Origin of the sequence: Nocardia sp. NPDC051052, assembly GCF_044456045.1 — a bacterium.
Taxonomy (GTDB): domain Bacteria; phylum Actinomycetota; class Actinomycetes; order Mycobacteriales; family Mycobacteriaceae; genus Nocardia.
This window is the reverse complement of the sequence record NZ_JBITFL010000001.1, coordinates 965,122-1,022,792: the sequence shown is the minus strand read 5'-3', so window position 1 is coordinate 1,022,792 and position 57,671 is coordinate 965,122. Positions and strand designations below refer to the sequence as shown.

The window sequence follows — 57,671 nt, the reverse complement described above, 5'->3', positions numbered from 1 at the left end:
GCAGCATGGCCGCCAGCGTATAATCGCCGTACTTCGTGAAGAACACCTCGACACATTCGTCGACGAGCAGACCGAAGTATTCCTTCTCCCTGGTGGTGACCGCGATTTCGTAGCAGATCAAGACCAGTTCGTTCAGATCCTTCTGCGACAGATAATCGCGCAGGCCACTGACCGGTTCGTCGGCGTGCAGATCCCAGAATTCCATGGCGGCGTCGTGCACCGGTGCGTCACGCAGCATTTCGCGGATCGCGTTGTTGGTTCGCTTGAGTGCGAAAACCGCGCCCTTGCCTGCCATGTCGCCGATGAAGGTGCTCTCGGTCGCCTTCTTCGCGGTCTTGGCCGCGGACTGGCCCATGGAGATCAACGAGGAGACGCCGGGGATCTTGCCGGCGATTTGCTTATTCGCCTCCATGAAGTCGGAGATCAACTTGTCGACGAACTTCGACGCGACGGTGGCGACCAGCGGGCTCTCGGTGAGCCGGTCCAGAATGCGTTCCTGGGCCTGATGCATGCCGAAGATCTTCTCCAGCAACGCTTCCACCGGTTCGCGGTCGACCACCTGGCCGAGGGTGTAGTCGTTGTTGGCGGCGATGTTGTCGTAGATGGAATCGGCGAAAACGCCGACCATATCCGCGATCACCGGGCTGCCGCCGATCAGATCGATGATGGTCGCGACGGTCTGCTTGGCCTGATCGACCTCGACGATGTCGCGGAAGATCAGGGTGTCCGCGACACCGAGCACCGACTCGACATCGCGAGCGACAACTTCGGCGAAGCGATCGCCGGTGACCTCGGCGAGCACGAACTCCACCTGTGCATCGAGTAGCCGTTCAGCAATCTCGCGCGGCTCCGTCATCGTGTTCCACCCATCACTGTCGTAGTACGGTGCGCCTGGCCAGGTTACGGCCCCGATGTCTCGGTATCGTTGCCGCGCAACGACTTCCGTATCTGGTCCAGGCGTTCACGCGCCGCCTGCTCGCGCGCGTCCCATTGCTCGTCGGCGCTGCGGCCCGCCGGGGTCTGCTGATCGAGTTCGCTCATCCCCTGCGCGGAGCCGAAGCGCTGCTCGACCTTATCGCGAACTGACCCCCAAGTAGGGACACCGGACGGCGAATACCCACCTGTCTCAGTCGGTGCCGGGATACCGGTCGGCGGTACCGGTACCGCGGGTACCGGCAAGGTGCCTCCGACCTGGCCGGATACGTCGTGCAGCGGCGGCGCGTCATGCACCGACGTAGGCATCGTGGTAGGAGTCACACCGCCGACTGTTGTCACATCACCGGCCTCGAGGAGGCCGAGCAGCGCGGCGTGCACGACCGCGAAGCCTGGGCGTTCGGCGGTGGCGACGAGCAGTACACCGACCAATTCGCCGTCGGACAGCGCCGCCAAACGGGCCGCGATCTCGCTGTTTTCAGTCATATCACCAGGCTACGCAGGCGCCGGCTCACGCTCGGACGATCGCACCGGCCCAGTCACGCACCAGCTCGAACCAGGCCGAGGCGCCGACGATGATCAGATCGTTGTGGCCGGCGCCGGGAAAAACCTGCATGCGTTTCGGTTCGCGGGCGGCGGCGTAGAGGCGTTCGGCGTGCCGCAGCGGCAGGAGTTCGTCCCGGTCGCCGTGCATGATCAGCACGGGGGCGCGCAGGGAGCGGATCCGCTTTTCGCTCGGATACGCGTCGGGGACCAGGGGACCCGGCAGAAACGGGTACACGGATCGGGCGGCGTCGCGCAGGCCGGAGAAGGTCGACATCAGCATCAGTCCCGCGGGCGGATGCGCGAGGGCGAGTTCCACCATTACCCCGCCGCCCAGCGACTTCCCCAGGTAGAGAACATGATTCGGATCGACACCGGGTTGTTCGAGCAGCACCCGCCGCGCCGCCCGCGCGTCGAGGTAGGTGCCGTGTTCGGTGGGCCGGCCGGTGCTCTGCCCGTATCCGCGGTAGTCGAACGCGAGCACGTCGAACCCGGCCTCGACGAGCAGGGCGAACAGCGCGATCCGATCGCCGATATTGCCCGCGTTGCCGTGCGCGAACAGGATGTGCCCAATCGACTTCGGCGCTGGCACCCACCAGCCGTGCAGCGTTTCCCCGTCGGCGGTGCTGATCGACAGGTCGGTATACGACATGCCGAGCAGGGCGGGCGTCTGCAGGATCTGCCGATCCGGCAGATAGGTCAACGCGTTCAGTATCGGACTGGCCGGGTGTCGCATGATGTCGTTCTTACCCCTCCCCGACCGTTTTGGTCACTCGACCCGCATGACTTTCGCGCCCTGCCGACCGGCGGCATAGCTGGAGCCCGCGCCGCCGATGATGCGCAGCAGCGTGCCGCGCAGCCGGGCGACCTCGTCCGCGCCGACGATCTCGTCCAGGTGCCGATCGAAACGCTCGACCACCGCGACGCCCGCGTCGACGACGGCCCAGCCGCGGGTGGTCAGGTGGACCAGCCGGGCTCGGCGATCGGCCGGATCGATATCGACCTCGACATAGCCGTGCCCCTCGAGGTGGCGGACCAGTTCACCCATCGCCTGCTTGGTCATCCCGGCCCGCTCGGCGAGGGAAGTCAGCCGGGTGCCGTCGGGTTCGATGAGCTGGAAGACCGGGGCGTGCGCCGCGCGCACGTCGTCGAAACCGGCCGCGGCGATGCCCGCGTCCAGCTCGGCGGCCAAGGTTCGGGCCGCGGCGGACAGCAGGTTGCCCAGGGGTGCCGGGCGGTCTACCAACGGATTAGTAAGGCGCTTGACCATTTTCCCTCTCGCTTCTAGTGTTGGTAAGGCACCTTACTATCTCGAAGGGTTCTGATATGCGAACTGCCGCATGGGGTTTTGCCTGCGCCGCACTGGTCACCGAACTGGGCTGGCTGCTGTTCTTCGACGGATCGCTCGGCTGGATCACCGCGACGGCCGTCGCGATCGTCGCGGTTCATGTTGTGACACTCGGCCGCTTTCACCTGGTGAGCGTCATCGTGCGCGTCGCGCTCGGGCTGCTCCTGCTCGGTTCGGTGGCCGACCGTTTCGGCCTCCTCGGCGCATCCGGCGAGTCAGGTGTTTCGTGGGGATCGTTCGACGGTTTCGTCGATTACACGCGAACATTGTTGCCCGCCTTCGCCACTGGGCTCGCCTCCCCCGCCGCCATCGCGGCGACGACGCTCGAAGTGGGGCTCGGTGCCGCACTCGTGGTCGGTCTGCTCGCCCGGATCACCGCGGCGGCCGCTGCCGGACTGCTCGCGGTATTCATGCTGGCCATGTGGACTTCACTGGGGTTCGCCGCGATGTCCGCGTACGCGGTCCCGGTCCTCGTCGGCGGTGCCGCGATGGTTGCCGCGGGCGCCGCGAAACGTGCGGTCGGCGGTTCGTCGGTGGCCGGTCACCGAGTGCTGACCGAACCTGCCTGACCGATGTGCACGACCGTCCCGCTCCGCGACTCGCCGGAAATCGAGCCGCTTCGGGCGCCACCGGAACGGGTATACAAGGCGGGGATTGTCAACCAACGAAAGGGAACATCTTTTATGCGGACAACGATTCTCGCGACCGTGACGCTCGTAGCGGCGCTCGCCGGCTTCACCGCCGCGGCTGTGCCCGCAAGCGCCGTCAGCGATGCGGACACGTGCGCGTCCGTCAGCGCGACGGCCAACGAACTGACCGCCGGGATCAACGCGTCCAAGGCGAACGGCAGTGGGTCCGCGGCCGAAGTGAAGGCGGCGTTCGGCACCGCGGCGGGCAAGTTGGACGCCGTCGCGGCCAACGCGGACGAGGGCCAGGTGAAGACCGCGATCGCGAGCGCCGTGCCGTTCATGAACAAGGCGGCGACGGCCCCCGACGACCAGCTCGGCGCCGTGCTCAACGACCAGGAACTGCAGAACGCCATGTCCGCCCTCGACCAGGCCTGCCGCACCAGCTAGCCGTCGTTACCCGAGTCAGGCCCGGAAGGTTCGCCTTCCGGGCCTGATCGCGTACGGACCACATCCGCGCATCCGCTATGCCGCCGCGCACGAGATCGCTAGCTACTCGTGCGCGGCAGGGTGACTCGTGCGCGGCGGGTGGCTAGCCGCGCAGGACCGCACCCACGGCGTCAGCGGCGGCCGCTACCGCGGCGTCGCGGGCAGCGCTGGCTTCGTCCTCGGTGAGGGTGCGGTCGGAGGCGCGGAAGCGGAGGGCGTAGGTGAGAGACTTGCGGCCCTCGCCCGCTTGGGTGCCCTCGTAGACGTCGAACAGAGCGATATCCTCGAGAAGTTCGCCGCCGCCGGTGCGCAGGGCCGATTCCACCGAGGCCGCGGGGGTCGCCTTCTCGACGCTGACCGAGACGTCCTGCAGCACCGCCGGGAACGGGGAAATCGTTGGGGCGGGGCGGGATTCGAGCAGCGGCAGGGCGTCGAGGTCGAGTTCGACGGCGCAGGTGCGCGGCGGCAAGCCGGACCGTTCCAGCACAGCAGGATGCAGTTCGCCCGCGTAGCCGACGACGTTGCCGTCTACCACCAGCTCGGCGCAACGACCCGGATGCCACGGCAGGTAGGCGGCGGGGCGGCGCTCCAGGGTGACGCCCGCCGCGTCGGCGACCGCGTCGGCGATGGCGAACGCGTCGGCGGCCTCGGCCTGCCGGCCCTGACCCCACGGCCCACGCGGTTCGCGACGGCCGGTGAGGACGGCCGCGACGTGCACGGGCTGGGCGGGCAGCGAGTCGAGCAGGTCGGCGATCTGGTCGTCGGTGGGGCGGCGGTCGACCGGCAGCGCCTCGATCGGGTGCACGTTGTCACCGGGCAACACCACCTGGGCGATGCCGAAGATGGCGAGGTCGCGGGCGCCGCGAGAGATGTTGCGGGTAGCCACTTCCAGCAGGCCGGGCAGCAGCGTGGTGGCCAGCTCGGCGCGCTCGACATCGAGCGGGTTCAGCACCCGGGTGGTCGCCCGGCGCGGGTCGTCGGCGTCCAGACCCCAGGTGTCGAAGACACCGGCGGGCATGAACAGCGGCGCGGGCACCTCGACGGCACCGGCGAAGGCCAGCGCCCGGCCGACCGCGCGGCGACGGAGCTGGGTGGCGGTGAAACCACGCCCGGCGGGCGCGGCGGGCAGCACGGACGGGATCTGCTCGAGCCCCTCCAGCCGCAGCACCTCTTCGACCAGGTCGGCGGGTTGCACCAGGTCGGGCCGCCAGCTCGGCGGGGTGACCTCGAGCTGACCGTGCCCGGTGGTCTCGTCGACGGCGACCTCGACGGTGCAACCGATCTGGGCCAGGCGGCGCGCGGAGGTGCCGGTCGGGTAGACGACACCGGCGACGCGGTCGGCCCGATCGATGTCCATCCGGATCGGCGGCGCGGACGGCACCGGGACGCGCACGTCGGTGAGCGCGGATTCGACAGTGCCACCGGCGATTTCGGCGAGCAGGGTGGCGGCGCGGTCGAGCGCGGCCACGTTGATCTCCGGGTCGACCACCCGCTCGTAGCGCTTGCCCGCCTCGGAAACCAGCTTGTGCCTGCGCGAGGTGCGGTAGACCAGCAGCGGGTTCCAGGTGGCGGCTTCCAGCACGATGTCGGTCGTTTCGGCGCCGACCTCGGTGGTCGCGCCACCCATCACACCGGCCAGCGAGACGACGCCGGAATCGTCGGCGATCACCACGTCTTCGGCGTCCAGGGTGCGCTCGACCTCGTCGAGGGTGCGCAGCGTCTCGCCCTTGTTTGCGGTACGCACCACCAGGCCGCCGTTCAGCTTGGCCGCGTCGAAGGCGTGCAGCGGCTGGCCGAGTTCGAGCATGACGTAGTTGGTCACGTCGACGGCCGGCGAGATCGGGCGCACGCCGGACAGCAGCAGCCTGCGCTGTAACCACCAGGGGCTCACCGCGTTCGGGTCGATGCCGGTGACCCGGCGCGCGGCGAAGCGGGTGCACTTGGAGTCGGGTTCGAGCCGGATCGACCAGGCGTCCTGCTCGTCGTCCGGAAGGATGCGCACGGCGGGATCGGCGTAGTCGAGGTCGAAGCCGCAGGCGAGTTCGCGGGCCAGGCCGCGCACCGAGAAGCAGTAGCCGCGGTCGGGAGTGATGTTGAGCTCGATGACCGTATCGTCGAGGCCGAGCAGCTCGTTCGCGTCCGCGCCCGGCTCGGCGGTGCCCGGCTCCAGCACCAGGATGCCCGCGTGATCCTTGCCGATACCGAGTTCGGCGACCGAGCAGATCATGCCGTTGGAGACGTGCCCGTAGGTCTTGCGCGAGGAGATCGCGAACCCGCCGGGCAGCACGCCACCGGGCAGCACCACGACAACCAGGTCGCCGACGGCGAAGTTCGTTGCGCCACAGACGATTTCCTGAAGGTCAGGGTTGCCGACATCGACCTTGCAGAAGCGGATCGGCTTCTTGAACTCGGTCAGCTCGGCGATCTCGGCGACGCGGCCGACCACCAGCGGCTTGTCGATGTCACCGGCGATCCGCTCGAGCTTGTCGACTTCTTCGACCTCCAAGCCGACACGGACGAACCCCGCGTCGAGCTCTTCCGGCGTCACCGACCAGTCGGGGTTGGTGCGCTGGATGATGTCGGTCAGCCAGGACTGCGCTACTCGCACTTGACGTTTCGCTCTCTCGATCGAAGGGTGAGGTCAGGACCGGATGCCGAAGGGCAGCGTGAAACGCACATCGCCCTCGACGATGTCGCGCATGTCCGGGATGCCGTTGCGGAACTGCAGCGTCCGCTCCAGGCCCATGCCGAACGCGAACCCGCTGTACACCTCGGGATCGATCCCGCTGGCGATCAACACCTTCGGGTTCACCATGCCGCAGCCGCCCCACTCGACCCAGCCCGCGCCGCCCCGCTTGTCCGGGAACCAGACGTCGACCTCGGCGGAGGGTTCGGTGAACGGAAAGTAGTTGGGGCGCATCCTGGTTCGGGTGTCCGGGCCGAACAGCGCCCGCGCGAACGCGTCCAGGGTGCCGCGCAGGTGCGCCATGGTCAGGCCCTTGTCCACGGCCAGCCCCTCCACCTGGGAGAAGATCGGCGTGTGCGTGGCGTCGAGCTCGTCGGTGCGGAAGGTGCGGCCGGGGCAGACCACGTAGATCGGCAGCTCGCGGGCCAGCAGCGAGCGCACCTGCACCGGGGAGGTGTGCGTGCGCAGCACCTGGCGGGAGCCCTCCGGCGCGATGTGGAAGGTGTCCTGCATGGTGCGGGCCGGGTGGTCGGGCAGGAAGTTGAGCGCGTCGAAGTTGAAGTGTTCGGTCTCCACCTCGGGACCCTCGGCGACCTCCCAGCCCATCCCGACGAACACGTCGGCAACCTGCTCGGAGATGACGGTGACCGGATGCCTGGCGCCGAACGGCTGCCTGCGCGCGGGCAGCGTCACGTCGATCGCCTCGGCCACCAGCACCGCCGCGTCCCGCTCGGCGAGCAGCGCCGCGCGCCGCGTCTCGAACGCCTCGGACACCCGGGCGCGCGCGACGTTGACGCGCTTACCGGCGTCGGCCTTCTCCGTCTTCGGAATGCTGCCCAGCGCACGCTGCGCCAGCGCCAGCGGTGCCTTGCCACCGAGGTGCTCGGTTTTCGCGACCGCGAGCGCATCCAGGTCGGCCGCAGCGGCAAACGCCTTCTCGGCGGCCGCCGCGGCCGCGGCCAGTGCCTCCTCGGTCAGCGTCGCGTTTTGCTCGACTGCGTCGTTGTCGTCGGCCACGATGGTTCGACTCTCCCCTGGGGATCGGTTCGCGGGCACGGCTGGTTCCCTACCCACATTGCTGCTGGTGGAATCCTATTGGATGCGCCATATCCAGTTCATCCGGATTCCCCGGTGCGCGACGGCCAACCGATTGCGCTGCATGTCAGCGGTGACATTGCGACGACGATCACGTTCCCCGAGAACAACTGCGGCCGATCCGCTGAGCCGGCTCCCCTCAGCCCGACTACTGGATGGGCCGCAGTCGATCGTCTACCGCGCCCGCGACCACTCTGTCGCCGAGCGCCGCAGACCTGCCGATGCCTGCCCCTCTCCTACCGCGGCAGGCATCGGTGTTCTCGAAGGGCCGTCCGATTCAGGCCTGGGCGATCTTGGCGGGGAGCAGGAAGGAGCTGACAGCGCCGACCGCGACGATGGCGGTGCCGACCCAGATGGCGGGGACGAGGCCGTCGACGTAGGCCTGCGGGCTGAGATACGAACCGTGCGAGGCGAATACGGACGCGAGGACGGCGATGCCCATGGCGACGCCGATTTCCCGGAGGGTGTTGTTGGTGCCGGAGGCCATGGCCCGGTCGTCGGGTGCGGCGCTGGCCATGACGACGGTTGCGCTCGGTGCGAAGGTCAGGCCCATGCCGATGCCGCCGAGCAGGAACGGTCCGACGAAGGCGCCGAAGCCGACGTCGACGGTGGTGATCGCCGCCATCCAGCCGAGCGCGATGGTCAGGAGTATCTGACCGGCGGCCAGGAGGGTGCGGGCGCCGACGCGGTCGATGAGCATCCCGGCGATGGGGGCGACCACCATCGGAGCCATCGTCCACGGCATGGTGCGGACACCCGCTTCGAGCGGGCTGTAACCCTGCACCACCTGGAAGTACTGGGCCAGCAGGAAGATCGAGCCGAAGACGCCCATGGAGAAGGTGAAGCTCATTACGTTGCTCACCCGGTAGGCGCGGGAGCGGAACAGACGCAGCGGCAGCATTGGGTCGGGTGTCCTCATTTCCCACCCGATCAAACCGGTCAGCAGCACCGCGCCGGCGATGAAACTGCCGAGCACCGTGGCCGAGGTCCAGCCGTCGCCTGCGCCGTGGATGACGCCCCACACCACCGCAAGCACACCGCTTGCCGACAACGCCAGGCCGATCAGGTCGAGCCGCCTGGTCGCGCCGTAGGACTCGCGCAGCACCCTGGCCGCGAACGGTACGACGACGAGGCCGACGGGCACGTTCAGCCAGAAGATCCACTGCCAGCTCAGTCCCTCGACCACAGCACCGCCGACGAGCGGGCCGACCGCGACGCCGAGTCCGAAGATGCCGCCCCAGATTCCGATGGCCGCACTGCGCATCCGTTCCGGTACGGCCGCCGACAGCAAGGTCAATGACAGCGGCGCGACCGCCGCTCCGCCGAAGCCCTGCACGACTCTCGCGGCGATCAGTATCCACGGCTCGGTGGCCAGCGCACATGCCGCCGACGCCACGGTGAACAGCGCGATGCCCGCCAGGAAGATCCGGCGGCGTCCGAGCCGGTCACCGATCGCGGAGACGGTGAGCAGCAGCGAAGCGAACGACAGCGTATAGGCGTTGATGAACCACTGCAGGTCGGACAGGGACGCGCCGAGTTCGGTGCGGATCACCGGCAGCGCGTTGGTCACCACGAGGTTGTCCAGCGTGACCATGAACATCGGGATGCCGACGGCGGCGAGCACCGCCGCGACCGCGCGGCCACTCATCGGCTTGGTTGGCTCGACGGTCGTCGGCGAGGCGGCGGGTTTGAGAGTTTCGGTCATGACCGGCCTTAGTTGTAATCGACTGATAACTAGTGAATCGAAGAGTATGCATCGACTGATAACATGTCAATACCAACGGGGCGGACAAGCGGAATGGAGCACGATGTCGAGTTCGACCAGGGTCCGGATGACCGCCTCCGAGCGCGGCGAGCAGGTGTTGCAAGCGGCCGTCTCGGCGTTCGCCGAATCCGGCTTCGCGGCCACCCGCACCGATGAGATCGCCAGGCGCGCAGGCGTTTCCCAGCCCTACGTGATCCGGCTCTTCGGCACCAAGCAGCACTTGTTCATCAGCGCGCTGCACCGGGTGTGCGATCGGATCGAAGAGGTATTCCGCGCGGCACGCGACGAGGCGGCGCCCGACGCGACGCCCGAGGAGGCACTACATTCCCTCGGCCATGGCTTCAACATCTTCCTGGCCGACAAGGAAATGCTGCAACTGTTCCTGCACGGCTTCGCGGCAAGCGGGGAGGCGGCGATCGGCGACGAGGTCCGCTCCCGGTTCGGCAAGATCTACCAGCTGGTCCGCGAGCTCACCGGCGCCGAGGTGCACGAGACCCGCGAGTTCATGGCCACCGGCATGCTGCTCACCGTCCTGAGCGCGATCCAAGTAGCAGGCCCCGGCGCCGCATCGACCCCCTGGGCGCTCGAACTGCTGAACGACTGCACCCAGCTCGGCGATTGAGCCGGGCTATCGGCACAGGCCGGAGATCCTGCCCGGCAGAGCGCTAATTCGCGTATCGCACGCGGGAATTCGCGTACAGGCAGATGGCGGCCGCGGTGGCCAGGTTCAGGCTTTCGGCGCGGCCGCGGATGGGGATGCGGATGTGGTGGTCGGCGCGTTGCGTCACGGCGGGATCCAGTCCGTGCGCCTCGTTGCCGAACAACCAGGCCACCGGTCCGGTGAAGAGTCCGTCGGCGTCATCGAGGTCGACCTCGCCGTTCGCGGCGGTCGCCAGGATCGTGATGCCTGCCGCCGCAAGGGAATCCAGGGTTTCGCCGACGTCTCGGTGCCGCGCGATCGGGACGTGGAACAGACTGCCCGCGCTGGCGCGCACGCACTTGCCGTTGTGCGGGTCGACCGAGTCACCGGCCAGTACTACCCCATCGGCGCCAACGGAATCGGCGACTCGGATGAGGGTTCCGGCATTACCGGGTTCGGCCATCTCGACCGGTACGGCGAGCATCCGAGGCGCTTTCGCGAGCACATCGGACAGCGGCACATCGATCAGCTCGCACACCGCGACAAGTCCTGGCGCGGTGACCGTTTCGCCGAGCTGCTGGGCGGCACGATCGCTGACCAACGTAGTGCGCACGCCCATACCCGCGGCACTTGCGACCAGTTCATGCTCGCGGGCCGCGGCACCGGCGGAATAGAACAGCTCCCGCACCCGACCGGTATCCAACGCGGCGGCAACCGAATTGGCACCTTCCGCGAGGAAGAGCCCAGCTTTGCGCCGCTGGGCACTGCGCTGCAGCTTGACAGCGGAAACGACCCGTGGATTGCGCTCCGAGAGCGCGTCCACGGGTCGTTCCGAAAGATATTCGCTTGTCACCCGGTGACTTACGCGGCAGGCGCGTTGACGTCCTGCGGCAGGGCGGCCTTGGCGATCGCGACGAGACCGGCGAACGCATCGGCGTCGGAGACGGCGAGCTCGGCGAGGATCTTGCGATCCACCTCGACACCCGCGGCCTTCAGGCCCTGGATGAAGCGGTTGTAGGTGATGTCGTTCAGACGCGCCGCGGCGTTGATGCGGGCGATCCACAGCTTGCGGAAGTCACCCTTGCGCGCCCGGCGGTCCCGGTAGGCGTAGGTGAGCGAGTGCAGCTGCTGCTCCTTGGCCTTGCGGTACAGGCGCGAACGCTGGCCGCGGTAGCCCTTGGAGGCCTCGAGGATGGAACGACGCTTCTTCTGAGCGTTGACGGCCCTTTTGACGCGTGCCATGGGTCAGTCCTTTGTCGATCTAGGGGGCGCATGCGGGCACCCGGAGTTTGTCAGTTGGTCGGCGTCCGGAATCCGGAACGCGGTTGCGCTGCTTCGTTTCGAGCGGCCGGCGAGCAGTCGCTACGGGTGGTCTCTCAGAGACCGAGCAGCCTCTTCACGCGCGGGACGTCGACGGACGCGACGGCCTCCGTGCCATCCAGACGACGAGTCCGGCGGGACGACTTGTGCTCGAGCAGGTGGCGACGGTTCGCCTGCTGGCGAAGCAGCTTGCCTCGGCCCGACACCTTGAATCGCTTCGAGGCGCCGCTGTGGCTCTTCATCTTCGGCATGGATTCCTCTAATCTGTCTCGTCCCGGCGGCCCTTACGGACCGCCGGCTCTTATCGGTATTACTGCGGCGGGTCGGCCTGCTCGGCCGGAGCCGCGGCGGGCGTGCTGTCTGCGGCGACGGCCTCAGCGGGCGCGGGGCTCGGCTGCGCAGCGGGCTGCTGCGGCCGCGGAGCTGCGGACTCCTGCTGTGCCTTCACTCGCGTCTTCGCACCCTTGTGGGGCGCGAGGACCATGGTCATGTTGCGACCGTCCTGCTTGGCCGAGGTTTCGACGAACCCCAGGTCCGCCACGTCCGCGGCGAGACGCTGCAGCAGTCGGTAGCCCAGTTCGGGCCTGGACTGCTCACGTCCACGGAACATGATGGTGACCTTGACCTTCGACCCGGCCTCGAGGAAGCGCATAACATGGCCCCTCTTGGTCGCGTAGTCGTGGTCGTCGATCTTCGGGCGGAGCTTCTGCTCCTTGATCACGGTCTGCACTTGGTTCTTCCGGGACTCACGCGCCTTCTGCGCCGTCTCGTACTTGAACTTGCCGTAGTCCATGATCTTGCAGACCGGCGGACGTGCATCCGGAGCGACCTCGACGAGATCGAGATCTGCCTCCATGGCGACGCGTAGTGCATCTTCAACACGCACGATCCCAACCTGCTCGCCGCTGGGTCCGATGAGCCGGACCTCGGGAACACGGATGCGATCGTTGATGCGGGTCTCAGTGCTGATGGGGCCTCCTAGGTCAAGCGGTGTCGTCAGGACGACCGCGCGCAATAACTGCAACCCCTTTTCAACACAAAAGCCCCGGAGCGGTATTCCGCTGCGGGGCCCGAGTCGACCGGTCACCGCACGCCAAAGCCTCGCGTGCGATCTTGCGCGTGGCTCTCGTGAGAGAACCCCGGCACAAGAAACCCGCCTCCGAGAAGGCGGGTGACCGGACCGTTTGACCTGACGATCGCTCGTCGGCAACGGTGGGAGTCGGGCTCCACTTATCAGCCCCAGGCTCGAAATCTTGGAAGAAGACACAACCAGGGGCGGTCGTCAGCGGAAAGTCTAACATTCTGTTCGGCTATCGCCGAATCGGCCCGGCGTCCGCGCGTCGAGCTCGGCCGATGCCCGTGGCCGGAGGTCGCGTCGCTAGCCTGATGAGCATGACAGAAGAGCTCGACAACTCCGTGCGCGAACTGGCCGACATCCCCGCGGTCGAGGTGATCAGCCGGGCCGCGGTGATGCTGATGAGTTCGGCGGCGGAGAAGCTCGGGCTCGCGGACGAGGATCCGGAAACCAGCACGCGGCGGGATCTCGACGAGGCGCGACGGGTGATCACGGCGCTGGCCGGGCTGGTCACGGCGTCGGTGGAGTACCTCGGGCCGCACGCCGGGCCGATTCGCGAGGGGTTGCAGTCGCTGCAGCGTGCGTTCCGGGAGACCTCGGCGCATCCGGATGAGCCGGGCAAGGGGCCGGGCGAGAAGTACACCGGTCCGGTCTACTGATCCTTCGCAACCCTATGCGGCAGCGCTGACCTGGTGTTCGCCTGGTCCGCGCTGCCGTTAATTTTTCCCGGTGGGAAATTTTGCCCACTGGGCACGTTTTTTCGGTAAGCTTTGGTCATGCCGGATGAAGAAGTGCTCGGACTGCGCGAACGCAAGAAGCTCGACACTCGCATGGCGTTGAGTACCGCCGCGCTGGAGCTCGCTTTCGAGCGGGGTTTGGAGAACGTCACCCGCGAGGACATCGCGGCCAGCGCCGGAGTTTCGGTGCGCACGTTCAACAACTACTTCACCGGCAAGCACGACGCGATCATCTACCGGCAGTCGGTGCGCATCCGGCGCAGCCTCGCGATACTGCGGGAGCGCCCCGCCGACGAACCGCTCTGGACCGCGCTCACTGCCGCGATGCTCGAGCCGCTCGAGGACGACGGAACACAGTTTGCCTTGCCCAGTCCGGCGCAACTGGCCGAGATCCGGAAGCTGTTCAACGTGCCGGAGCTGCGGCACGCCTTGTCCAAAGAGATCTCCGACGATTGGCTCGAGCTGATCGCCGAACGCACCGGCACCGACCCGCTGCGCGATATCTATCCGCGCCTCGTCGCCGGCACCATCGCCACCATCGTCGAAGCGACGATGGTCGTGTACTCCCATGCGGACCCGCCGGTGCACATCACCACCGTGCTCCGGCGCGCCCTCGACGAGGTGGCCGCGGGGCTTCCCGAACCGCCGCGCTGACACCGCGCTAAAACCCATCATCGAACAAGGGGTGTATTTGTCATGCCTGAAAACTCTGTCGACGTAGTCATTTCCGGTGCCGGACCGAACGGGCTGATGCTTGCCGGCGAACTCGCGCTGGCCGGGGTGCACGCCATCGTGCTGGACGAATTGTCCGCGCCCAGCGCGCAGCCGAAAGCGAACGGCCTTATCGGCCAGGTGATTCGGCTGCTCGACATGCGCGGGCTCTACCACGAGTTCGGCGGGCCGCGCGGTGCGCCGCAGCCCCTGCCCTTCTACTTCTTCAGCGGGCTGCCGCTGTCGTTCGCCGAGCTGGCAGACAATCCGATGGCGGCGCTTGGCCTTCCGCAGCCCAAACTCGTTCGGCTGCTGGAGAAGTGGACGGCCGGGTTGGGCGTGGATATCAGGTGGGGGCATCGGCTCGTCGGCTTGACTCAGCAAGCCGATGGCGTCGACGTCACCGTGGCTGGGCCTGAAGGCGACTACCGCCTCGGCACTCGGTACCTGATCGGCGCCGACGGTGGTAAGAGTTTCGTCCGCAAACAGGTCGGCATCGAATTCCCCGGCTACACCGCGACCGACAGCATCGCGCGGATGGGGCATGTCTGGCTGCCGGACGAGTTGCGGACCGGCGACGGCGGCATCGAAGTGCCCGGGTTCGGGCGACTTCCGTTCGGGCACAACCGACTAGAACGCGGCGGGTTCATCTTCGCCGAGCTGGAGCCGGGTCGGCCGCTCATCGCGAGCGTGGAGTTCGGCGGCGAAACGGTGCCCGAGGGAACCCCGATGACCATCGAGGAACTGCGCGCGAGCGTGCGACGGGTGCTCGGCGTCGACTTGCCCATCGAGGCGCCGCACGGTCCTGGCCCACATGCCCTGCGCCGCATCGACAACCAGAACACGCGACAAGCCGAGCGGTATCGCGAAGGCAACGTGTTCCTCGTCGGCGATGCCGCGCACGTACATTCCGGGATGGGCGGCCCCGGCCTCAATCTGGGCCTGCAAGACGCGGCCAACCTCGGGTGGAAGCTCGCCGCGACGATAAATGGCTGGGCCCCAGCAGGATTGCTGGACACCTACCATGCCGAACGCCACCCGGTCGGCGTCCGCGTAATGATGAGTTCCCTCGCCCAAACCGCACTCTTCGCCCCCGGCCCCGAGGTCACCGCGATGCGCACACTGCTCGGCGAACTGCTGGAACAGCCGGAAAACACCGCTTACATCGCCCGCCTGATGTCCGGATCCGACACCCGCTACGAAACCGGCGACCCACACCCCCTCGCCGGGCGAATGGTCCCCGACCTCACCCTCGAAACCTCCGACGGCACACAGCGAGTCGCTGAACTGCTACGCAAGGCGCGCCCTGTTCTACTCACCCTCACCGACAACCCCGCCATCACCGAAGTCGCAGCAGGGTGGCGCGACCGAGTCGACACCATCCCCGCTACCACCACCAACGCGCCCGCCGCCGCTTTACTGATCAGACCGGACGGCTACGTCGCATGGGCATCCAACGTAGCCGAACAGTCCTACTTGGATCACCTGCGCACAGCGCTGACCCGCTGGTTCGGCGCACCACTAACCTGACGCCACCAGCAGGTGTAGCCAACACGCCGTGCACGAATCGGCTTGCCGCACACAGATCAGCCTGCCGCGCCCGGATTCGCTTGCCGCGCACGGATTAGCCAGCCAGTGCGCAGCTGGACAATCCATGCGCGGCAGGGCGCGATCGGCTGACGGGCAGCGGCAGACAGAGCTGGCGCTCCTCGGCGAGGAAGAACTCCGATACCGTGACGACCCGCTCAAGGATCGTCAGTCCGACAACGCAACGCCCGCACAGCCGACCTTCCGCGCACGGATTCACTTGCCGCGCACGGATTAGCCAGCCAGTTCGTGCGCAGCTGGATAATTAATGCGCGGCGGTTAGCGGGTCAGTGCGGAGGGGGCTCGTGCGCGGCGAGGAGGAAATTCGATACTTCGTCGGACTGGCCGAGGATCGCGTGGCCGACGTCGGGGAGGATGTGCACTGTTGCGTTGGGGACGTGGCGGCGGACTCGGTCGGCGGTGGCTGCGGAGTCGAACATGACGTCGCGGGCGCCGACGATTACCAGCATCGGCATGGTCAGCTGGCGGAGTGCGTCGTCGGAGAATACGGGGAGTCGCTCGGTGCGCGGCTTGTACTGGGTGAAGGTGAGTACTACGTCGTCGAGGACTTGTTCGGTCAGTGGCGTGTTCAAGCCGGTCACGATGCGGGCGGTCTGTCGCACGCCGCGACGTCCGAAGAGGCGGAGGAACAACGCTTTTGGGAGCCAGCCTATTGTTTGCGCGCCGATACCGCCGGGGCAAAGCAAGGCAAGCCGGGTGATGCGCCCCGGCCTCCGGACCGCGTAGTCCAGTGCCACCCAACCGCCGAGGGAGGCCGCGACGACCGAAACAGTTTCTAGCCCAAGGTCTTCCAGCACGTCGTCGAGCCATAGCGCGAGCCGCTCGGAGTCAAGGGGCGGGCGGGACGGCGCACTGGCGCCCGCCTCGCCGATGATGTCGATCGCGTAGGTGCGGAAATGCTGTGCCCAGGAGGCGATCTCGCCGCGCCACATGGTTGTGTTGGCACCGGATCCGTGCAGCAACAGCAGTGGCGGCGCGTCCTGCGGGCCGGAGACCACGACGAAAGTCTCCCCCTCCCTGGTCGGCACCCGCAGCTGCTCAGCCGGGACGGGCCATTCCCGCAGCAGCTCCTCGTAGCGCCGCCGAACCTTGTCCGCACCACTCTCGGACTTGTAGATCGCGGTCATGACGCGAGTACCCCTTCCATGTATTCGAACAGTCGAGCCGTATCGGCAAGTCCGCCAAGGACAATCACTTTCATGCGGGCCCGCTCCGCGTCGTACACCGTGTCGATCCGCAGCGGCGCGTCGGCGGGCGACCGAGTGTTGGCCGCACCCATCAGGAGGGTGGTCAAGCGGTCGGCCAGCTCGGCACCGACCGCCTCGACCTGAACGATGCTCGACACCTCGGTGTGCCGCCGCCCCGCCGTTTCACGCGCCGTCGCAGGCACCGGCAGCCCGGTGAACGCCTCGAGATCCGCCGCTGCGATCCGATACTGCTTCCCGATCCGAACCGCATTCAGCCGCCCGTCCCGCACATAGTTGCGGATCGTGCGGACGTGCAGGCCGAGTCGCTCGGCGACCTGTTCCACTGAGTAGAGGCGATCAGTCACAAAACTACTCTAAACTTCCCTATCCAACATCGCAATAGGGCGGTTTGAGGAATGTGAGCTACCGCTTGTGGGCGCAGTGAGCCCGACCGGCGCCGATCGACGACGCGACCGCCCTTCCTGACGACCATGTGACTACGACACCTTCGCCGACTGGGAGATCGGCCACCACTGCGCATGCCAACCGGACGACCCGGCATCGACAGCCGAGGCAGTCGGCAGACGAAACGGTGGGGCTGACCCCGAATCCGATCAGCACTCTCCGAGGGATGCACATCTGCCGGGAGCTGGCGCCAGTCGATCTAACGCCAACCGAGAGCTCGATGCTGATCCTGGTCGGTGCGGATACATTCGACTAACCCCGGGGCACAGCGGACCACCATGATCAACGGCCCACGGCGGTGAGCACTCCTCGCGAAATGCGCCACCACGCGCCGTCGATCACGAAACGTGGGCGCGTCAGGCCACCGCGACCCGGCTGAGGTGCCGGGCGAGGAATCCGGCCGCACCGTTGACCTCGAATCGGAGACTTAGGCGTGTATACCCGCGTTGGCGTGCGCGGCACAGCCCACCACGATCAACGGCGGTGAGCACTCCTCGCGAAATGCGCTACCGTGCGCCGTCGATCCCGAAACGTGGGCGTGTCAGGCCACGGCGACCCGGCTGAGGTGCCGGGTGAAGAATCGGGCCGCGCTGTCGACCTCGAATCTGGGGACGTGGGCGTGGCCTCCCGCGTTGGCGTGCAACGTTTTCTCCTTTGCGGCGAAGGCGTCGTACAGTGCGAGGCCGGACTGGCGGTCTACGTGTTCGTCGTCCCATTGGAGGAGGAATTCGATTGGGACGGTGATCTTTGCCGCCGCTTCGGTCAAGGATTCCTGCCCGAGGCAGCCGAAGATCGCGGCGGTGATCCTGGGTTCGACTGCGGTCAGCGGTATGCCGATCCCGGTGCCCTGCATGATCCCCCAGAAGCCGACCGGACCGTCGGTGCCGATCTCCGGCAGTTCCTGCAGCGCGTCCAGGGTCGCCTGCCATTCCGGCACGGCGCGCGCGGCCAGGTCGATGTGCACTCCGACGGCAACCGGGCCGAGCGGCTCGCCCGCTGCCTGGGCCTGCCGGAGGAGGGTGACGTGTCGCTCGTCGGCCGCCGTTCGGGGTCGGTCGCCGTGGCCGGGTGCGTCGATGGCGGCCGCATGGAAACCGCATTCGGTCACGAATCGGTGTGCGCGGCCGACGATTCCGGGTGCTCGCTTGTGTTGACCACCGCTGTGTGCCAGCAGGACCAGGGGTGCGCGAGCAGCGGCGGAAGCGGGTGAGTAGAGCACGCCGGGAATTTCACCCACCGTGAAGTCGCGTTCGATGACACCGTTCGACGATGTCTCCGCAGTGAAATGCATAGGTGTTGCCTTTCGGGATTGCCTTGATGTTCAGGCACTCCCGGCGACACCTACATCAATCGCCAACCGTGCAGCAGCGAGGGAGCACCCCCATGGATACAGCGTTCACGGGTCTCACCTCCTGGCGCGATGTCACGGTCCCCCGCACGCTACCAACCCGCGCCCCGTCCCGCCTAACCATTTCCCGCTACCGCGTCACGCCCGGAATCCGCTGCATGAAGATGTCCACGGGGGTCTCGCTGACAACTGTGAACCCGTACCGCTCGTAAAGCCGCTCGGCCGGACTGCCCCGCAGAACGTCCACTCGGACGACGATCCCCGCGCGATCGCAGGATTCGAGCATTCTGCTCAGCACTGCCGAGCCGATCCCTTGGCCCTGCAGCCGCGGATCCAGGTAGAAGTGCTCGAGCCAGTGCCCATCATCAGCCGGTCTCAGTGCGACGCAGCCCGCGAATTCGCCGGCCACCTCGATCACCGACGTGTGCTCGGCCAGGAACCCGTCGCGCAGCCGCTGCCGCACCCGGTGTTCGTCGTAACGACCGAGGCGCTCGAGATCTGACCGCAGCGCCACGGCGCGTAACTCCGCGATCGGCTCGACGTCGGCGAGCTCTGCCCGGCGGGTCTCCCAGTCTGCCATGACGGGACAGTAGCGAACTGAACTGCGGTCAGTCGCTCCGATTTCCGCGCCAGCCTTTTGGGAACGAAAGCTGCCACCCGTGCGATAGAGGCCAAATATGTTGTGCCGCAGACATAATTGGCGCTCTATCGCGAGTACAGCGGTGCGATCAGTCCACACTCCGCGGCGGGTTCACCGTGGCGGTGTCGATGTGGCAGCGGCGGCCGTCGGTGGTTGTCGGCGGGGTGATGGTTCCGCCGTTTCCGGTGTAGGTGAGTTCGGGGGTGAGACAGCTTTGCCTAGCTTCGTCGCGGAAGGTGATGGTGGTGTCGGAGAAGACGAGCCGGTTGGCAAGTCTCGCGTTATCCCATGGCTCGATCGCGAACAAGGCCATGTTCTGGGCTTGAGCCCGCATGTTGATCGAGTAGCGCACCGAACCCGACCGTCCCGTAATGGTTTGCGTCCACACGCCGGTCGCTTGATCCAGGGCGATATCCATGTCGAGCGCCTCGCCCACCCTCACCGACATCGCACGCCCCGAGTGACAGTCGGCGTATTGCGGATCTCTGGAGTAAACATTGACGTACTGACCAGAGATCCACCAGGTGGAGTAGGTCGGCGGCTGTTGCACCGGAGCGCAAGCATCACCCCAGGTGAGCACGGGTTGCAGAACGCCGAGGCCGATCGGATAGTAGTTTCGGCCACCGTCGCGAGGCTCGAGACCCGGCCACAAGAACATAGTTCCCACCCGTGACGGCTTCGCCGGAACCGTGAAATGGGTTTGCATCCGAACGATTTCGTTGGCAGCCGGAATCTTGAAATAGATCCGCGACTGCTGATCCGGCTGCAACGGTATCGGCTGCGTCCGAGGCGCCATCGATCCCGGCGGCGACGGAGCAGTCGGCGGCTCCGCAAGAGAACTAGGCACGGCAACGAAACCCGCTGCCACGATTGCGATTACAACGGTAATGAGGTGACGAGCCACAGCTCCACGTTTAAGGTTCACACTTGCAAATGGAATCACACCCCCTTGCCGATACGAGTCCCCACCGACTGGGGAAAAACAAAAGCGCAGGCCCAACCTTCCCCAATAGCCTTGCACTGGAAGTAATCACCGAAACGCCGCACCCCACCCACCCGAAACCCCCGCACACTTAGTTGATTCTTCGAATACCCAAAGGTCAAACGAAGCGCACACCGTTTACCAAAGCCGCACACTTCGTATAGAGAGTGTGCGACTTACACAGTCGGTGTGCACATGACACAAAGAGGGTGTGCATTTCGACGAACCACCAAACCGTCGGCCCGACATCCCCATTCCCGACAGCGCCCGAAACAGGACCACAGCCAGATGACCACGCTGGAACCCCACACCACGTACCCGACTGATAACTACAGCCGGGTACGGCACACGACGCGCCCAGCACTACTCACAGGAAAACGTGGACAGGTCTTCAGCTCTATGAACTGTCCACCTCCGAAGCCCTAAGAAGCACTTGCCCGGACGGCCCAGACAGGCCGCCCTCAGCAAAATCCGCACTCTTTCTCGGGAGCCGCACTCGCTTTAGGGCCCTATTCCGAGCGCGGATCCCAAGAGAGAGTGCGGATTTCGAGCTTGTGGTGCGCGCCCGGGCCGCGCAACAGGCCGCCAGGAACGCAATCGCGCCCTGGCCGTTAGGCCAGGGCGCGAAAGTGCTCAACGCAGGGCTGCGGCCTTGCGGGCCAACCGCTTTGTGGCGGTTTTCGCCGCGGCTTGCGCCTCGGTGGGCTTGTCCGCCGCCTTGGTGGCCTTCTTCGCCGGAGCCTTCTTTGCGGGAGCCTTCGCTGCCTTCTTCGCAGGCGTCTTCTTCGCAGCCTGCGGCGCACCCGCTTGTTCCAGGGCTTGGCGCAGGAACTGGCCGGTATAGCTTTCGGCTACGGCGACAACATCTTCCGGGGTTCCTTGGGCCACGACCATGCCGCCGCCGGAGCCACCTTCGGGGCCCATGTCGATGACCCAGTCGGCGGTTTTGATGACGTCGAGGTTGTGTTCGATGACGATCACCGTGTTGCCCTTGTCGACAAGGCCGTTGATGACCTTGAGGAGCTTGCGGATGTCTTCGAAGTGCAGGCCGGTGGTCGGCTCGTCGAGGATGTAGACGGTGCGGCCAGTGGAGCGTTTCTGGAGTTCGGCGGAGAGTTTGACGCGCTGGGCTTCGCCGCCGGACAAGGTGGGTGCGCTCTGGCCGAGGCGGACATAGCCGAGGCCGACGTCGACGAGGGTCTTCAGGTAGCGGTGGATCGAGCTGATCGGCTCGAAGAACTCGGCACCCTCCTCGATGGACATGTCGAGGACCTCGGCGATGGTCTTGCCCTTGTAGTGCACCTCGAGGGTTTCCCGGTTGTAGCGGGCGCCGTGGCAGACCTCGCACGGGACGTACACGTCGGGCAGGAAGTTCATCTCGATCTTCAAAGTGCCGTCACCCGAGCACGCCTCGCAACGACCGCCCTTGACGTTGAAGGAGAATCGGCCCGGCTGGTAGCCGCGCACCTTCGCCTCGGTGGTCGACGCGAACAGGGTGCGGATCTTGTCGAACACACCGGTGTAGGTCGCCGGATTAGAACGCGGGGTGCGGCCGATCGGCGACTGATCCACCTGAACCAGCTTGTCCAGGTCGTCGAGTCCCTTGATCCTGGTGTGCCTGCCCGGCACCTGCCGCGCGCCGTTGAGCTTGTTCGCCAGCACGGTCGCCAGGATGTCGTTGACCAGCGTCGACTTGCCGGAACCGGAGACGCCGGTGACCGCGGTGAGTACGCCGAGCGGGAAGTCGACGTCGATGCCGCGCAGGTTGTGCTCGGTCGCGCCGACCACGGTGAGCAGGCGCTTCTTGTCGATCGGCCGGCGGAGCAGCGGCAGCTCGATCCGCTCCCGGCCGGAAAGGTAAGCGCCGGTGAGTGATTCGGGCTCGGTGAGCAGCTCCTGGTACGGGCCGCTGTGCACCACCCGGCCACCGTGCTCGCCGGCCAGCGGGCCGATGTCGACCACCCAGTCCGAGGCGCGGATGGTGTCTTCGTCGTGTTCGACGACGATCAGCGTGTTGCCGAGATTACGCAGCCGGGTGAGGGTTTCGATGAGCCGCCGGTTGTCCCGCTGATGCAGGCCGATGGACGGTTCGTCGAGCACGTAGAGCACACCGACCAGCCCGGAACCGATCTGGGTGGCGAGCCGGATGCGCTGCGCCTCACCGCCGGACAACGTGGCCGCGGCCCGCCCGAGCGACAGGTATTCCAGGCCGACGTCGAGCAGGAAGCCGAGCCGCGCCTGCACCTCTTTGAGCACCTGCCCGGCGATCGCGGCCTCGCGCTCCCCCAGCGTGAGCGAGTTCAGGAACTTGGAGCATTCCCCGATGGACAGGTCGCTGACCTCGGCGATGGATTTGTTGTCGCCGCCCGCGTTGATGGTGACCGCGAGGATCTCCGGACGCAGCCGAGCACCGTCGCAGACCGGGCACGGCACGTCGCGCATGTACCCGTCGTAGTGCTCCTTCATCTGCTCGGACTCGGTGCTCTCCATGCGCCGCTGCAGGAACGGCATCACGCCCTCGAAATCGGCGTAGTACGAACGCTTCCGGCCGTACCGGTTGGTGTAGGAGACGTGCACCTGGTCGGAGCTGCCCTCGAGCACGGCCTTACGCGCCTTGAGCGGCAGGTCTTCCCACGGGGTCTTCATCGAGAAGCCGACGGCCTCGGCGAGCCCGGACAGCAGCCTGGTGAAGTATTCCGCGGTCTGCCCGCGCGACCACGGCGCGATGGCACCGTCCTGCAGGCTGAGCGCCGGGTCGGGCACCACCAGGTCCGGGTCGACCTCCTTGCGAATGCCGAGGCCGGAGCAATCCGGGCAGGCGCCGTAGGGCGAGTTGAACGAGAACGACCGGGGTTCCAGGTCTTCGATGTCGAGCGGGTGCCCGTTCGGGCAGGCCAGCCGCTCGGAGAAGCGGCGCTCCCGGTCGTGCGCGTGCTCGTCGCGGTCGACGAAGTCCAGCACCACGATGCCGTCGGCCAGCCGCAGCGCGGTCTCGATCGAATCGGTGAGGCGCTGTTTCGAATTCGTCTTGACGGACAGGCGGTCGACGACCACCTCGACGTCGTGCTTCTCCTGCTTCTTCAGCTTCGGCGGATCGGTGAGCGGGTACACCACGCCGTCGACCCGGACCCGGGAGTAGCCCTGCGAATTCAATTGATCGAAGAGATCGACGAATTCGCCCTTTCGGGTGCGCACCACCGGCGCGAGCACCTGGAATTTGATGCCCTCCTCCATGGCGAGCACCTGGTCGACGATCTGCTGCGGCGTCTGCTTCTGGATCAGCTCGCCACACACCGGGCAATGCGGAGTGCCCGCCCGCGCGTACAGCAGGCGCAGGTAGTCGTACACCTCGGTGATGGTGCCGACGGTCGAACGCGGGTTGCGGTTGGTCGACTTCTGATCGATCGACACCGCGGGCGAGAGACCCTCGATGAAATCGACGTCGGGCTTGTCCATCTGCCCGAGGAACTGCCGCGCGTACGCCGACAGCGACTCCACGTACCGCCGCTGTCCCTCGGCGAAGATCGTGTCGAAGGCCAGGCTCGATTTGCCGGAGCCGGACAATCCGGTGAACACGATGAGACTGTCGCGAGGCAGATCGAGGTCGATCCCCTTCAGGTTGTGTTCCCGAGCTCCGCGCACAGTGAGGCGTTCCGCCACCAGGTGAGTCCCTTCTCGATCGTGTTCGGGTGAACCGACAAACGGGTCCAGACGTATCCGGCCGTCATGCTAAACACACCCACCGACAAGTTTGGCTCGTCCGGGGCGTACCAGCTACAAACGGCGCTCGCATCGGCGGTAGTGCGGTGCGTCCGGCTAGCGGTCGACGCTAGGTCCGGCGCAGGTCACCGGACAAACCGCGGACTTGCCAGCCCTCCGCGTCGACGGTGACCGACAGCACGTCCGAGCCGACGCGCAGCCCGCCGACCCGCAACGGCAGGTAGCGAGCGGGGACCACCGGCGCGACCGACAGCACCCCCTCCGGAACGCTGGGTTCCAGTCTCAACAGCGTACGCAAAAACAGCAGCGGCGCGGCGGCGGCCCAGGCCTGCGGCGAACACGACGTCGGATAGGGCACGGGGATGTCGAATTCGGCGCGGTCGAAACCGCAGAAGAGCTCCGGCAGCCGGTAGCCGAACCGGGTCGAGGCGTCGAGCACGGCAGTGACCACCTGGTTCGCGTGCTCGGTGAACCCGTAGCGCATCAGGCCCGCGGCGCAGATCGCGTTGTCGTGCGGCCAGACCGAGCCGTTGTGATAGCTGACCGGGTTGTATGCGCCCATTGACGTGGCCAGCGTGCGGATCCCCCAGCCGCTGAACATCTCCGGCGAGAGCAGGTGGTCGGCGACCCGCTTAGCCTTGTCGTCGTCGATGATCCCGGTCCACAGGCAGTGCCCGATATTGGAGGTGAGCGCGTCGATCGGCCGCTTGTCCCGGTCCAGACCGATCGCGAACCAGCCGCGATCGGGCAGCCAGAACGCCTCGTTGAACGCGGTTTTCAATTGTGCGGCCTTGGCGCGCCAGCGTTCCGCGGCCGGATGGTCGCCGGTACCGGCGGCAAGCGTGGCACGTGCGAGATACGCCGCGTAGGTGTAGCCCTGCACCTCGGCCAGGGCGATCGGCGCCTCGGGCAGCGTGCCGTCGGCGAAGTTGACCCCGTCCCAGGAGTCCTTCCAGCCCTGATTGGCCAGGCCGTGCTCGGCGGCGCACTGATATTCGACGAAGCCGTCGCCGTCCAGGTCGCCGTAGCGTTCGATCCACTCCAGCGCGCGGTCCGCGTGCGGCAGCAGCTCGTCGCGGATCCGCGCGTCCAGCCCCCAGCGGTACAGCTCGCCGAGCAGCATCACGAACAACGGGGTGGCGTCGGCGGTGCCGTAATACGCGGTGCCGCCGCCGAGCAGCAGCGTCGCCGCGCGCCCGAACCGCACCTCGTGCGGAATCCGGCCCGGCTGTTCCTCGGTCGCCGCGTGCACTTTCGACCCCTGCAGGCCGGCCAGGCTCTGCAGCGTGCCGACCGCCAGCCTGCGGTCGAGCGGCAACACCATCCACGAGGTGAGCAGCGAGTCGCGGCCGAACAGCGCCATGAACCAGGGCGCGCCCGCGGCAACCACCGCGCGCTCCGGGTGGTCCGGATCGAAGATGCGCAGCGCACCGAGATCGGTGAGGGTGCGTTGCAGCACCGACGCGAGGGTTTCGTCCTCGGTGTGCACGGTCGGTGAGTTCGCGTACCACTCGCGCAGTCGTTGCGCGGGCCCGCTGCGGTTCACCGGCGTGCCGCACGGGTAGCGCGGCGGCGTGGGGTCGGCGTCGAGCGCGGGCAGGTACTCGACGCACGCGGACCATTCACCGCGACCGGGAAGGTTTATCTCCCAGCACAATTCGCGACCCGACGCGCTGGCTCCGGTACCACTGACCGTCACCGCCACGCCGAGCTCGGCCCGACTGATCTGGATCGCACCGTCCATCGCGCGCGCCGCGGTGACCACCTCGTGGTCATGGCCGATGCGCCCCTCCTTGACCTCGAAGAGGTCGGCGAAATCGGCGTCCAGTTCCAGCCGGATCGCGCATTCCAGCGGCACGCCGGACAGGTTGCGCACCACCAGATCCTCGCGCATACCGTCACCCACGTGCCTGCCGATGATCACCAGCGCGGTGCTGTCGGCGGTGCCCGCCCGCGGCGCGGTGCGGGCCAGCAGCGTCGCGCTGTACGGCTGGTCGTAACGCACGGTGAGCGCCTCCGGCTCGATGCCGTCGACGGTGAGTCGCCAGTGCGACAGCACCCTGGTGTCGCGCACGAACAAGCCCGCCGCGCGATTCGCCCTGATCGCGCCGCTGACCTCGCTGATGCAGAAGGTCGAGCCCTCGACCAGGGTGACCCCGGCGTTGATCGTCGTGGGCGCCGCCGTATCCGAGCCGTCGCCCCAGGGATGGGTCACGACGCCGCCCCATGGGCGCTCGGCAAACTCACGCCACCGTGGTGGGCACCATGACCCGGGTCGTCCGCTCCGACAGGATGCGGCGATACAGCCGCGCGTGATCGCGCGCCATCCGCAGCCTGTCGAACCGCTGCTCCGCCGCCGCCCGGCAATCCCGGCGATCGATGGTGTGCACCTGATCGATGGCGTCCACCATCTCTTCGACGCCGCGACACAGGAATCCGGTCTTGCCGTGCTCGACGATCTCCGGGGCCGCGCCGTTGGGGAACGCGAGAACCGGTGTGCCGCAAGCCAATGACTCGGCCATCACGAGTCCGAACGGCTCGGGCCACTCGATCGGATTGATCAACGCGTCGGCGTGGCGCACCAATTCGACCCGGCGCGCGGTGGGTTCCTCACGCGGCTCAGGATCGTCGGGGCCCATCAGTGGACGCACCCGCTCAGTGTAGTAGCGCTGCTCCTCCGGTTCGCGCATCTTGGTGATCATGATCAGCTTGCGCCGGGCCAGCCTGGCGATCTGCACCGCGCGGTGCACGCCCTTGGTTTCGTTCATCCGGCCGACGAACACCAGGTAACCGCCGCCGCCAGGGCCGAATCGATGCGCGGTGAGGTCGATGCCGTGATGGATCACCTCGGCGATCGGCACGCTGCCCGCCATCCGGCGTTGCGCCTCGGAGATCGCGACGATGCTGGCGTGGCGCGCCATCGAACGGAACAGTTCCTGGCGCATCTCCGAGAAAGGCCCGTGGTTGGTGACCACGACCGGCGGCCCGTTCTGGATGGCGCCGACGAACGGACCGAGCGAGGTGTGATCGTGAATGATGTCGACGTCGGCCAGCGTTTCGTAGGCGGCCAGCACGTGCATCAACTCGGCCTCACCGACGCCGATCTGCACGGTCGGATGCTCGTACAGCGAATATCGGTGTACCGGGCAGGTGGAATCGCCCACCGTGAACAGGTGCACGTCGTGGCCGAGCAGGTCGAGGCCGACCGAGAGATTGCCGACCACCGCTTCGGTGCCGCCGTAGGCCGGCGGTGGTACCGGGACCCATGGCGGGACTATCTGACCGATCCTCATGGGCGCCTACGTTCTTCGACGCCGCGCCCTTCCGCTGCTGGTCCCCAGTGTGCGCCGCAGCCGGCGCAGCGCTGGAGGACATCGGGTACTTCGTCGAAGAGGTCGGAGCCGCAGCCCGGACAGGCACGCGGCGGTCCGAAGATCGCGCTGAAATCTAGTGTCGCTGAATATGTCATCGCTCGAGTTCCCCATGTACATATGAGCCTTATGGCTCCGCTGCCCACGGCCCCTCTGGTTGACTTCATTGCAAGCTTACCCGGAACGTCGTTATCTACTCGTGGCTTTCGGGAGGCTGCTTTCGTCCGGTAGGCGACGACAGGGAGGCCGACGTGCTCGAGGTATTTCTGGTCGACGATCACGAAATCGTCCGGCGCGGTCTGATCGATCTGCTGGAGGGTGACCCCGAGCTGACGGTGATCGGCGAGGCGGGTGACGTCGCGCAGGCGATGGCCCGGATTCCGGTGCTGCGCCCCGATGTCGCGGTGCTCGATGTCCGGCTGCCCGACGGCAACGGCATCGAGCTGTGCCGCGACCTGCTGGCCGAGGTGGAGGGGCTGCGCTGCCTGATTCTCACCTCGTATACCGACGAGCAGGCGATGCTCGACGCGATCCTGGCCGGGGCCAGCGGATACGTCGTGAAGAACATCAAAGGCATGGAGCTGGCCGCCGCGATCAAGGCGGTCGGCGCGGGCCGTTCGCTGCTGGACAATCGGGCGGCCGCCGCGTTGCGGGCCCGGCTGCGCGACGGCGTGCCCGACGACGACGGCCCGCTGGCCGGGCTCACCGAGCAGGAGCGCAAGCTGCTCGCGCTGCTCGGCGAGGGACTCACCAACCGGCAGATCGCGGCCCGGATGTTCTTGGCGGAGAAGACGGTCAAGAACTACGTGTCGAGGCTGCTTGCCAAGCTCGGCATGGAGCGGCGCACCCAGGCGGCGGTGCTGGCCAGCAAGCTCGGCGAACGCTGACCGCGACATGACGGACGCCGCGGCGCATGTCGTGTTCGACGCGTTGCGCACGATCGTGGACACCGCGACCCGCATCGCCGGCGACAACGCGCGGCTCTACGAGTGGGGCCGCACCCGGCAGGCGTGGATCGCGGCGAACCGCGACATCGCCACCGAGTTCCTCGCGGGCACCGCGCCGGATCGGGTGCTCGCGCAGGTGGTCGAGCACGCGCGCACGCTGACCAGTTCGGAGCAGGCGATCCTCGCCGTCGTCGAGCCCGGCGTTCCGCCCGAGGAGGCCTCGGAACTCGTTGTGGCGCAATGGTCGAGGGCGGACTCGCCGGTCGAGGGACAGCACGTGCGGCTCATCAACACCGTCGCGGGCAAGGCGTTCGCCGAGCGCGCCACCGTGCATCTGGCCGACGCGCGGGGCATCGACCTCGGGGCACCGCTCGAGTCCGCCGGACCCGCGCTGATCCTGCCGTTGCAGACCGCCGGGGTGGTGCTCGGCGTGCTGATCGTCGTGCGCGCGCCCGACGCCGAGCCGTACTCCGACGAACTCGGCGCGCTCGCCGCGGCGTTCACCGACCAGGCCGCGCTGGCCATGCAGCTGGCCGAGGCGCAGCGCCGAGCGCGCGAACTCGATGTGCTCGCCGACCGCGACCGGATCGCGCGCGACCTGCACGATCACGTCATCCAGCGGGTATTCGCGGTCGGCCTCGGCTTGCAGGGCGTGGCCGCACGAGTGGACGATCCGCAAGTTCAGCAACGGCTTTCGGACGAGATCGATCGACTGCAGGAGATCGTGCAGGAGATCAGAACGACGATCTTCGATCTGCACGGCGGCGCGGGCGCCTCGCTGCGGCGACGCCTGGAGGACGCGGTCCGGCAGCAGACCGCGGCGTCTCCGATCCGGGCGCGGTTGCACGTCGACGGCCCGCTGTCGGTGGTCGGGCCCGCGCTGGCCGATCACGCGGAAGCCGTTGTGCGCGAATCGGTCAGCAATGCGGTGCGGCACTCGGGCGGGGACGCCGTGACGATCGAGATCACCGTCGCCGACGAGTTGACCATCCTGGTGCGGGACAACGGATCAGGCGTGCCGGACGACGTAATCGCCAGCGGCCTGGCCAATCTCGCGCAGCGGGCGACCGAGTCGGAGGGCCGGTGCAGCATCGAGCGCGCCGCCTCCGGTGGGACGCGGGTGCACTGGTCGGTCCCGCTGAGCTGAGTGCGGTTACGCCGGTTCGACCATGCTGAGATCGCCGTCGTAGCGGCGGTACAGCAGTCGGCCGCGACCGGTGGCCGGGTCGGTGAAGAGCAGGAACGGCAGGCCGTGATGGCACAGGATGTGCGCGGCCCGCTCCTCATCGAGGACCGGCGCCGGTTCCGAATCCACGGTCAGTGGCAGCAGATTCACCGTCGGCGGGCCGCTCACCGTCGCGTGCTGGCGGAACAGCCGGACGCCGAGCGGGTCACCCCAGGCCACCACGGCCTCGGTGCCGGACTCGCGGTCGGTGAACAGGTAGGCGTCGTAATCCATCGCGTCCATCACCGCCGTCGCCTCGGCGGGGCTGCCGGTGAGCAGTTCGCACTTCTTGCGGCGCACGATCGGGCGCGGCTCGGTGACCTCGGCCAGCGGCGGCCGGGCGGGATCGGGCCAATCCCGGGACTGGGTGGTGGCGAGCCGGGCCAGCTGCCGGTCCAGCCGCTCGGCGGCGAAGGTCACCGCGAAACCGCCGGGACCGGTCACCTGCACGCGGGCAGCGATCGCGCGACACCGAATGTTGGCCTGTACCACCGTCACTTCGCCCGCATCGGCGGGCGCGGTGACGCGCACCCTGGTCGCCGCGTCGAGGTGGTGGCGGCGCAGCACCCGGCCGATCGCCCGGACCGCCCTCGTTACGTCCACATCCGGCACCGCACCGAAGGTGGTGACGGCTAGATCGAGATCACTCGCGGTGAGCCAGTGTTGTGGTGACGAAGAATGCAACAGCCCCGACGACTTCATGTGACACGCCCTGCCTTCGATATCCTGATCCCGTAGCCCCATGTCACCATCGCGATGCCGTGGCGAACAGGGCCGAAAGACCCCGAAGGGCGAACTAGACTGGGACAGGGCGCAGTTCGCGCGCCCACCACAAGGGGAAGCCGATATGACCGACGATGGCGGCAACGACCCCTATTCCATGCGCGACACCCTGTCGCAATTGCGCCTGCGCGAATTACTCAGCGAGGTCAAGGAACGCGTCGAACTCATTCTCGATTCGCGCGACCGAATGGACGGTTTGGTCGAGGCGATGCTGGCCGTGACCTCCGGCCTAGACTTGGACGAGACCCTGCGCACCATCGTGCGCACCGCGATCAGCCTGGTCGACGCCCGCTACGGCGCGCTCGCGGTGCGCGGCCACGACCAGCAGGTGGTGCAGTTCATCGACGAGGGGTTCGACGACGAAACCCGCAGGGCCATCGGACGATTACCGGAGGGCCATGGCGTGCTCGGCGTGGTGTTCCATCAGTCGAAACCGCTCCGGCTCGACGAACTCACCAATCATCCTGCCTCCGTTGGCCTTCCACCACACCACCCGCCGATGCATACCTTCCTCGGAGTCCCCGTGCGGATCCGCGGCAAGGTATTCGGCAGCCTCTACCTGACCGAGAAGGCAGGCGGGCAGCCGTTCACCGACGATGACGACGTACTGGTGCAGGCGCTGGCGGCCGCGGCGGGCATCGCGGTGGACAACGCCAGGCTCTACGAATCGGCGCGCACCAGGCAGGCCTGGATCGCGGCGACTCGCGACATCGCCACCGAACTGCTTGCGGGCAACCAGTCCGCCGGTGTGCTCGCGCACGTCGTCGAGCACGCGCGCACCCTCACCGGCTCGCACCAGTCGTTTCTGACCGGCCCCGACGAAGACGGCGAGCCCGCCGCGCTCGCGGTCACCACCTGGTGTGGGCCAGGCGAGGGCTATGAGGGCAAGGCGGTTCGCGCCGAAGGGACCGTGCTCGGCGAGGCGTTCACCCGCCGCACCCCGCTACGTTTCGACGACGCGGGCGCGGTCGATCTCGGCCTCGCGCTGCCCGACGCGGGGCCGCTGCTGATCCTGCCGCTGTGCACCCCGGACAGCACGCTCGGCGTGCTCACCACGGTGCGGCCGATCGGCGCCGCGCCGTACTCCGACGAGCTGGTCGAGCTGACCGCCGCGTTCACCGACCAGGCGGCGCTGGCCGTGCAGCTGGCCGACGCGCAGCAGCGGATGCGCGATATCGACATCCTGGCCGATCGCGACCGAATCGCCAGGGACCTGCACGACCACGTCATCCAGCGCCTGTTCGCGGTCGGCATCACGCTGCAGGGCGCGATCGCCAAGGCCACCGTTCCCGAAGTGCGCCAACGCCTTTCCACCGTGGTCAACGATTTGCAAGAGGTGGTGCAGGAGATCAGGACCTCGATCTTCGACCTGCACGGCGGTAACGGCAACCCGCTGCAGCAACGGATCGAGCACGCGATCCGTCAGCAGACCGCGGAAACCCCACTGCGGCCCACCTTTTCGGTGACGGGGCCGCTGTCGGTGCTGGAGGCCGAGCTGGCCGATCACGCCGAAGCCGTAGTGCGCGAGGCGGTCAGCAACGCGGTCCGGCATTCCGGGGCGGATACGGTCGCGGTGGAGATAAGCGTCGACGACGACTTGACGATCGTGGTGACCGACAACGGCTGGGGCATCCCGAATCACGTGGTGCGCAGCGGACTACGGAATTTGGAGCAGCGCGCGGAGAAGGCGGACGGGCACTTCGTCATCGGCGCGGCGGGGAGGGTGACGGAAGCGGGTGCGGCCCTGCCGGGCACCCGGCTGTGCTGGTCGGTGCCGCTGCCGTGAGGACGGGTTTCATCGACCGGCCCTGCCTGCCGGAACCACGACAGCGTTGATCGTTTCGTGCTCCGCCCAGCTGAGCCTCCCCGGCGGATGGCACCGACCCCGGCGACGTCATATGATCTTGTTGCTGCAGCGCCCGGCACAGCAGCGCTCTGGCACCGATTCCTCGGCCGATCGCAGTCGGCCGGACATTTCCTGGGCACCGGTTCTGTAATGATCACCAGACAGTGCCCGATTAAGCGCCTGAACTGTGATCGAGGCAATAGCGTCGACGCTGTGGTCTTGTGCACGTCGATACGAGAATAAACCCATGCTCCACTGGCCAGGTCGGGTCGACGATTGGGGGTTCGAGTGGGTGAGGACAAGGTCGCGGCCGCCGAGCAGCTGGCCGAGCGCTACCGTTCCCTGGTCGAGCACACGCCCGACGCCATCTGCGTGCACGAGCGCGGCGTCGTCGTCTACGTCAATCCCGCCACGGTGCGCTTGCTGGCCGCCGACAGCGTCGACGATGTGATCGGCAAACCCCTCACCCAGTTCATCCATCCCAGCTCCGTCCCGGGAATGCTGGACCGGATCAGCCACCTGACCACCCAGGGGGCCGCCGCCGACCCGGCCGAGATAACGCTGGTCCGTGCGGACGGCGTGCTGATGCCCGTGGAGATCGTGTCGGTGCTCACGCCCTGGCACGACCACCTTGCCTATCAGGTGGTCATCCACGACCTCACCGCTCAGCGACACGCCGAGGCCGCCCAACGATTGGCCGAACAGCATTTCACCACCGTCGTCTCGCAACTGGAGGAGGGCGTGGTCGTGATCGATCCGGACGGCCGCATCGAATCCGCCAACCCGGCGGCCATGCGCGTCTTCGGCAGCGACGAGTCCGACGACGCGCTCATCGGCAAGACGATCCAGTCGCTGCCGCTGACCCTGCTGGACGCGAACGCGCAGCCGCTGGCGCCCACCCGGCACCCGATCGCCCGCACGCTGGCCACCGGCGAGACCATCACCGGCTTCGTCTTCGGCGTCGACCGGCCCGACGGACACCGGCGCTGGCTGTCGGGCAGCAGCCGCCTGCTCAATCCCGGCGATCCGCGCTCGTCCGCGGTGTCCTCGTTCGCCGACATCACCGAATTCCGGGCCAGCAGGCGGCAACTGGAGTACCAGGCCACGCACGACTCGCTGACCGGCCTGGCGAATCGTTCGCTGGTCCTGTCGCAGCTGGCCGGCGCGCTGGCCACCAGCGAGAACCTGCCGGTGTCCACGGTGCTGTTCATCGACCTGGACGGGTTCAAGGCGATCAACGACACGCTCGGGCACGCCATCGGCGACACGGTGCTGCAGATCGTCGCGCAACGGTTGCAGCGCGCGCTGCGCGGCGACGACATCGTCGGCAGGCTCGGCGGCGACGAGTTCCTGGTGCTGTTGTCCGGCGGCACCCGGCGGGTGGATATCGACGCGCTGGTGGCCAGGCTGCGTTCGACCATGGCCGAGCCGATCATCGCGCGCGGGCACCGGATCGAGGTGAACGCCTCGATCGGCGTCACCGCCCTCGCCGTCGGTGACCGGCGCACTCCCGAGGCCGTGCTGCACGACGCGGACCTGGCGATGTACCGGGCCAAGCCGTCCGGGCACCGCGAGGGCACGGTCAGCTTGGGACGCAGGCCGAACAACACGCACGCGTCCTGACCGGTCCGATCGACGATTCTCGAAGAATTTCGCGGTTCACCGGAATACTCGCGGTGCGCGAAACTGTTGCAACACTTCTATGACCAGTTCCCGGTGGTCGGGCACAGCACGCCAGTAACCGTCGCGCACAACGACGCGTGGTGGGCGGCGCGACACCGGGTACACCTGCGGATACGGCGACTACGCCGCAACCGCAGTAGACTCGACAACCTTGTTTTCCGAACGTTCGCATGCCTATTGCCCTGCGTGTGTAGCGTTCGCTCGGCTCATCGCGGTGAAGGAGTTCAGTTTGCCCGACCTCACTCAGGACCGTGCCGCACGTGACGGCGCGCCCGAGCTGACCCGCGAGACCGAACAGGAACAGAAATACCTGTCGGTGCTGTACGAACGGCTCGACGAGATGCGCGACTACGCGCGCAACCGATTGCGCACCGTGCTGCTGGAATCCGGCGGCACCCCGCAGGCCCGCAGCGAACGCGAGTCGTTCAGTCAGCTCTATAACGAGGACCTCGCGAAATACGATGCGGCCGAACACGGCCTGTGTTTCGGCCGGATCGACCTCGACGACGAATATCGCTACATCGGCAGGCTCGGCATTCTCGACGAGAAAGACGACTACGAGACGCTGCTGCTCGATTGGCGCGCCCCGCTGGCCCGCCCCTTCTACCTGGCCACCACCGCGGCACCGGACGGCGTGACCCGGCGCAGGCACATCCGCTCGCGCAACCGCACGGTCACCGCGATCAACGACGAATACCTCGACCTGGATGCCGCCCGGCAGGCCGGTGCGGCCGACGGCGACGCCGGGGTGGGCGCCGAGAGCGCGCTGCTCGCCGCGCTCAATGCCGCCCGCACCGGCCACATGAACGACATCGTCGAGACCATCCAGCACGAGCAGGACGCGATCATCCGCTCGGAACACAAGAGCGTGCTGGTGGTGCAGGGCGGGCCGGGCACCGGCAAGACGGCCGTCGCGCTGCACCGCGCCGCGTATCTGCTCTACACCTACCGCCAGCAGCTGGCCAAGAGCGGCGTGCTGATCATCGGGCCGAACGCCACCTTCCTGGACTACATCGGCCAGGTGCTTCCCTCGCTCGGCGAGACCGGCGTGCTGCTGTCCACCATCGGCGACCTCTACCCGGGTGTGAAGGCCACCCGCGAGGACTCGTTGCGGGCGGGCGAGATCAAGGGCTCCCTCGACATCCTGGAGGTGCTCAAGCAGGCCGTGCGCGACCGGCAGGAGGTGCCGGGCGAACCGGTCCGGCTCAGCTTCGACGGCTATCAGGTGACCCTGGATCGCAAGATCGCCACCAGGGCGCGCGGCCGGGCCCGTTCCTCGCGGCGCCCGCACAATCTGGCCAAGCCGATCTTCACCAGCGCGGTCATCGACGCGCTCACCGAACAGCTCGCCGAGACCATGGGAGCTGATCTGTCCGGTGGTCCAGGGGGGATGGCAGGAGGCGCAGCCGACGGGGTGGGTAAGCACGGCCTGCTCAGCCGCACCGACATTGCCGAGATCCGCGACGAGATGCGGGCCGATCAGGAGATTCAGCAGGCCATCGGCAAGCTGTGGCCGCTGCTGTCCCCGCAGGACGTGCTCGCCGACCTGCTGGCCGACCCCAAGCGGCTCGACCGCGTCGCCAGCGCGCTGTCGGCGCAGGACCGGGCGGAGCTGGTGCGACCGGACAACGGTGAGTTCAGCGCCGCCGACGCTCCGCTGCTCGACGAGCTGGCCGAGCTGCTCGGCGTGGACGACACCGAGGAACGCGAACGCTCCCGGCGCCGCTGGCGGGCCCAGCTGGCCGAGGCACAAGACGCGCTGGACATCCTGACCGGTTCGGCGCCACAGGATCTCGAAGACGAGCTCGACCCGGAAATCCTGATGGCCTACGACCTGATCGACGCGAGTCAGCTCGCCGAACGCCAGGACGTGCGCGCCAGGCAGACCACCGCCGAGCGCGCGGCGGGCGACCGCACCTGGACCTATGGCCACGTCATCGTGGACGAGGCGCAGGAGCTGTCGGAGATGGCGTGGCGAATGGTGATGCGGCGCATCCCGAATCGCTGGATCACCGTGGTCGGCGATGTCGCGCAGACCGGCGACCCGGCGGGCGCGTCCTCGTGGCAGCGGGTGCTGGAACCGTATGTGGCCAAGCGGTGGAAGCTCACCGAGCTGACCGTGAACTACCGGACACCGGCCGAGATCATGGACGTGGCCGCCGACGTGCTCGCCGCGATCGATCCCGAGGCGTCCGCGCCGCGCTCGGTGCGCGACAGCGGGAACCCACCGCGCGGATATCGGGTCACCGCGGGCGAGGTGCGCGACCAGGTCGCGAAGTTGGTCGCCGGGGAGACCGGGCCCGGCACGACCGCGGTGATCGCGCCGCACACCCTGGTCGAGGAGTTGGCCGAGCTGGCTGACGCGTCGGTGCGGGTGCTGACCGTGCACGACGTGAAGGGTCTGGAGTTCGACGCGGTGTATCTGGTCGAGCCACAGGCGATCCTGGACGAATCCCCGCGCGGTCTCAACGATCTCTACGTGGCGTTGACCCGCGCCACGCAACGCCTCGGCGTGGTGCACAGCCAAGACCTGCCCGAGGTACTGAGCTCCCTGGCTTAACCCCCACCGAAGGCCCCTCCATTCCGCCCCCAGGCCAAAGGCGCCCTCCAGTCGAGACTTTCACTCGACTGAACGGCGCCTTTGATCCGTCTACCGTACTGAGGGTGCCCTTCGGTCGAACGACATCCTGGACCGAAGGGGGCCTTCGGTCGGGGTGGAGCGGCTAGCGGACGGTGTGCACGATCAGGACGTCCGAGCGGGACTTGCGGGCGACGTCCGAGGGGACGGAGCCGAGCAGGCGGCCGGTGAGGGTGTTCAGGCCGCGGTTACCGACTACGAGCAGGTCGGCGTCCACGTCCTTGAGCAGCGTGAGCAGGGACTCGACGGGCTCGCCGACGACGGCGCGCTCGACGATGTCTTGCGCGCCCGCGGCGACGGCCTTGTCCCGCGCGGTGCGCAGGATCTCGTTGGTGGGGGCGGACCCGCGCACCTGGTAGGCCTCGTCCTTGAGCACATCCGCGGCGGCGGCCACGTCGCGATCGTCGGTCGGGTAGTAAGCACACGCGATGACCAGGGTCGCGGCGGACACTCCAGCCAGCGCGGCGGCCTTCTCGACGGCGACGTACGACGAGTCCGAGCCATCAGTACCGACAACAATGGTCCGGTAGGCGGTCATACTCTCCTCCAACTGTGTCAGGGTGCCTACGCCCGGGTGCACCACCAAGACGTGCCCCGGCGCAGCGACTTGCGTCGACCCTAGCGGCAAACAGACCGGAATTAACAGAAATCGCAGCACATCACATTGCCGGTGTCCTGGCATTGGCGCCACCCGTTCGCCAGGGAATGCGGGAAGGGCATCGGCAAGCTGGGCGGACACAATTGCCCGGCCGGAAAACTGTGATGAAGCACAACCGCGACGAACGATCTTGTCCCCCTGGGATATTCGTCACATACCAGGCAGGATCGGACAGACATCAGCCCGTCGCGGCGCGCAAATCACGCGCCGGGACGGGCCGCTGGAGCCTGGGACTACCGTGCCGTTACGGCCACTGTTGGTAGTTCGCCCAGAATAAGCCGAGAATCGCTCCGATGATGTCCATGCCTTCCTCTCCCTGCAGTAAAAAGGACGCGCAATATTAGCGCGGCAAGCGGGGTCAGAGGTCGAAAAGCGGTCCGGTGATGGTCAATCCGAGGTCGTCGACATGGGCGAAGAACGCGAACAGCATCAACGCGGCGCCGGCCAGCGCCAGGTTCTTGTTGAAGTTGACCATTTCGCCCTGTTTGGCCTGCGGATCCGTTTCCTTCCAGAACTGATGCATCATCACCGCGGTCACCACCAGTAGCGCCGCGAGCAGTAGCGACCCGAGATCGGCCCACACACCCAGCAGCACCATCAGCCCGCCGAGACCGAACAGCGCCCCCGACCCCAGCACCGACAGCTTCGCCATCGGCACGCCCTTGCTCGCCGAATAGCCCGCCATCGCTTCGGTCTGCATGAAGTGCCCGACCGCCGAGCTCAGGAACAACACCGAGAACAACACCCGCCCGATCAACACCACGACATCCATGTCCAGCTCCCTCAATTGGCTGACAGTAGGTAGTGCAACATTCAACTAAGTATCCCCGGAGGTATTCCCCTGGGGCCGCGGTCGAATGGTCGAAAACGGTCGGCCCAGCAACTACGACCTGGTCGGTATGACCTTTGCCGTGACCTCGTTGCGCGAGCGTAGCGAATTCTTGGCGTATTCCAGTGGAGCCATTCCGACTTCCGCGGTGAACTCCCGCGAGAAGTGCGCCTGATCGAAGTATCCCAGTTCCGCAGCCAATGTGGCGAGATCTTCGGTACGTCCGCGGGCGAGTAGTTCGGCGCCGTCCTGCAGGCGGTACCGGCGCAGCACCCATTTCGGGCCCGCGCCGACGTAGCGGCGGAACATGCGCTGCAAGGTGCGGGTCGGCACATCGAATCGGTCGGTGATCTGATCGACCCTGGTCAGCTCCTGGTCGTTGGCCATCGCGTCGATGATGCGCAGCACCAGGCGGTAGGTCGGATCGTCGGCGGCGGCGGGCGCGGCGAAGAAGTCTTCGACGATGGCGCGGCGTTGCTCGTCGGTGGGTACGGCGAGGACGCGGTCGGCTAGGTCGTGCGCGTCGGGCATGACGTCGGCGAGTTCGACCGAGATGTCGCGGAACGAACCGACATCGAGTCCGGTGAACGCGCCGAAGCCGCCCGCGCGGAAGCGCAGGCCGAAGACCTCGCCCTCGCCGCTGAGTTCCCTGACGAATTTGGTTGTACACACGCCGTTGACGAAACCGCCTGTGCGCGTTGCGGATCGCTCGAAGGTGACGTTCACGCTCGGATAGGAGAGCACCTCGGCCCGGTACGGCGGCCTGCCGCGCAGGTCCCAGCGCACCGACCAGTGCCACTCGACGAACCGGTCCACGGCGGGGCCCGCGGGCAACCGGGCCAGCGAGCGGTACTTGGCCTGTTCGTCGGGGTGCAGGATGCCGGTGGTGTCGGCCGGTGCCGCCGGATTGCGCGGTAGCGGCCCGGAATCAGTGCCGTCGGACATGATTTCGCTCCCGTCCGGCTCCGTGTCGCGTTCTTACAAGACCAACAGTGCGCGGCCGAGCAGGATCAATGTCATGACAAACACCGTGAATCCCATTGCCGAGGGCTACCACTCCATCACCTGTTTCCTCGCGGTCGGCGACGGCAACAAGGCCATCGACTTCTACTCCGCCGTCTTCGGCGCCGAGGTGATCAGCCGCAACGACCTCCCCGACGGCCAGCCCGCCCACGCCGAACTGAAGATCGGCGACTCCACCCTGCAACTCGGCATGCCGATACCGGCCAACAACGTGCTCGCCCCGAACGGCGAATGGGTGCACACCTCGATCGTGCACTACTGCCCCGACGTCGACGACGTCATCAAGCGCGCCACAGACAACGGCGCCCGCAGCGCCGAAGCCCCCCAAACCTTCGTCACCGGAGACCGTTTCGCCGTAGTAATCGACCCCTTCGGCCACCGCTGGGCAGTGATAACCAAGGTCGAAGACGTCCCCCGCGAAGAAGCCGAACGCCGAGTAAACGAATGGATGGCCACCCAAACCTAACCCACCCCACCCCCAAAAATCCGCACCCTTTGCCGCGCCAGACACGGTGTGTCCCACGGCAAGTCGGGGTGCGGATCCCAAGAGAGGGTGCGGGAAAACAGCCAGCCCACGGCTCACACCACCGCCCAAGCTGCACGCCAGGCCCACGATAGGGCCCACTCCCGCACCCACCTCCACGCCGGACACGGCGTGCCCCACAGCAAGCCGGGGTGCAGATCCCGAAAGAGAGGCAGGTATACGGCACGCACTACCGCCCAGGCTGCGCGCCGGACACACGGTAGACAACACCCCCGCACCCACTTCCGCGCCGGAGACGTTGCGTCGCACGATAGGTCGAGGTGCGGATCCCGAGAGAGAGTGCGGGAACACAGCATGCACTCGATCCACAGCACCATCCAGCCCGCATGTCGGGCGCTCACTAAACCTCGCCCCCGCACAACATCCAGCGCCAGACACAGTGTGTCGCACCACAATTCGGTACGCGGAACCCCAGGGGAAGTGGGGGAATACAGCAGGCACGCGGCTCGCACCACCGCCCAGCCGACACGTCGGTCCCACGTTAGACCGCACTCCCGCACCCACTACCGCGCCCGACACGGCGTGTCGCACGGCAAGTCCGGGTGCAGATCCCGAAAGAGAGTGCGGGAATACAGCAAGCCTTCGGCTCGGTGCCTGCCCATCCGGCCCGGGCGGCGGAGGGACCGCTGCGCTCAACTCAGTCCGGCGGCGTCCATGCCGCGCAGTTCTTTCTTGAGGTCGGCTATCTCGTCGCGGAGGCGGCCTGCGAGTTCGAATTGGAGTTCGCGGGCTGCGTTCATCATTTGGGCGGTGAGCTCTTTGACCAGGTCGGCGAGTTCGGCGCGGGGCATCGACTTGATGTCGCGGCCCTCGTAGACGCCGGCGCTGACCGCGCGGCCGGGTTCGCCTTGGGCGCGGCGGCCTCGGCTGGAGTTGCGGCCGGAGCCGCCGACTTCGACCTCGGTCTCGTCGGCCTCTTTGTATACCTGGTCGAGGATGTCGGCGATCTTCTTGCGCAACGGTTTCGGGTCGATGCCCATTTCGGTGTTGTAGGCGACCTGCTTGGCTCGGCGGCGATCGGTCTCGTCGATCGCGTGCCGCATCGAGTCGGTGATCTTGTCGGCGTACATGTGCACCTCGCCGGAGACGTTGCGCGCCGCGCGGCCGATCGTCTGGATCAGGCTGGTGCTGCTGCGCAGGAAGCCTTCCTTGTCCGCGTCGAGGATCGCGACCAGCGACACCTCGGGCAGGTCGAGACCCTCACGCAGCAGGTTGATGCCGACCAGCACGTCGTACTCGCCGAGGCGCAACTGCCGCAGCAGTTCCACGCGACGCAACGTGTCGATCTCCGAGTGCAGGTACCGCACCCGCACGCCCAACCCGAGCAGATAATCGGTGAGGTCCTCGGACATCTTCTTGGTGAGCGTGGTGACCAGCACTCGCTCGTTCTTCTCGGTGCGCAGCCGGATCTCGTGCACCAGGTCGTCGATCTGGCCCTTGGTCGGCTTCACCACCACCTTCGGATCGACCAGCCCGGTCGGGCGGATGACCTGCTCGACGACCTCGCCGCCGACCTGGCCCAGTTCGTACGGACCGGGGGTGGCCGACAGGTACACCGCCTGACCGATCCGGTCGGCGAACTCCTCCCAGGTGAGCGGCCGGTTATCTACCGCGGACGGCAGCCGGAAGCCGAATTCGACCAGGTTGCGCTTGCGCGACATGTCGCCCTCGTACATGCCGCCGATCTGCGGCACCGTCACGTGCGACTCGTCGATGACGAGCAGGAAATCGTCGGGGAAGTAGTCGAGCAGCGTCGCGGGCGCCGACCCGGCCGGGCGTCCGTCGATGTGCCGCGAGTAGTTCTCGATGCCGGAGCAGAAGCCGACCTGCCGGATCATCTCCAGGTCGTACTGGGTTCGCATGCGCAGCCGCTGGGCCTCGAGCAGTTTGCCCTGCCGTTCCAGCTCGGCCAGCCGCACTTCCAGTTCGGCCTCGATGTCGCGCACCGCGCGCTCCATCCGGTCCGGGCCCGCCACGTAGTGGGTGGCCGGGAAGATGCGCAGCATGTCGACCTGGCGGACCACGTCGCCGGTGAGCGGGTGCAGGTAGTACAGCGCCTCGATCTCGTCACCGAAGAACTCGATGCGGACCGCCAGCTCCTCGTAGGACGGGATGATCTCGACGGTGTCGCCGCGCACCCGGAACGAACCGCGGGTGAACGCCATGTCGTTGCGGGTGTACTGCACATCGACCAGCAGCCGCAGCAGCGCGTCGCGGTCGACCTCGCCGCCGACCTCGAGCTGCACGGACCGATCGAGGTAGGACTGCGGGGTGCCGAGGCCGTAGATGCAGGACACCGACGCGACCACCACGACGTCGCGCCGGGACAGCAGGCTAGATGTCGCCGAGTGCCGCAGCCGCTCGACGTCGTCGTTGATCGAGCTGTCCTTCTCGATGTAGGTGTCGGTCTGCGCGATGTACGCCTCGGGTTGGTAGTAGTCGTAGTAGGAGACGAAGTACTCGACGGCGTTGTTCGGCAGCATCTCCCGCAGCTCGTTGGCCAGCTGCGCGGCGAGGGTCTTGTTCGGCGCCATCACCAGCGTCGGGCGCTGTAGCCGCTCGATGAGCCAGGCGGTGGTGGCCGACTTGCCGGTGCCGGTGGCGCCGAGCAGGACGACGTCGCGCTCCCCCGCCTTGATCCGGCGTTCCAGCTCCTCGATGGCGGCGGGCTGATCACCGGCGGGCACGTGCTCGCTGACCACCTGGAAGCGCGCGTCGCTGCGCTCGATCTCGCCGACGGGCCGGTGCTCGGAGTGGGCGAGCGGTGTCTCGCCCGCGACCCTCTCCTCGTAGCCTTCCGTCGGAATCTCGGTTGCGAATGCCATGCTCACCAGCCTAAGCCCAGCCACCGACAGATTTCCTCGGTCGCGCGGTCGGTGGCTGCCACGACACGCGGACCCCGGGCGGTGGCGTTCGCCGAGTCCCGCTAGTAAAACCCCGGCCGAACATCCCCAATTCCCGGGTGCGATAAACCTGCGACGGGTAAGTTTTACCGGACCAATACCAGGCTTTACCGGGACAATACCGTTTCACTCTCAGGCGTCGTTATGTGTCCGAAATGTCCCTTGCGCCAACACATTTCGTATCCAAAAACATATCGCGCCAATCCGCCCGATCACCATTTACCGGGTGTACTCTGACGTGGTTGTTCGGACAACAAAGTTCGGATGTGGCGAAGGACTAGAGCCATGAGAGGTCTGATTCCATTGCTCAATACCGTGCCGACCACCGGCTTCGCAGGCAGTATCGCTCGACACATCCGTGCCGCGGTACCCGGTCTCCATCACAACGTCGCCGTCCCGCCGAACACCGCGTTACCGCCCGGCCATCCGCCGCATCGACCGCACGTCGAGTTCTTCAACCTGGCGGAGCACACCAGCACCGACAGCAAGGGCTTCGTCCGCCAGGTCGAGCGCTACCACCACGAACCGTGGGGCGTATATATGGCGCGCATCGTGCCCGTCCCGCACCACCACTACCTGGAGTCCTGGCTGCTGCCCGAGCTCTCGCTGCGGGTCACCTGTGCCCGGCGCAACCCGGCGCACCACATCGACCACGACTTCCACCTCGATATCGGCGAGTTCACCCAGGTCGCGCCGAAGCGCTGGAAGGCCGTCGACCACTACCTCGACATCGAGGTACATCGCGGCCACCGCGTCGAACTGCTCGGCGTCGACGACCTGCTGGCCGCCCACGCGGCCGGTTTGGTGGACACAGCGCAGGCGCACCGGGCCTTCGAGTGCGCCACGGCCGCACTGGACGGGCTCGCCGCCAACGACCACTGCGTCGAGGACTGGCTCGCCACCCAGGGCATCACGCTCACCTGGATGTAACCGGCACGCCACTCGACTCCGACGTCGGGGCGGTAGATTCTGAATGCATGACGCAGGCACCCTCTGTTGACGTGCATCGGCCCAAGGTCGAGTACTTCGACCTCACGGACCTGACGAACACGGATCCGAAAGGATTCGTGCGGCCGGTCGAGCAGTACCACGTGGAGCCGTGGGGCCTGTACATGGCGCGAACCTCCGACCATGAACAGTTCCACTACATCGAATCGTGGCTGCTGCCCGACTTGGCGCTGCGCGCCTCGATCTTCCACTACCACCCGGAGCATCAGCGGGATCAGGACTTCTACCTCGACCTCGGCGAGTTCGGTCAGGTAGCGCCCGACCGGTGGAAGTCGGTGGACCACTATCTGGACATCATCGTGCGCACCGGTCGCAACACCGAGTTGCTCGACGTCGACGAGCTGCTCGCCGCGCACGCGGCCGGCCTGCTCACCGCAGTCCAGGCGCAGGCCGCCATCGAAACCGCCACCACCACCATCGACGGCATCGCCGCCAACGACTACCGCCTCGAGCACTGGCTCGCGCAGCGCGGCATCACGCTCATTTGGAAATAGCGGAAGCGACGAATCACCCAACGCGACAACGGATCTCAGAGGTACACGGGTAACCCGGTCGAGTAACGGCTAACTCATTCGTCGCATCGCCGCCAGGCGCCGACGACATTGTCCCGCACCTGAGTCCGGCCTGATTTCGCGGGCGGCGGACGAGCTGCTAGCGATCCCGCCACGCGAGCATGCGCGGGTAGGCGGCGGCGAACCATGGTTCCTTGACGTCGATGTACGCGGTCATCGCGTCCGGACCGGCCGATCCTGCCGCTTTCGCCTCCGCCGCGCGCTTCAGCTCGAGGTATTCGGCGCGCGCGTCGGCGTCGGCGCGCAGCCAGTCACGAAATAGCAGGGCGTACTCCTGCCCCGGTGAACCTGCCACGCGAACATGGACATTCGCGAGTCGGCCGGGGTCGGCGTTCTGGTGGTAGCGCTTGGTCCACAACGTGACGTCCGTCCCCGCCGGATCCTGCGGTGTCGGTCGCGGACAGTCCTCGGTAACCTCCGGCCGAACCGGAAAACCCGCCGCGCCCAACGCATCTCGCAGTCCGTCGGCGACGGCCAGGTCTGCGACGGTGATCTGCAGATCGATCACATCCTTGGCGGGCAGGTCCGGCACCGCGGTCGATCCGATGTGGTCGATCCGCGTCGCGGAGGCGCCGCACGCCACCCACAGCCGGGCGATGAGCCGCTGCGCCTGCACACCCCATTCCGGGTTCGCGGGCACGACCCGTATTTCTTTCCGGCGTGCGGGTGTCCCGGTGCGCAGGTTGTGCTCGAACGGCACCAACCGTTCCCGCCACAACTGCCGGACCCCGCCCTCGATCGCCGCCGGCGCCCCACTGTTGTCGAGCAACACATCGGCGACCGCACGCCGCTGCTCATCGGTGGCCTGCGCGGCTATACGCGCACGGGCGTCGGCTTCGGCGACGCCACGGAATTCGACGAGTCGGCGCAATCGAGTTTCCGCATCGACATCGACGACAATAACCAGATTCATCAATGGCGCGAGACCATTTTCGACCAGCAATGGAATATCTTGCACGACAATGGCGTCGCGCGGTGCCGCCGAAATGAGTTCGGCGGTGCGTTTACCCACCAGCGGATGCGTTATCGAGTTCAAGGTCGCGCGCGATTCGTCGTCGGCGAATGCCTTGGCCGCCAATGCCGGTCGGTCCAGGCTGCCGTCGGCCGCTAGAATCTCGCCGCCGAACGCCGCGACGAGCGCCGCGAGGCCCTCGGTACCTGGCGCGACGACCTCCCTGGCGATCAGGTCGGAGTCGACGATCACCGCACCGAAGTCGGCGAGAATCCGCGCCACCGTCGACTTGCCCGCTCCCATGCCTCCGGTGAGGCCGATCCGCAACATTCGACCAGTCTCGCATCCTTCGATCGGCGGCGGACTCACCACCCGCCCGCCCACACCGCCGGACAGTGCCGCAAGGACCGACGTTCGACTATGGCGACACAGTCGAGCTGGTTACCCATCCGGGCCGCGGTTTCCACCTGCCACCGCCGTAATTGCCCGATCCGTGACGAGGCCGAGACCATCTCGCAACAATTCCGGCCGGACCGGGTTCATCGGCGACAACTTTCCGACACGCCGGGGCAATTACTTGCGCAAAATACTCTGCGTGGCACATTCGTTCGGCTAATCTTCGCCCTGGCGATCGGAGCGCCAGCACCAGCAAGCAAAGGAACACCATTGGGCACCAGAATGAACCAGACGGCTCGCCACCGCCTGGGTATGGCGGGCGGCATGCACTGCATCCACATCCCCGCCGTCGCGGCCGCGTTAGCCGAACACCGCCGCACATGGTTCAGCGCACTGCTCAGCCCGGCTCGACATAGCTTCGCCGCTATGCGAAAACGCTCCGTCGTCCCGTCCGTCCGGTGGGTGCCCGCCACCGCAAGCTGACCTGAGACTTCGAGAACTGGTTCGAGAAGTGGCCCAGCCCCCGCCAGGGCTGGGCCACTCTCATGCCCGAATCAACCCGCTCGGCTTGCGCCGGGTCCCGGGTTGCTGTGTCGGCATCGAATTCGGCGGAACCGGATAGGGAATCCCGGTCGTCGCCGTACCCAACGCGATATTCGGGCCGCATTGGGCGACCGCGGCATCCATTTTCGGTTTCGGATCGGGCAGCACCGGTTTCGCGATATTCGGTGCCGAGCCGAAATCGAAGGCGGAGGTCATATCGCCGGTGACGCCGCGTCGCCACGCGGTCACATTCGGCACCTCCACTCCGAACCTGGTTTCCAGCAGTCGCAGCTGTGAGGTGTGGTCGAAGGTCTCCGAGGCGACGAGCCCGCCCCGGGTGTACGGCGAAATCACCAGCGCGGGAACGCGGTAGCCCAAACCTATCGGACCGGCGATGCCCTTCGCGGCGGACACGCGGTCCAGCGGCACGGTGAGGAACTCGCCAGGGGTACCCGGCGGCGGGGTCGGCGGGGTGACGTGGTCGAAGAAGCCGCCGTTCTCGTCGTAACTGATGATGAGCGCGGTTTTCTCCCACACCTTCGGGTTCGAGGTGAGGATGTCGAGCAGCTGCACGATGCCGAACGCGCCGAATGCCGCTGGCAGCGCGGGATGTTCGCAGTTCAGCAGCGACGGGATCACCCAGGACACCGCGGGCAGCGTGTCATTGGCGACGTCGGCCTGAAAGTCGTTGGGGTACACCGGCGCCATGCCGCGGCGCGCCAATTCCGAGTTCGGGTCGGCGGATTGGGTGAAGCAGCCGAGCATGCCGTCGAGGATCACCGAGGAGAGCGGGCCGACGTCGCGGTTGTTGTAGACCTTCCAGCTGACGCCCGCTTCGGACAGGTTCTCCGGGTAGGTGCGCCAGCTGTAGACGTGCTGCGGAATCAATTTCGGGGTTTCCACCAGCGGGCCGCCCGCGAGGCCGTCCGGGTCGATGGTGCCGCTGATCCAGTACAGCCGGTTCGGGTCGGTGGGGCCGAGCACCGAGCAGTGGTAGTTGTCGCACAGCGTGAAGGCGTCGGCGAGCGCGGTGTGGATCGGAATGTCTTCGGGCAGGTAGTAACCCATCGCCGCGGGCGCGTTGGCCGCTCCGACGCTGGCCACCGACATCGGCATCCACTGGTCGTTGCGGCCGCCGTTCCAGGATCGGTGCATGCCCTCCCAGGAGTGGTCCGGGTCGTTGATGCATTCGCCGTCGAGCGTGGCGCCGCGAGTGGTGTCGAGGCGGAAGGGATTCACGTAGCCGTCGGGGCCGGGGCCCGCGCCGGGCGTCCAGCCGTACTGCCGCCACGCCGTCGACGGGTCGTCGAAGCCGCGCACGCCGGACAGGGTGCCGAAATAGTGGTCGAAGGAGCGGTTTTCCTGCATCAGCAACACGAAGTGCTCGATATCGCCGAGGCCGCCCATCCCCGCGGGGTCGGCGGCGTAGGCCCGCTCGATGATCGGGTTGGCCCATGAGGCCAACGCGCCCACCGCACCGGCCGCCGCCGCCTTCGCTAGGAATTGTCTGCGATTGAGCCCACTGAATGGCCCCGCTGCGCACATGTCTTCGGCCGACCTTTCCGCCAGGGCTGTCGAGCAGAGTTTCGCGATCCGCGCCGACCATACCCGACGTGCTGCGACGCCGCAGAGAAAGATCGTTTAGCCGAGCCGCGAAGTGAGCAGAACCACGGTGCGGGTTGGCGATTCCTGAATGGTTGCCCGATAGCTGCCCGAAACATCATACCGTTCTGCGCGTTTCACCCGTTTTGCCCGCTTTCATCCCACGGCGGATACGGATTCCCGCGCGGGCGTGGCCAAGTCGGCGGCGCCACGCCGAAACCTGCGCCACACCAAAAACGCGGTGGCACCGAAGCCGAGGCACAGGCCGAGCCAGATGCCGGGCGCGCGCCACCCCAGACCGAAACCGAAGATGGCCATGGCGGGCACACCGATCGCGAAGTAGCCGATCAGCGTGCTCTGCATCCCCGCCTTGGTATTTCCGATGCCACGCAGCAGCCCGATGGAAAGGTTTTGCGAGCCTTTGCAGTACTGCTGGACGATGGCGAACCACAGCAGGGTCGAGGCAGCGGCGACGACCGCGGTGTCGTCGTGGTGCGAGCCGAGGAACGGCGCGAGCACCGCGCTGGGGAACAGGACGTAGCCGAGGCCGACCACGGTCATGAAGGCGAAGCCGAGGGTAAAGGTGCGGCGGGCGATGTCCGCCACCGCAGGTCGGTCACCCTGCCCGATCGTGCGACTCACCAGGATCGAAGAGCCTTGGGAGAGACCGATATTGACCTGGTAGACGATGTAGGCCAGTTGGTTGACGATATTGCTCGCGGCCAGCGCCACCGGCCCGAAGCCGCCCATCAGTACCGCGGCGATGGAGGTGATCGCCGCCTCCGCACCGTAGGTCAACGAGATCGGCGTACCCATCCTGACAATTCGCGTGATGGTTGCTCGGTCCGCCTGCCACGCCCGCAGGGACAGCAGATCGCCGAGCAGCGGGTCGCGTTTGACGGATCGTAGATAGAGACCGAAGGTCCATAGCTGAACGAGGGTGGTGGACAGGCCGATTCCGGCCAGGCCGAGTTTCGGGACGCCGAGCCAGCCGAAGATGAACAGCGCGTTCAGTATTGCGTTGACGCCGATCGACAACAGCGTCACTCGTAAGAGCGAACCCGCGCGGCGCAGGCCGACGGCGAACTGCCGCAACACGTTCGACCACAACATCGGGATCAGGCCTGGTGCGAGCGTCCACATGATCGGGCGCCCCAGTTCCAGGACAGCGGGATCCTGGCCGAGCCACCGCAGCGCGTAGCCGAGCGCGATCAGGATCAGCGCGCCTGCCGTCGCGGTCAGGGTGGCCACGAATGCCGCGGCGCGGACGAACCCGCGGATCTCCGCGCGTGCCTGATCATCGATATCGCCACGACCGGTGCGCTTTTCGCTACCTCCGACCGCCTCCGCGATCATGTTCCCGACGCCGGTGATCATGCCGACGCACATGGTGCGCAGCTGGTTGTACAGCAGCAGCGCGAGACCGCCCGCGGCCACGGACGCGACACCGAGCAGTCCCATCATCGCCAGATCGACGGTGGTCAGCGCCACCTGGGCGAGCTGAATTCCGGCGATCGGGGCGGCCAGCGCGATGATGGCTCGATACGGTCGAACGTTCATCGGACCTAAGCTCCCGTCTGCTCGACGTTGCCTGCCGCCAGCCGTACCGATTCGTCGTATGCCCGGCAGAGCCTGATGATTCGCTGCTGCGCCGCACGGTCGTAGAGGCCGCGCTCGTGCAGCCAGTCATCGTCGTACACGGTGTCGAGGTACTTCTCCCCCGCGTCGCACACCAGCACGATCACCGTGCTGCCCGCGGGCACCTGCACGAGGCGGCGCAGCGCCACCTGGATTGCGGCGCCGCCGGTTCCGCCGACCAGGATGCCGGTGCGCCGGGCGACCACCCGCGCGGTGGCGAACGCGTCGATGTCGCGGACGCGGCAGTCCTCGTCGATGGCGTCGTATTTCACGTTGCCGCCCACCGGGAATCCGGCGGGGCTGCCCGCGCCGGTCTGCCAGTAGCCGGCGCCCGCGCCACCGAAGATGATGGAGCCGGTGGGCTCGACACCGAGTGCGTGCACGCGGGAGCCGAGCCTGCGGAGCTCTTCGACTGTGCCGCAGAGGGATCCACCGGTGCCGACCGCCCCGACGAGGTAGTCGACGTCGGTGTTCAGGTCGGCGAGGAGTTCACGGGCGAGGCCGCGGTAGCCCGCGTTGTTGTGCGGATTGTTGTGCTGGTCCGGACGATAGGCGCCGGTGCGTGCGGCGATCTCGGCGGCGATCCGCCTGCGTTCGACGGTGCTCGGTCCGCCGCTGGTGCCGCTGTCCACCGAAACCAGCTGGGCACCCATCGCTTTCATGGCGCGCAGCTTGTCTTTGGCGGCATGGTCGTCGACAACGGCGGTGAAGCTGTAGCCGCGTTCCAGGGCCATTAGCGCGAGTCCGGTGCCGGTGTTGCCGGAAGTCGGTTCGACGATGTGCCCGCCGGGGCGTAATTCGCCGCTGCGTTCGGCCTGCAGCACCATCTCGCGTGCCATCCGGACCTTCGCGGACCCCGTGGGGTTGAACTGCCCCAGCTTCAGCAGCAGGCGGGTGCCGGTGCCGGTGCGAATCAGTTCGAGCAGCGGGGTGGAGCCGATGAGTTCGGAGGCGGCGCGAACGATGTTCTCGCCGCGCCGAGGCAACTGGGTGGTCAGCGGTCGTGGTAGCACCGCATGTGTGTTTACTTGTCCAAGCGCCACCGGAACCGGCCTTCCTCGGCGGTGATGACTACCTTCGGCGGTAGTGGGAGCTGGTGGAATTCGCTCTCGTTCTTGTCCATCTGGTAGCCCGCCGTATTCGGGTACAGCAGCAGGTCACCGGGTGCGGGGCGTTGCGGCAGCGGTACTTTGCGCCAGGTGAGCACGTCGTATTCCATGCAGCTCGCACCGCCGACACAGGTGGCGATCGGTTCGGCGGCCGGATCGGGATTGCGGGGCACCAGGATCGGGTCAGGTAGGAACTCACTGCCCTTCCACTGTTCGGACACGCTCATGCTGAGTCCCTGCACGGTGGTGATGCCGTAGTCGAAGTTCTGTTTGTAGCCGAGGACTGGGAATACGGTAAAGCCCGCATCGATGAGTAAAGCGCGGCCGGGCTCGATATACAGCTGGATATCGTTGTCACGCAGATGATTCCCTAACGTATGCCCCTCGAACTCGGTCGCGAGGATGGCATCCAACATGTCGGCACCGGTCGGGGTCTGCGCATACGGATAGAACTTCTCGAGCCGTTTTCCGGCGTGGAACCAGTCGTCGCGCCGGTGTGCGAGAAAGGCGTTCCAGTCGTCGTCTCCGAGATAGCGGCAGGCGAAGCCGCCACCTATCGAGAGTGTGGTGATCGGTAGACCTCGCGCTTTTGTTTTGGCGCACAACCGGATCAGGTCGTAGGCCAGTTCGGCACGCGGTGCGACCGCATAGCCATCCAGGTGGAAGGAGAACCCGATCAATTCAACACTGGGCCGTAGTCGCGCACACAACGCGATCGCGGTGTCGAGATCCGTTGCCGATAAACCGAATCGGCTATGCGGTGCGTTCGGTGGCAACGTCCGCAACAGGATGCGCACCGGTCCCGCATTCCGCGCGGTCTGCGCGACCCGCTCCAGTTCATCGAGCGCGTCGATCGCGACCACACAGTCGTGCCTGGCGGCAAGTCGAAGCAGCCCATCCGTTTTCGCCGCGCCGGTCACCCCGATATCGCGGCCGCGGATGCCATGCGCCAGCGCGTGCACCAGTTCGGGCTCACTCGCGACATCCACGGCACCGTCGAGATCGGCGATCGCGGGCAGCCAGCAGCCTGCCTTGTTGGCCTTCTTGCCGTAATAAACCTGGCCGCGCACGCCGTGTCCGGCAAGCGTTTTCTGGAAGGACCGGAGGTTGGCGGCGAACTGTTCCGGGTAGACGACGTGGAACGGGCCGCCGACCGCGTACCGAATATCGAAGAGCAGCTCCCGATCCGCGCGTACCCGGCGCTGCCATTCCTGTTCCACCGCGGGGAGCGCCGGCAGATCGACCAGCGAAACGTTCAGGACCACAGTTCCACCCGCCGTCCGCGTCCCGCCGCCACCGCGCGGGTGGCCAGCGCATGGGCGACCGGGATGTCGGTGATGATCATGCCGCTGGCGAACGCGAACACTCGATCGTCGTCGCTGGCTCGTCCGGACGCCTTACCGGCCACGATGTCCGGCAGTTCGGCGTCGATGACCGGCGGACCGTCCGGCCCCGCCAGGCGGCTGCCCGTGACGCCGAGCTGTCCGGCGCTGGTGGCGATCGCGTAGTCGGCCGCGCGCAGGGCACCGCTCTCGACGCCCTTGCTGGCCACCGAGATCAGCAGTCCACCCGGCCGGAGCCATTCGGTGCGCACCTTGGGATGCGCGGCCCGGCCGGAGGCGACGACAACGATGTCGGACTCGGCGACCGCCGCGGGCACATCCTCGACGAGCTCGATCTGCCGATCGGGAAACCAGCGGTGCATTGCGGCAATGCTTTCGGCGATGCCATCGGGATGCGTGCCGAACAGCCGCAGCTTCTCCAGCCCCGGCAGTGCGGTCAGCAAGTACGGCAGCGTGTTTCGGCCCTGGATGCCGGTGCCGATCATGAGCGCGGTGGTGGCACCCTCGCGGGCACTGTGTTTCGCGATTATCGCGGTGGTGGCCGGTGTGCGGGCCGCCCCGACGCGCTGGCAGTCCATGAACGCGAACGGGAGACCGGTGGTGTCGTCGTACAGGCTGATGGTGGTGTAGTACTTGTCCGCGCTCGCGCTGCCCTGCCGGTAGGACGTCTTGAAACCGAGGTGCTCGAGCGAACTGTCGTAGCCGAGCATCGAATACGACACCGCGTCGCGTTCGGTCTTCGGGATCGGCATCATCAGCTTCACCGGGCAGCGGGAATCGCCCTGTGCGAACGCCAGATAGCCGTCCTCGACCAGATCGATCACCTCGGCGGGCGGTAGGTCGATATCGGCCAGATCGGTGCGGGTGAGGATATGCAGTGCGTTACTCATAGAACTCCGATGTCGTTGTGCGAATCGTGAGAAGGGTTGTCGCCCAAATGCACGATCCGATCCGTGCAGACGGCGAGCAGGGGCAGGTCGTGACTGATGAACAGCACCCCGACGCCGGTGGCGGCCAGGCCGGCCACGGTGCGGGCGACGGTGGCCGTGGTGGCCGGGTCGAGCATCGAGGTCATCTCGTCGCAGAGCAGATAGTCCGGCTTGGACGCGAGGACCCTGGCCACCGCCGCCCGCTGCAATTGGCCCTCGGAGACTTGCGCGGGATAGCGATCGAGCAGATCCGTTGTCATGCCGACGGACCCGGCGACGATGTCCCAATCCACCGGTCCGCGAGCGAGTTCGGCGATGGATTGCCGCAGCTTCAACCGCGGGTCGCAGGAGCGGCGCGGTGACTGGAACAGCATCGCGATCCGGCCGTTCCGGCGGCGGGGCAGTCGCGCGCCGTCCACGGTGACGCGACCGCTGTCCGGTCTGCGCAGCCCCGAGAGCACGTGCGCCAGAGTGGTTTTGCCAGCGCCCGAGGGGCCGGCCAAACCGACCACCTCGCCGTGACCTATTTCGATGGACACGTCGGTGAGCACGCGGCGTCCGCCCAGCAGGACCGAAATGTTCTCCGCGGCAAGTGATCGTTGAGTCATGGCAGGCCATATCGGTAGTCGGCGGGCAGATTCACCAGTTCCGGCGTGCGGAACGGCAGCGGCGACAGCCCGTTCTCCGGCAGCGCCGCGAGCAGGTCCTTCGTGTACAGCGCCCCGGGGCTGTCGAGAACTGTTTCGGCGCTGCCGGACTCGACGATCCGAGACGCGTGCAGCACCGAGACGTCGGCGCAGACCCCGGACGCACGCAACGCCGTGAGATCGTGCGTGACCAGCAGCACGCTGCCGCCGTCCGCGGCGAAGTCGCCGAGCAGCCGCAGGATCGCCGCCGCCCGCTCGGCGTCGAGCGCCGAGGTCGGTTCGTCGGCGATAATGAGCGCGGGATCCCCCGCCAACGCGAAGGCCACCGCCGCGCGCTGCGCCATGCCGCCGGAGAGTTCGTGCGGATACTGCTGCAGTGCGGTCACTTCCAGGCCGACTCGGGTGACGAGGCCGACCGGATCATGCGCGGTGCCGAGGTATCGGATCGTCTCGGCCAGCTGCGGGCCGATCCGCCGGACCGGCGTGAAATAGGTCGACGCCGACGGCGGTACCCACGCCACCGTGTGTCCACGCGACCGCCAGATCTCCTGGGTGGTCAGCGTCCGATCGTCGAGCTCCAGCGATACCTCGCCGGTCATCCGCGCTCGCTTCGGCAGCAACCCGGTGACCGTCGCGGCCAACATCGACTTGCCGGAACCGGATTCACCGATCAACCCGTGCACCGTCCCGCGCCGCACCACCAGATCGGCCGCTGTCACGGCGTGCACCGAACGACCGGGCGTCAGCGGAATACGCACGGTGACCTGGCGCAGGCTGAGTGTCATAGCAAAACCGCCTGCTGGACTGTCATTTCGGCGGACGACCAGACGTGAGCGGACGCGATCATGCGGCAACCTCCTGAAGCGCTTGTACTTTCCGCTGCCAGTGCCTGCCGAGCAGCGACACCGCGAGGGTGACGAGCACGAGCACACCCGCCGGGAAGAGCAGCAACCACCAGTCGCCCAACAGGATCGATGCCTGCGCATCGGACAGCAGCGTGCCCAGCGACGCACGATGCGGCGGCAGCCCGACACCGAGGAACGACAATGTCGACTCGTGCCAGATCGCGTGCGGAATCAGCAGCACCACGCCGATCAGCGCCTGCCCCATGGCAACCGGAACGAAATGCCGCCGGACAATCCGCCAGCTCGGCAGGCCACGCAGCTGGGCCGCCTGCACGAATTCGGCGTGCCGCAACACGAGTACCTCGCCGCGCACCACGCGGGCGATGGACGTCCAATGGGTGAGCACCAGCGAGACCACGATGGCAAGCACCGACCCGCGATACATGGCCACGATCAACAACGTGAGCAGCAGACTCGGCAGCGAATTGATCGCGTCGACGAGCCGCATGGCGATCCGGTCCCACCAGCCGCCGAACGCCCCCGCGCTCACCCCGACCAGCACACCGACGACCGCCGAACCCACCGCCGTGGTCGCCGCGATCAGCAGCGAGATCCGCATGCCCTGCGCCACCCGCACGAACACGTCACGCCCGGCATTGTCGGTGCCGAACGGGAATTCGAGGCTCGGCGGCCGCCTGCTGATCGAGAAGTCCACCAGCGCGCCGTCCACCGGCCGCAGCAGCGGCACCAGCGCGGCGTACAACACGGCGGCAGCCAGCACACCGACCGCGAGCAACAATGTCGGCCGCGCCCTACCCATCGGCGTCGATCCGCGGATCGATGAGCACCGCGGCCGCGTCGGCGGCCAGGTTGCCGAGCAGCACCACGGCGGTGATCAGCACCGTGAGGATGGCCAGCAGCGGAAAGTCCACGCTGCGTGCGGCTGCCACGGTCGCCGACCCCAATCCCGGCCAGCTGAAGATGGTTTCGACCACGGTGGCGCCGACCACGAGCTCGGGCAGCCGAGCACCACAGAGCGCCAGGAACGGCACGACCGCGACAGGCAGCACGTGCCGAAAGGCGATGACCCGCCATGGCAATCCACGCGCCTTGGCGCCTTTGACCGCATCGCTGTCGAGGGTGCGGGCCACCGTCTCGCGCAGGCCGAGCACCAGCCACGGCAATTGCGTCACGCCGAGCAGCACGGCAGGCAACACGAGATGCCTGGCCGTCGACCCGGTGGTCACGCCGCCACCGGGATCGGTCGATCCGGCGGCAGGAAACCAGCGCAGCGTCAACGCGAAGAGCAGTACCGCGCCGAGCGCCAGCACGAACGGCGGAACCGCCTGCAGCACAACCGAGGCCGCACTGATCGTCCGATCGACGAAGCCGCCGCGCCGCAGCCCGGCCCACGCGCCGAGGATCGCCGCGAGCACCATGGCCACCACGCCGCCGAGCACACCGAGCAGCAAGCTCCACGGCAGCCGCTCGGCCAGCACCTGGGTGACCGGCTGGCGATAGGACCGTGATTCACCGAGCTCACCGCGCACCAGATCACCCACCCATGACCACCAGGCATCGAACCAATTGCGCTGCAACCCGAGTCGCTCTCGCAATGCCGTCCGCTGCAGCTCGGTGAATCCGTCACCGTGCGCGCCGAGGTACCCATCGAGCGGGTCGAACGGGCTCGCCGCGGCGAGCGCGAACACCGCGAGCGAGACCAGTCCGGCGAGCGGAACGGCCACGGCGAGGCGACGGGCGATCAGCTTGCCCGCTCTGCCGCCCATCAACGGGTCCAGCGGGCGAGTCCGTACCACGGCCCCCACGCGACACCGTGCGAGTGCGGTTCCAGCGCGGTCGGCGTGATCTGCCAGCCGTTGTCGCGCAGCACATAGACGTGGTTCGTGGTGACCAGCGCCAGCATTGCCGGATCACGGTGGTATTCGGCCTGGACCTGCCGGTAAAGTTCCGTCCGCCGCTGCGGATTCACCTCGCCGCGTGCGGCATCCAGCAGCTGGTCGATCTTCGGGTTCACGTAGTCCGAGGCGTTGTCCCACTTGGATCCGACGCCCGGCGCGGCGTAGCGGGAGTGCAGTTTGGTGTAGAGCTGGCTGTCCACCGTGTACGGCTGACCGCCGCCACCGAGCAGGAACGCGGTGTGCGCCAGGTAGTCCGGCGTCATCCGCTGCTTGTCCACGGCCACCGGGGTGATCTCGATGCCCACCTTCTTCGCGTCGGATACCACCGCCATCGTCAGGTCCCGCCGCAGCACTTCCGTGGGGTAGTAGGCGATGTCGAAGGCGGCCCGGTGCCCGTCGCGCGCACGGACGCCGTCCGCGCCGACGAGCCAGCCCGCCGCGTCGAGTATTCGCGCGGCCTCGGCCCGGTCGTAGCCGAAATCCTGTGCTGGATCGTAGGTCTCGCCGTACACCTGACCCACCAGCGTGGACATGGCGGCGCCGTGGCCACCGAGAATGTGGTCGACCATGCTCTGCCGGTCGACGGCAAAGTTCAGCGCCTTACGGACCGCCGGATCGCCCGCCACCGGGTTGCCCGACGGCAAAGTGATTGCGCGCCAATCATTCGCCACCGCCGGGACGACCCGATAGCCGTCCTTGGCGGCGGCCTGCGCCAACTCCGGCGGCAATACCGTCCCGTCGGCGCCGTCGCGCAGCTGGCTTGCCCTGGCGTTGTCGTCGTCGGTGCGTCGAATGACGAACTTGCGCACCCGCGCTCGCTCACCCCAGTAGTCGTCTCGCGCGGTGAGTATCACCTGATCCGGCCGGGACTCGGTGAGGACGTACGGCCCGGTCCCGATCGGATGCCGATTGAGCTCGGCCCGGTCGGCCGGCCCCGGCCGCGCGAACGCCTCCGCCGGTGCGATCGCCAGGAACAGGCGATGGTCGAAATCGGCGTAGGCGCCGGTCAATTGGAACTCGACGGTGTTCGGCCCCGTCTGCCTGGCGTTGCGCAGGAAGTCGTAGTCCGCGGCGATCGGGGCGGCGAAGGCGGAATCGATCAGCGAGTTGTAGGTCGCGACCACGTCTTCCGGGCCGAAGGTGCTGCCGTCCGAAAAGGTAACGCCGGTCCGGGTATTCACCCGCCACCGCGACAAGTCCCCCTCCACGGGCTCCGGCGGCCCCACCGCGAGCACCGGCACCGCTGCCGGTATCCGCTCAGTTACTCCCTCTTCGACCCGATACAAGCTCTCGAAGATCTTCGACTCCCCGTTTTTCCCCTGCCCCAGCAGCGGACTGAAGTCGCCGAGCTCTTCAGTATCGATCACCACGAACTGCTCGGGATCCCCCCATGTCTGCCCCGGCGCCGCACACCCCGTCAACCCGACTACGAATGCCGTTGCGGCAGCAAGCATCCCGATCCGAAATAAAGCCATGTCAGCATCGTAGACTACTGGTAATGATTTTCATTAGCATTATCAGTGAAATCGGACACATGCCCCGATCTGGGCACGACATACCCAGCGATGTGGCGGATGCCGCATCTACGGCTAACCTCGAGCTAATCTCCTGGCTGTGTCGATCAGAGAGGCGATTTCGCGCTTGGTGCCGAAGGGGAAGCTGCTGCTGTGGCTCGCCGCCATCGCCGTGTCCCTGATGCTCGCCGCGGGCACCGTGTATTCCTGGACGCACGCGGGCAGCAGGCACACCCCGGTCGCGGAGGTCGGCACCACGGTGGCAAGTTACGCCGAGGCGGAAGCG

General features: G+C 67.1%; 51 protein-coding genes (2 of these 51 only partly in view). 16 read left to right on the top strand and 35 right to left on the bottom strand.

What is annotated here, in order from left to right; genetic code table 11:
- The 4 genes in view from ACIBCN_RS04580 to ACIBCN_RS04565 are tightly spaced (at most 44 nt apart) and all read right to left on the bottom strand, a layout consistent with a single transcriptional unit that may run on beyond the window.
- Positions 1-856 carry the 5' portion of a hypothetical protein gene (locus ACIBCN_RS04580; RefSeq protein ID WP_396990058.1) on the bottom strand. 167 nt of this gene lie to the left of the window's left edge, so 856 of the gene's 1,023 nt are visible here — the first part of the coding sequence; it begins with the start codon at positions 854-856; its stop codon lies off the left edge, out of view.
- Between the two features lie 44 nt (positions 857-900).
- Positions 901-1,419 (bottom strand): hypothetical protein, encoded by a 519-nt coding sequence (locus ACIBCN_RS04575; protein ID WP_396990057.1) that lies wholly within the window; start codon positions 1,417-1,419, stop codon positions 901-903.
- Positions 1,420-1,444: 25 nt separating this feature from the next.
- Positions 1,445-2,212 (bottom strand): alpha/beta hydrolase, encoded by a 768-nt coding sequence (locus tag ACIBCN_RS04570; RefSeq protein ID WP_396990056.1) that lies wholly within the window; start codon positions 2,210-2,212, stop codon positions 1,445-1,447.
- Between the two features lie 33 nt (positions 2,213-2,245).
- A complete protein-coding gene (locus ACIBCN_RS04565; protein WP_396990055.1) occupies positions 2,246-2,746 on the bottom strand; it encodes a MarR family winged helix-turn-helix transcriptional regulator in 501 nt (166 codons plus the stop codon).
- Positions 2,747-2,802: 56 nt separating this feature from the next.
- Between ACIBCN_RS04565 and ACIBCN_RS04560 the strand changes: the two genes are divergently transcribed.
- Together ACIBCN_RS04560 and ACIBCN_RS04555 are read left to right on the top strand one after the other, a co-directional pair.
- Complete coding sequence (locus ACIBCN_RS04560; protein WP_396990054.1) at positions 2,803-3,393, top strand: hypothetical protein; 591 nt, start codon at positions 2,803-2,805, stop codon at positions 3,391-3,393.
- Between the two features lie 138 nt (positions 3,394-3,531).
- Complete coding sequence (locus ACIBCN_RS04555; protein ID WP_396990053.1) at positions 3,532-3,900, top strand: hypothetical protein; 369 nt, start codon at positions 3,532-3,534, stop codon at positions 3,898-3,900.
- Positions 3,901-4,042: 142 nt separating this feature from the next.
- Here the strand turns inward: ACIBCN_RS04555 and pheT are convergent, their stop codons facing one another.
- The 3 genes from pheT to ACIBCN_RS04540 form a co-directional block, all read right to left on the bottom strand.
- Entirely contained in the window at positions 4,043-6,547 is a 2,505-nt protein-coding gene (pheT, locus tag ACIBCN_RS04550) for a phenylalanine--tRNA ligase subunit beta (RefSeq protein ID WP_396990052.1), read from the bottom strand.
- Positions 6,548-6,580: 33 nt separating this feature from the next.
- The gene (gene pheS / locus ACIBCN_RS04545; RefSeq protein ID WP_396990192.1) at positions 6,581-7,642 is read right to left on the bottom strand and encodes a phenylalanine--tRNA ligase subunit alpha; all 1,062 of its coding nucleotides are present in this window, start codon (positions 7,640-7,642) and stop codon (positions 6,581-6,583) included.
- Positions 7,643-7,997: 355 nt separating this feature from the next.
- Positions 7,998-9,425, bottom strand: a complete 1,428-nt coding sequence (locus ACIBCN_RS04540) for an MFS transporter (RefSeq protein ID WP_396990051.1) — start codon at positions 9,423-9,425, stop codon at positions 7,998-8,000.
- Positions 9,426-9,528: 103 nt separating this feature from the next.
- On the opposite strand from ACIBCN_RS04540, the gene ACIBCN_RS04535 reads away from it, so the two are divergent.
- Positions 9,529-10,107 (top strand): TetR/AcrR family transcriptional regulator, encoded by a 579-nt coding sequence (locus tag ACIBCN_RS04535; RefSeq protein WP_396990050.1) that lies wholly within the window; start codon positions 9,529-9,531, stop codon positions 10,105-10,107.
- Between the two features lie 43 nt (positions 10,108-10,150).
- Here ACIBCN_RS04535 and ACIBCN_RS04530 read toward each other — a convergent pair whose 3' ends face one another.
- The 4 genes from ACIBCN_RS04530 to infC form a co-directional block, all read right to left on the bottom strand.
- Entirely contained in the window at positions 10,151-10,948 is a 798-nt protein-coding gene (locus ACIBCN_RS04530; RefSeq protein ID WP_396990049.1) for a TrmH family RNA methyltransferase, read from the bottom strand.
- Positions 10,949-10,986: 38 nt separating this feature from the next.
- On the bottom strand, positions 10,987-11,367 hold the full coding sequence (gene rplT, locus ACIBCN_RS04525) for a 50S ribosomal protein L20 (RefSeq protein WP_396990048.1): 381 nt from the start codon (positions 11,365-11,367) through the stop codon (positions 10,987-10,989).
- A gap of 134 nt (positions 11,368-11,501) precedes the next feature.
- A complete protein-coding gene (gene rpmI / locus ACIBCN_RS04520; protein WP_135236040.1) occupies positions 11,502-11,696 on the bottom strand; it encodes a 50S ribosomal protein L35 in 195 nt (64 codons plus the stop codon).
- Between the two features lie 59 nt (positions 11,697-11,755).
- Complete coding sequence (infC, locus tag ACIBCN_RS04515; RefSeq protein ID WP_396990047.1) at positions 11,756-12,469, bottom strand: translation initiation factor IF-3; 714 nt, start codon at positions 12,467-12,469, stop codon at positions 11,756-11,758.
- 368 nt (positions 12,470-12,837) lie between these two features.
- Between infC and ACIBCN_RS04510 the strand changes: the two genes are divergently transcribed.
- The 3 genes from ACIBCN_RS04510 to ACIBCN_RS04500 all read left to right on the top strand — a co-directional run bounded on the left by ACIBCN_RS04510 (position 12,838) and on the right by ACIBCN_RS04500 (position 15,498).
- Positions 12,838-13,179, top strand: coding sequence for a DUF1844 domain-containing protein (locus ACIBCN_RS04510; protein ID WP_396990046.1), 342 nt, complete (start codon positions 12,838-12,840; stop codon positions 13,177-13,179).
- Positions 13,180-13,296: 117 nt separating this feature from the next.
- Complete coding sequence (locus ACIBCN_RS04505; RefSeq protein WP_396990045.1) at positions 13,297-13,911, top strand: TetR/AcrR family transcriptional regulator; 615 nt, start codon at positions 13,297-13,299, stop codon at positions 13,909-13,911.
- Between the two features lie 42 nt (positions 13,912-13,953).
- Positions 13,954-15,498 (top strand): FAD-dependent monooxygenase, encoded by a 1,545-nt coding sequence (locus tag ACIBCN_RS04500; protein ID WP_396990044.1) that lies wholly within the window; start codon positions 13,954-13,956, stop codon positions 15,496-15,498.
- Between the two features lie 344 nt (positions 15,499-15,842).
- Here the strand turns inward: ACIBCN_RS04500 and ACIBCN_RS04495 are convergent, their stop codons facing one another.
- The 8 genes from ACIBCN_RS04495 to ACIBCN_RS04460 all read right to left on the bottom strand — a co-directional run bounded on the left by ACIBCN_RS04495 (position 15,843) and on the right by ACIBCN_RS04460 (position 27,211).
- Positions 15,843-16,703 carry an alpha/beta fold hydrolase gene (locus ACIBCN_RS04495; protein ID WP_396990043.1) on the bottom strand — a complete coding sequence of 287 codons (861 nt, stop codon included), beginning with the start codon at positions 16,701-16,703 and terminating at the stop codon, positions 15,843-15,845.
- Complete coding sequence (locus tag ACIBCN_RS04490; RefSeq protein ID WP_396990042.1) at positions 16,700-17,128, bottom strand: helix-turn-helix domain-containing protein; 429 nt, start codon at positions 17,126-17,128, stop codon at positions 16,700-16,702. The genes ACIBCN_RS04495 and ACIBCN_RS04490 overlap by 4 nt, the downstream gene beginning before the upstream one ends.
- Before the next feature lie 641 nt (positions 17,129-17,769).
- A complete protein-coding gene (locus tag ACIBCN_RS04485; RefSeq protein ID WP_396990041.1) occupies positions 17,770-18,519 on the bottom strand; it encodes an alpha/beta hydrolase in 750 nt (249 codons plus the stop codon).
- 187 nt (positions 18,520-18,706) lie between these two features.
- Positions 18,707-19,156, bottom strand: a complete 450-nt coding sequence (locus ACIBCN_RS04480) for a GNAT family N-acetyltransferase (protein WP_396990040.1) — start codon at positions 19,154-19,156, stop codon at positions 18,707-18,709.
- Positions 19,157-19,304: 148 nt separating this feature from the next.
- Positions 19,305-20,159, bottom strand: a complete 855-nt coding sequence (locus ACIBCN_RS04475) for a hypothetical protein (protein ID WP_396990039.1) — start codon at positions 20,157-20,159, stop codon at positions 19,305-19,307.
- Positions 20,160-20,831: 672 nt separating this feature from the next.
- A complete protein-coding gene (gene uvrA, locus ACIBCN_RS04470; RefSeq protein ID WP_396990038.1) occupies positions 20,832-23,858 on the bottom strand; it encodes an excinuclease ABC subunit UvrA in 3,027 nt (1,008 codons plus the stop codon).
- Positions 23,859-24,027: 169 nt separating this feature from the next.
- Positions 24,028-26,133 carry a glycogen debranching N-terminal domain-containing protein gene (locus ACIBCN_RS04465; RefSeq protein WP_396990037.1) on the bottom strand — a complete coding sequence of 702 codons (2,106 nt, stop codon included), beginning with the start codon at positions 26,131-26,133 and terminating at the stop codon, positions 24,028-24,030.
- 28 nt (positions 26,134-26,161) lie between these two features.
- Positions 26,162-27,211, bottom strand: a complete 1,050-nt coding sequence (locus ACIBCN_RS04460; protein WP_396990036.1) for a glycosyltransferase family 4 protein — start codon at positions 27,209-27,211, stop codon at positions 26,162-26,164.
- A 329-nt stretch (positions 27,212-27,540) separates the two neighbouring features.
- On the opposite strand from ACIBCN_RS04460, the gene ACIBCN_RS04455 reads away from it, so the two are divergent.
- Together ACIBCN_RS04455 and ACIBCN_RS04450 are read left to right on the top strand one after the other, a co-directional pair.
- A complete protein-coding gene (locus ACIBCN_RS04455) occupies positions 27,541-28,176 on the top strand; it encodes a response regulator (protein WP_396990035.1) in 636 nt (211 codons plus the stop codon).
- Positions 28,177-28,183: 7 nt separating this feature from the next.
- Positions 28,184-29,383 carry a sensor histidine kinase gene (locus tag ACIBCN_RS04450; RefSeq protein WP_396990034.1) on the top strand — a complete coding sequence of 400 codons (1,200 nt, stop codon included), beginning with the start codon at positions 28,184-28,186 and terminating at the stop codon, positions 29,381-29,383.
- 6 nt (positions 29,384-29,389) lie between these two features.
- Here the strand turns inward: ACIBCN_RS04450 and ACIBCN_RS04445 are convergent, their stop codons facing one another.
- Entirely contained in the window at positions 29,390-30,163 is a 774-nt protein-coding gene (locus ACIBCN_RS04445; protein ID WP_396990033.1) for a sigma 54 modulation/S30EA ribosomal C-terminal domain-containing protein, read from the bottom strand.
- Positions 30,164-30,308: 145 nt separating this feature from the next.
- Between ACIBCN_RS04445 and ACIBCN_RS04440 the strand changes: the two genes are divergently transcribed.
- The 3 genes from ACIBCN_RS04440 (at position 30,309) to ACIBCN_RS04430 (ending at position 36,333) form a co-directional block, all read left to right on the top strand.
- Entirely contained in the window at positions 30,309-32,030 is a 1,722-nt protein-coding gene (locus ACIBCN_RS04440) for a GAF domain-containing sensor histidine kinase (protein ID WP_396990032.1), read from the top strand.
- 348 nt (positions 32,031-32,378) lie between these two features.
- Entirely contained in the window at positions 32,379-33,713 is a 1,335-nt protein-coding gene (locus tag ACIBCN_RS04435; RefSeq protein ID WP_396990031.1) for a diguanylate cyclase domain-containing protein, read from the top strand.
- A 289-nt stretch (positions 33,714-34,002) separates the two neighbouring features.
- Positions 34,003-36,333, top strand: a complete 2,331-nt coding sequence (locus ACIBCN_RS04430) for a HelD family protein (RefSeq protein ID WP_396990030.1) — start codon at positions 34,003-34,005, stop codon at positions 36,331-36,333.
- 163 nt (positions 36,334-36,496) lie between these two features.
- On the opposite strand, the gene ACIBCN_RS04425 is transcribed toward ACIBCN_RS04430, so the two are convergent.
- From ACIBCN_RS04425 to ACIBCN_RS04415, 3 genes are all read right to left on the bottom strand, one after another.
- The gene (locus ACIBCN_RS04425; RefSeq protein WP_396990029.1) at positions 36,497-36,949 is read right to left on the bottom strand and encodes a universal stress protein; all 453 of its coding nucleotides are present in this window, start codon (positions 36,947-36,949) and stop codon (positions 36,497-36,499) included.
- Positions 36,950-37,427: 478 nt separating this feature from the next.
- Positions 37,428-37,856, bottom strand: a complete 429-nt coding sequence (locus tag ACIBCN_RS04420) for a DoxX family membrane protein (RefSeq protein WP_396990028.1) — start codon at positions 37,854-37,856, stop codon at positions 37,428-37,430.
- A gap of 96 nt (positions 37,857-37,952) precedes the next feature.
- Positions 37,953-38,843 carry a helix-turn-helix domain-containing protein gene (locus ACIBCN_RS04415; protein ID WP_396990027.1) on the bottom strand — a complete coding sequence of 297 codons (891 nt, stop codon included), beginning with the start codon at positions 38,841-38,843 and terminating at the stop codon, positions 37,953-37,955.
- Positions 38,844-38,916: 73 nt separating this feature from the next.
- Here ACIBCN_RS04415 and ACIBCN_RS04410 point away from each other — a divergent pair, with 73 nt between their 5' ends.
- Positions 38,917-39,387, top strand: coding sequence for a VOC family protein (locus ACIBCN_RS04410; protein WP_396990026.1), 471 nt, complete (start codon positions 38,917-38,919; stop codon positions 39,385-39,387).
- Between the two features lie 710 nt (positions 39,388-40,097).
- Here ACIBCN_RS04410 and uvrB read toward each other — a convergent pair.
- A complete protein-coding gene (uvrB, locus tag ACIBCN_RS04405) occupies positions 40,098-42,290 on the bottom strand; it encodes an excinuclease ABC subunit UvrB (protein WP_396990025.1) in 2,193 nt (730 codons plus the stop codon).
- A gap of 363 nt (positions 42,291-42,653) precedes the next feature.
- Between uvrB and ACIBCN_RS04400 the strand changes: the two genes are divergently transcribed.
- Together ACIBCN_RS04400 and ACIBCN_RS04395 are read left to right on the top strand one after the other, a co-directional pair.
- Positions 42,654-43,298 carry a DUF402 domain-containing protein gene (locus ACIBCN_RS04400; RefSeq protein WP_396990024.1) on the top strand — a complete coding sequence of 215 codons (645 nt, stop codon included), beginning with the start codon at positions 42,654-42,656 and terminating at the stop codon, positions 43,296-43,298.
- 47 nt (positions 43,299-43,345) lie between these two features.
- Positions 43,346-43,870, top strand: a complete 525-nt coding sequence (locus tag ACIBCN_RS04395; protein ID WP_396990023.1) for a DUF402 domain-containing protein — start codon at positions 43,346-43,348, stop codon at positions 43,868-43,870.
- 157 nt (positions 43,871-44,027) lie between these two features.
- On the opposite strand, the gene coaE is transcribed toward ACIBCN_RS04395, so the two are convergent.
- The gene (coaE, locus tag ACIBCN_RS04390; RefSeq protein WP_396990022.1) at positions 44,028-45,230 is read right to left on the bottom strand and encodes a dephospho-CoA kinase; all 1,203 of its coding nucleotides are present in this window, start codon (positions 45,228-45,230) and stop codon (positions 44,028-44,030) included.
- 336 nt (positions 45,231-45,566) lie between these two features.
- Between coaE and ACIBCN_RS04385 the strand changes: the two genes are divergently transcribed.
- Entirely contained in the window at positions 45,567-45,779 is a 213-nt protein-coding gene (locus ACIBCN_RS04385) for a hypothetical protein (RefSeq protein WP_396990200.1), read from the top strand.
- Positions 45,780-45,839: 60 nt separating this feature from the next.
- Here ACIBCN_RS04385 and ACIBCN_RS04380 read toward each other — a convergent pair whose 3' ends face one another.
- The 10 genes from ACIBCN_RS04380 to ACIBCN_RS04335 all read right to left on the bottom strand — a co-directional run bounded on the left by ACIBCN_RS04380 (position 45,840) and on the right by ACIBCN_RS04335 (position 57,346).
- Positions 45,840-47,384, bottom strand: coding sequence for a phospholipase C (locus ACIBCN_RS04380; RefSeq protein WP_396990021.1), 1,545 nt, complete (start codon positions 47,382-47,384; stop codon positions 45,840-45,842).
- Between the two features lie 213 nt (positions 47,385-47,597).
- On the bottom strand, positions 47,598-49,001 hold the full coding sequence (locus tag ACIBCN_RS04375) for an MATE family efflux transporter (RefSeq protein ID WP_396990020.1): 1,404 nt from the start codon (positions 48,999-49,001) through the stop codon (positions 47,598-47,600).
- Between the two features lie 5 nt (positions 49,002-49,006).
- The gene (locus ACIBCN_RS04370) at positions 49,007-50,092 is read right to left on the bottom strand and encodes a PLP-dependent cysteine synthase family protein (RefSeq protein WP_396990019.1); all 1,086 of its coding nucleotides are present in this window, start codon (positions 50,090-50,092) and stop codon (positions 49,007-49,009) included.
- Between the two features lie 11 nt (positions 50,093-50,103).
- A complete protein-coding gene (locus ACIBCN_RS04365; protein WP_396990018.1) occupies positions 50,104-51,453 on the bottom strand; it encodes an alanine racemase in 1,350 nt (449 codons plus the stop codon).
- Positions 51,444-52,421 carry an ornithine cyclodeaminase gene (locus ACIBCN_RS04360; protein WP_396990017.1) on the bottom strand — a complete coding sequence of 326 codons (978 nt, stop codon included), beginning with the start codon at positions 52,419-52,421 and terminating at the stop codon, positions 51,444-51,446. The genes ACIBCN_RS04365 and ACIBCN_RS04360 overlap by 10 nt, the downstream gene beginning before the upstream one ends.
- Positions 52,418-53,068, bottom strand: a complete 651-nt coding sequence (locus ACIBCN_RS04355) for an ABC transporter ATP-binding protein (protein WP_396990016.1) — start codon at positions 53,066-53,068, stop codon at positions 52,418-52,420. Before ACIBCN_RS04355 ends, ACIBCN_RS04360 begins: the two co-directional genes overlap by 4 nt.
- Complete coding sequence (locus ACIBCN_RS04350; RefSeq protein ID WP_396990015.1) at positions 53,065-53,892, bottom strand: ATP-binding cassette domain-containing protein; 828 nt, start codon at positions 53,890-53,892, stop codon at positions 53,065-53,067. Before ACIBCN_RS04350 ends, ACIBCN_RS04355 begins: the two co-directional genes overlap by 4 nt.
- Before the next feature lie 58 nt (positions 53,893-53,950).
- Positions 53,951-54,772: an ABC transporter permease gene (locus ACIBCN_RS04345; RefSeq protein ID WP_396990014.1), complete on the bottom strand. Its 822-nt coding sequence runs from the start codon at positions 54,770-54,772 to the stop codon at positions 53,951-53,953.
- Positions 54,765-55,778, bottom strand: coding sequence for an ABC transporter permease (locus ACIBCN_RS04340; RefSeq protein ID WP_396990013.1), 1,014 nt, complete (start codon positions 55,776-55,778; stop codon positions 54,765-54,767). The genes ACIBCN_RS04345 and ACIBCN_RS04340 overlap by 8 nt, the downstream gene beginning before the upstream one ends.
- Positions 55,739-57,346 (bottom strand): ABC transporter substrate-binding protein, encoded by a 1,608-nt coding sequence (locus tag ACIBCN_RS04335; protein WP_396990012.1) that lies wholly within the window; start codon positions 57,344-57,346, stop codon positions 55,739-55,741. The genes ACIBCN_RS04340 and ACIBCN_RS04335 overlap by 40 nt, the downstream gene beginning before the upstream one ends.
- 139 nt (positions 57,347-57,485) lie before the next feature.
- On the opposite strand from ACIBCN_RS04335, the gene ACIBCN_RS04330 reads away from it, so the two are divergent.
- Positions 57,486-57,671: the start of a hypothetical protein gene (locus ACIBCN_RS04330; protein WP_396990011.1), read on the top strand. Its footprint extends 948 nt past the window's final position; the window shows 186 of its 1,134 coding nt (coding positions 1-186); its start codon is at positions 57,486-57,488; its stop codon lies beyond the right edge, outside the window.

Excerpts from the sequence above, each read along its gene's own strand:
- rpmI (WP_135236040.1), bottom strand. The coding sequence starts at position 11,696 with ATGCCGAAGATGAAGAGCCACAGCGGCGCCTCGAAGCGATTCAAGGTG.
- ACIBCN_RS04460 (WP_396990036.1), bottom strand. The coding sequence starts at position 27,211 with ATGAGGATCGGTCAGATAGTCCCGCCATGGGTCCCGGTACCACCGCCG.
- ACIBCN_RS04450 (WP_396990034.1), top strand. The coding sequence starts at position 28,184 with ATGACGGACGCCGCGGCGCATGTCGTGTTCGACGCGTTGCGCACGATC.
- coaE (WP_396990022.1), bottom strand. The coding sequence starts at position 45,230 with ATGTTGCGGATCGGCCTCACCGGAGGCATGGGAGCGGGCAAGTCGACG.
- ACIBCN_RS04355 (WP_396990016.1), bottom strand. The coding sequence starts at position 53,068 with ATGACTCAACGATCACTTGCCGCGGAGAACATTTCGGTCCTGCTGGGC.
- ACIBCN_RS04480 (WP_396990040.1), bottom strand. The coding sequence starts at position 19,156 with ATGGCAGACTGGGAGACCCGCCGGGCAGAGCTCGCCGACGTCGAGCCG.
- ACIBCN_RS04350 (WP_396990015.1), bottom strand. The coding sequence starts at position 53,892 with ATGACACTCAGCCTGCGCCAGGTCACCGTGCGTATTCCGCTGACGCCC.
- ACIBCN_RS04345 (WP_396990014.1), bottom strand. The coding sequence starts at position 54,772 with ATGGGTAGGGCGCGGCCGACATTGTTGCTCGCGGTCGGTGTGCTGGCT.
- uvrB (WP_396990025.1), bottom strand. The coding sequence starts at position 42,290 with ATGGCATTCGCAACCGAGATTCCGACGGAAGGCTACGAGGAGAGGGTC.
- ACIBCN_RS04485 (WP_396990041.1), bottom strand. The coding sequence starts at position 18,519 with ATGCATTTCACTGCGGAGACATCGTCGAACGGTGTCATCGAACGCGAC.
- ACIBCN_RS04375 (WP_396990020.1), bottom strand. The coding sequence starts at position 49,001 with ATGAACGTTCGACCGTATCGAGCCATCATCGCGCTGGCCGCCCCGATC.
- ACIBCN_RS04395 (WP_396990023.1), top strand. The coding sequence starts at position 43,346 with ATGACGCAGGCACCCTCTGTTGACGTGCATCGGCCCAAGGTCGAGTAC.
- ACIBCN_RS04570 (WP_396990056.1), bottom strand. The coding sequence starts at position 2,212 with ATGCGACACCCGGCCAGTCCGATACTGAACGCGTTGACCTATCTGCCG.
- ACIBCN_RS04560 (WP_396990054.1), top strand. The coding sequence starts at position 2,803 with ATGCGAACTGCCGCATGGGGTTTTGCCTGCGCCGCACTGGTCACCGAA.
- ACIBCN_RS04380 (WP_396990021.1), bottom strand. The coding sequence starts at position 47,384 with ATGTGCGCAGCGGGGCCATTCAGTGGGCTCAATCGCAGACAATTCCTA.
- ACIBCN_RS04360 (WP_396990017.1), bottom strand. The coding sequence starts at position 52,421 with ATGAGTAACGCACTGCATATCCTCACCCGCACCGATCTGGCCGATATC.
- ACIBCN_RS04400 (WP_396990024.1), top strand. The coding sequence starts at position 42,654 with ATGAGAGGTCTGATTCCATTGCTCAATACCGTGCCGACCACCGGCTTC.
- ACIBCN_RS04510 (WP_396990046.1), top strand. The coding sequence starts at position 12,838 with ATGACAGAAGAGCTCGACAACTCCGTGCGCGAACTGGCCGACATCCCC.
- ACIBCN_RS04415 (WP_396990027.1), bottom strand. The coding sequence starts at position 38,843 with ATGTCCGACGGCACTGATTCCGGGCCGCTACCGCGCAATCCGGCGGCA.
- ACIBCN_RS04500 (WP_396990044.1), top strand. The coding sequence starts at position 13,954 with ATGCCTGAAAACTCTGTCGACGTAGTCATTTCCGGTGCCGGACCGAAC.
- ACIBCN_RS04535 (WP_396990050.1), top strand. The coding sequence starts at position 9,529 with ATGTCGAGTTCGACCAGGGTCCGGATGACCGCCTCCGAGCGCGGCGAG.
- ACIBCN_RS04440 (WP_396990032.1), top strand. The coding sequence starts at position 30,309 with ATGACCGACGATGGCGGCAACGACCCCTATTCCATGCGCGACACCCTG.
- ACIBCN_RS04425 (WP_396990029.1), bottom strand. The coding sequence starts at position 36,949 with ATGACCGCCTACCGGACCATTGTTGTCGGTACTGATGGCTCGGACTCG.
- ACIBCN_RS04565 (WP_396990055.1), bottom strand. The coding sequence starts at position 2,746 with ATGGTCAAGCGCCTTACTAATCCGTTGGTAGACCGCCCGGCACCCCTG.
- ACIBCN_RS04540 (WP_396990051.1), bottom strand. The coding sequence starts at position 9,425 with ATGACCGAAACTCTCAAACCCGCCGCCTCGCCGACGACCGTCGAGCCA.
- rplT (WP_396990048.1), bottom strand. The coding sequence starts at position 11,367 with ATGGCACGCGTCAAAAGGGCCGTCAACGCTCAGAAGAAGCGTCGTTCC.
- ACIBCN_RS04505 (WP_396990045.1), top strand. The coding sequence starts at position 13,297 with ATGCCGGATGAAGAAGTGCTCGGACTGCGCGAACGCAAGAAGCTCGAC.
- ACIBCN_RS04445 (WP_396990033.1), bottom strand. The coding sequence starts at position 30,163 with ATGAAGTCGTCGGGGCTGTTGCATTCTTCGTCACCACAACACTGGCTC.
- ACIBCN_RS04575 (WP_396990057.1), bottom strand. The coding sequence starts at position 1,419 with ATGACTGAAAACAGCGAGATCGCGGCCCGTTTGGCGGCGCTGTCCGAC.
- ACIBCN_RS04495 (WP_396990043.1), bottom strand. The coding sequence starts at position 16,703 with ATGACCGCGATCTACAAGTCCGAGAGTGGTGCGGACAAGGTTCGGCGG.
- ACIBCN_RS04410 (WP_396990026.1), top strand. The coding sequence starts at position 38,917 with ATGACAAACACCGTGAATCCCATTGCCGAGGGCTACCACTCCATCACC.
- ACIBCN_RS04335 (WP_396990012.1), bottom strand. The coding sequence starts at position 57,346 with ATGGCTTTATTTCGGATCGGGATGCTTGCTGCCGCAACGGCATTCGTA.